This is a genomic window from Luteibacter sp. Sphag1AF (genome assembly GCF_014192715.1).
Classification (GTDB): Bacteria; Pseudomonadota; Gammaproteobacteria; order Xanthomonadales; family Rhodanobacteraceae; genus Luteibacter.
Window position 1 is genome coordinate 113,878 of the sequence record NZ_JACHYH010000002.1, and the last position, 57,671, is coordinate 171,548.

General features: G+C 62.6%; 45 protein-coding genes and 2 pseudogenes (2 of these 47 only partly in view). 10 read left to right on the plus strand and 37 right to left on the minus strand.

Features of this window, described 5'->3' with window-relative positions:
• Together ftsH and rlmE are read right to left on the minus strand one after the other, a co-directional pair.
• Window positions 1-386 carry the beginning of an ATP-dependent zinc metalloprotease FtsH gene (gene ftsH / locus FHW69_RS07405; RefSeq protein ID WP_183422416.1) on the minus strand. Its footprint begins 1,552 nt before the window's first position, so 386 of the gene's 1,938 nt are visible here — the first part of the coding sequence; it begins with the start codon at window positions 384-386; the stop codon falls past the left edge of the window.
• A complete protein-coding gene (gene rlmE / locus FHW69_RS07410; RefSeq protein ID WP_183422417.1) occupies window positions 383-1,033 on the minus strand; it encodes a 23S rRNA (uridine(2552)-2'-O)-methyltransferase RlmE in 651 nt (216 codons plus the stop codon). Before rlmE ends, ftsH begins: the two co-directional genes overlap by 4 nt.
• An 80-nt stretch (window positions 1,034-1,113) precedes the next feature.
• On the opposite strand from rlmE, the gene yhbY reads away from it, so the two are divergent.
• From yhbY to panE, 3 genes are read left to right on the plus strand one after another with little or no spacing between them, the layout of a single operon-like run.
• Window positions 1,114-1,410 carry a ribosome assembly RNA-binding protein YhbY gene (gene yhbY, locus FHW69_RS07415; RefSeq protein ID WP_183422418.1) on the plus strand — a complete coding sequence of 99 codons (297 nt, stop codon included), beginning with the start codon at window positions 1,114-1,116 and terminating at the stop codon, window positions 1,408-1,410.
• Window positions 1,411-1,416: 6 nt separating this feature from the next.
• Window positions 1,417-1,791, plus strand: a complete 375-nt coding sequence (locus FHW69_RS07420) for an Mth938-like domain-containing protein (protein WP_183422419.1) — start codon at window positions 1,417-1,419, stop codon at window positions 1,789-1,791.
• Between the two features lie 5 nt (window positions 1,792-1,796).
• Window positions 1,797-2,720, plus strand: a complete 924-nt coding sequence (gene panE / locus FHW69_RS07425; protein WP_183422420.1) for a 2-dehydropantoate 2-reductase — start codon at window positions 1,797-1,799, stop codon at window positions 2,718-2,720.
• Between the two features lie 7 nt (window positions 2,721-2,727).
• Here the strand turns inward: panE and FHW69_RS07430 are convergent, their stop codons facing one another.
• Genes FHW69_RS07430 through surE form a run of 4 tightly spaced genes read right to left on the minus strand, consistent with a single transcriptional unit; the run spans window position 2,728 to window position 5,874 of the window.
• Entirely contained in the window at window positions 2,728-3,747 is a 1,020-nt protein-coding gene (locus FHW69_RS07430; RefSeq protein ID WP_255494704.1) for a peptidoglycan DD-metalloendopeptidase family protein, read from the minus strand.
• A gap of 23 nt (window positions 3,748-3,770) precedes the next feature.
• Entirely contained in the window at window positions 3,771-4,379 is a 609-nt protein-coding gene (locus tag FHW69_RS07435; protein ID WP_183422421.1) for a VTT domain-containing protein, read from the minus strand.
• A gap of 29 nt (window positions 4,380-4,408) precedes the next feature.
• Window positions 4,409-5,092 (minus strand): protein-L-isoaspartate(D-aspartate) O-methyltransferase, encoded by a 684-nt coding sequence (locus tag FHW69_RS07440; RefSeq protein WP_183422422.1) that lies wholly within the window; start codon window positions 5,090-5,092, stop codon window positions 4,409-4,411.
• A complete protein-coding gene (surE, locus tag FHW69_RS07445; protein ID WP_183422423.1) occupies window positions 5,092-5,874 on the minus strand; it encodes a 5'/3'-nucleotidase SurE in 783 nt (260 codons plus the stop codon). Before surE ends, FHW69_RS07440 begins: the two co-directional genes overlap by 1 nt.
• A gap of 133 nt (window positions 5,875-6,007) precedes the next feature.
• Between surE and FHW69_RS07450 the strand changes: the two genes are divergently transcribed.
• Window positions 6,008-6,550: a Smr/MutS family protein gene (locus FHW69_RS07450; protein WP_183422424.1), complete on the plus strand. Its 543-nt coding sequence runs from the start codon at window positions 6,008-6,010 to the stop codon at window positions 6,548-6,550.
• A 61-nt stretch (window positions 6,551-6,611) separates the two neighbouring features.
• On the opposite strand, the gene truD is transcribed toward FHW69_RS07450, so the two are convergent.
• From truD to FHW69_RS07500, 10 genes are all read right to left on the minus strand, one after another.
• A complete protein-coding gene (truD, locus tag FHW69_RS07455; protein ID WP_183422425.1) occupies window positions 6,612-7,625 on the minus strand; it encodes a tRNA pseudouridine(13) synthase TruD in 1,014 nt (337 codons plus the stop codon).
• Between the two features lie 18 nt (window positions 7,626-7,643).
• Window positions 7,644-9,071 carry a magnesium transporter gene (gene mgtE, locus FHW69_RS07460; protein ID WP_183422426.1) on the minus strand — a complete coding sequence of 476 codons (1,428 nt, stop codon included), beginning with the start codon at window positions 9,069-9,071 and terminating at the stop codon, window positions 7,644-7,646.
• Window positions 9,068-9,541, minus strand: coding sequence for a 2-C-methyl-D-erythritol 2,4-cyclodiphosphate synthase (gene ispF, locus FHW69_RS07465; protein ID WP_183422427.1), 474 nt, complete (start codon window positions 9,539-9,541; stop codon window positions 9,068-9,070). The genes mgtE and ispF overlap by 4 nt, the downstream gene beginning before the upstream one ends.
• Entirely contained in the window at window positions 9,541-10,230 is a 690-nt protein-coding gene (ispD, locus tag FHW69_RS07470; protein WP_183422428.1) for a 2-C-methyl-D-erythritol 4-phosphate cytidylyltransferase, read from the minus strand. The genes ispF and ispD overlap by 1 nt, the downstream gene beginning before the upstream one ends.
• A 1-nt stretch (window position 10,231) precedes the next feature.
• Window positions 10,232-10,570 carry a cell division protein FtsB gene (ftsB, locus tag FHW69_RS07475; protein ID WP_183422429.1) on the minus strand — a complete coding sequence of 113 codons (339 nt, stop codon included), beginning with the start codon at window positions 10,568-10,570 and terminating at the stop codon, window positions 10,232-10,234.
• Window positions 10,571-10,580: 10 nt separating this feature from the next.
• Window positions 10,581-11,876 (minus strand): phosphopyruvate hydratase, encoded by a 1,296-nt coding sequence (gene eno, locus FHW69_RS07480; protein ID WP_183422430.1) that lies wholly within the window; start codon window positions 11,874-11,876, stop codon window positions 10,581-10,583.
• A gap of 23 nt (window positions 11,877-11,899) precedes the next feature.
• Window positions 11,900-12,271, minus strand: a complete 372-nt coding sequence (locus tag FHW69_RS07485; protein ID WP_183422431.1) for a hypothetical protein — start codon at window positions 12,269-12,271, stop codon at window positions 11,900-11,902.
• 120 nt (window positions 12,272-12,391) lie between these two features.
• Window positions 12,392-12,886 carry a hypothetical protein gene (locus FHW69_RS07490; protein ID WP_183422432.1) on the minus strand — a complete coding sequence of 165 codons (495 nt, stop codon included), beginning with the start codon at window positions 12,884-12,886 and terminating at the stop codon, window positions 12,392-12,394.
• The gene (gene kdsA / locus FHW69_RS07495) at window positions 12,883-13,713 is read right to left on the minus strand and encodes a 3-deoxy-8-phosphooctulonate synthase (protein WP_183422433.1); all 831 of its coding nucleotides are present in this window, start codon (window positions 13,711-13,713) and stop codon (window positions 12,883-12,885) included. The genes FHW69_RS07490 and kdsA overlap by 4 nt, the downstream gene beginning before the upstream one ends.
• The gene (locus tag FHW69_RS07500) at window positions 13,710-15,392 is read right to left on the minus strand and encodes a CTP synthase (RefSeq protein ID WP_183422434.1); all 1,683 of its coding nucleotides are present in this window, start codon (window positions 15,390-15,392) and stop codon (window positions 13,710-13,712) included. Before FHW69_RS07500 ends, kdsA begins: the two co-directional genes overlap by 4 nt.
• Window positions 15,393-15,519: 127 nt before the next feature.
• On the opposite strand from FHW69_RS07500, the gene FHW69_RS07505 reads away from it, so the two are divergent.
• Window positions 15,520-17,319 (plus strand): aminopeptidase P family protein, encoded by a 1,800-nt coding sequence (locus tag FHW69_RS07505; protein ID WP_183422435.1) that lies wholly within the window; start codon window positions 15,520-15,522, stop codon window positions 17,317-17,319.
• Window positions 17,320-17,423: 104 nt separating this feature from the next.
• Window positions 17,424-19,313 (plus strand): DNA topoisomerase IV subunit B, encoded by a 1,890-nt coding sequence (parE, locus tag FHW69_RS07510; protein ID WP_183422436.1) that lies wholly within the window; start codon window positions 17,424-17,426, stop codon window positions 19,311-19,313.
• Window positions 19,314-19,908: 595 nt separating this feature from the next.
• On the opposite strand, the gene FHW69_RS07515 is transcribed toward parE, so the two are convergent.
• Window positions 19,909-24,873 carry an RHS repeat protein gene (locus tag FHW69_RS07515; protein ID WP_183422437.1) on the minus strand — a complete coding sequence of 1,655 codons (4,965 nt, stop codon included), beginning with the start codon at window positions 24,871-24,873 and terminating at the stop codon, window positions 19,909-19,911.
• Between the two features lie 1,670 nt (window positions 24,874-26,543).
• Here FHW69_RS07515 and FHW69_RS19200 point away from each other — a divergent pair.
• Window positions 26,544-26,886: pseudogene (locus tag FHW69_RS19200) on the plus strand (DUF1153 domain-containing protein).
• Window positions 26,887-27,312: 426 nt separating this feature from the next.
• Here the strand turns inward: FHW69_RS19200 and FHW69_RS07525 are convergent.
• Both FHW69_RS07525 and FHW69_RS07530 read right to left on the minus strand, forming a co-directional pair.
• A complete protein-coding gene (locus FHW69_RS07525; protein WP_183422438.1) occupies window positions 27,313-27,744 on the minus strand; it encodes a DUF4279 domain-containing protein in 432 nt (143 codons plus the stop codon).
• Between the two features lie 48 nt (window positions 27,745-27,792).
• The gene (locus tag FHW69_RS07530) at window positions 27,793-28,209 is read right to left on the minus strand and encodes a DUF4279 domain-containing protein (protein WP_183422439.1); all 417 of its coding nucleotides are present in this window, start codon (window positions 28,207-28,209) and stop codon (window positions 27,793-27,795) included.
• A 233-nt stretch (window positions 28,210-28,442) separates the two neighbouring features.
• On the opposite strand from FHW69_RS07530, the pseudogene FHW69_RS07535 reads away from it, so the two are divergent.
• Window positions 28,443-28,704 (plus strand): annotated as a pseudogene (locus tag FHW69_RS07535) (integrase core domain-containing protein); the annotation flags it as partial.
• 193 nt (window positions 28,705-28,897) lie between these two features.
• Here the strand turns inward: FHW69_RS07535 and galU are convergent.
• From galU to cmk, 8 genes are all read right to left on the minus strand, one after another.
• The gene (gene galU, locus FHW69_RS07540; protein WP_183422440.1) at window positions 28,898-29,776 is read right to left on the minus strand and encodes a UTP--glucose-1-phosphate uridylyltransferase GalU; all 879 of its coding nucleotides are present in this window, start codon (window positions 29,774-29,776) and stop codon (window positions 28,898-28,900) included.
• The gene (locus FHW69_RS07545) at window positions 29,773-31,671 is read right to left on the minus strand and encodes a nucleoside-diphosphate sugar epimerase/dehydratase (RefSeq protein ID WP_183422441.1); all 1,899 of its coding nucleotides are present in this window, start codon (window positions 31,669-31,671) and stop codon (window positions 29,773-29,775) included. The genes galU and FHW69_RS07545 overlap by 4 nt, the downstream gene beginning before the upstream one ends.
• Window positions 31,658-32,701 carry a glycosyl transferase family 4 gene (locus FHW69_RS07550; protein ID WP_255494706.1) on the minus strand — a complete coding sequence of 348 codons (1,044 nt, stop codon included), beginning with the start codon at window positions 32,699-32,701 and terminating at the stop codon, window positions 31,658-31,660. The genes FHW69_RS07545 and FHW69_RS07550 overlap by 14 nt, the downstream gene beginning before the upstream one ends.
• Window positions 32,698-33,876, minus strand: coding sequence for a lipopolysaccharide assembly protein LapB (lapB, locus tag FHW69_RS07555; protein WP_183422442.1), 1,179 nt, complete (start codon window positions 33,874-33,876; stop codon window positions 32,698-32,700). The genes FHW69_RS07550 and lapB overlap by 4 nt, the downstream gene beginning before the upstream one ends.
• The gene (locus FHW69_RS07560; RefSeq protein WP_183422443.1) at window positions 33,873-34,133 is read right to left on the minus strand and encodes a lipopolysaccharide assembly protein LapA domain-containing protein; all 261 of its coding nucleotides are present in this window, start codon (window positions 34,131-34,133) and stop codon (window positions 33,873-33,875) included. Before FHW69_RS07560 ends, lapB begins: the two co-directional genes overlap by 4 nt.
• A 109-nt stretch (window positions 34,134-34,242) precedes the next feature.
• On the minus strand, window positions 34,243-34,542 hold the full coding sequence (locus FHW69_RS07565; protein ID WP_132141403.1) for an integration host factor subunit beta: 300 nt from the start codon (window positions 34,540-34,542) through the stop codon (window positions 34,243-34,245).
• Between the two features lie 66 nt (window positions 34,543-34,608).
• Complete coding sequence (gene rpsA / locus FHW69_RS07570) at window positions 34,609-36,282, minus strand: 30S ribosomal protein S1 (protein WP_183422444.1); 1,674 nt, start codon at window positions 36,280-36,282, stop codon at window positions 34,609-34,611.
• Window positions 36,283-36,449: 167 nt separating this feature from the next.
• Window positions 36,450-37,130 (minus strand): (d)CMP kinase, encoded by a 681-nt coding sequence (gene cmk, locus FHW69_RS07575; protein ID WP_183422445.1) that lies wholly within the window; start codon window positions 37,128-37,130, stop codon window positions 36,450-36,452.
• Window positions 37,131-37,258: 128 nt separating this feature from the next.
• Between cmk and FHW69_RS07580 the strand changes: the two genes are divergently transcribed.
• Window positions 37,259-37,516 carry an acyl-CoA-binding protein gene (locus FHW69_RS07580; protein ID WP_183422446.1) on the plus strand — a complete coding sequence of 86 codons (258 nt, stop codon included), beginning with the start codon at window positions 37,259-37,261 and terminating at the stop codon, window positions 37,514-37,516.
• On the opposite strand, the gene treY is transcribed toward FHW69_RS07580, so the two are convergent.
• From treY to FHW69_RS07620, 8 genes are all read right to left on the minus strand, one after another.
• Window positions 37,483-40,161: a malto-oligosyltrehalose synthase gene (gene treY / locus FHW69_RS07585; protein WP_221195456.1), complete on the minus strand. Its 2,679-nt coding sequence runs from the start codon at window positions 40,159-40,161 to the stop codon at window positions 37,483-37,485. The genes FHW69_RS07580 and treY overlap by 34 nt on opposite strands.
• Window positions 40,158-42,236 (minus strand): 4-alpha-glucanotransferase, encoded by a 2,079-nt coding sequence (malQ, locus tag FHW69_RS07590; RefSeq protein WP_221195457.1) that lies wholly within the window; start codon window positions 42,234-42,236, stop codon window positions 40,158-40,160. Before malQ ends, treY begins: the two co-directional genes overlap by 4 nt.
• Window positions 42,233-44,005: a malto-oligosyltrehalose trehalohydrolase gene (gene treZ, locus FHW69_RS07595; protein ID WP_183422448.1), complete on the minus strand. Its 1,773-nt coding sequence runs from the start codon at window positions 44,003-44,005 to the stop codon at window positions 42,233-42,235. Before treZ ends, malQ begins: the two co-directional genes overlap by 4 nt.
• Window positions 44,002-46,110, minus strand: a complete 2,109-nt coding sequence (gene glgX, locus FHW69_RS07600; RefSeq protein ID WP_183422449.1) for a glycogen debranching protein GlgX — start codon at window positions 46,108-46,110, stop codon at window positions 44,002-44,004. The genes treZ and glgX overlap by 4 nt, the downstream gene beginning before the upstream one ends.
• A gap of 11 nt (window positions 46,111-46,121) precedes the next feature.
• Window positions 46,122-48,308 carry a 1,4-alpha-glucan branching protein GlgB gene (glgB, locus tag FHW69_RS07605; protein ID WP_183422450.1) on the minus strand — a complete coding sequence of 729 codons (2,187 nt, stop codon included), beginning with the start codon at window positions 48,306-48,308 and terminating at the stop codon, window positions 46,122-46,124.
• Entirely contained in the window at window positions 48,305-51,625 is a 3,321-nt protein-coding gene (gene treS / locus FHW69_RS07610; protein WP_183422451.1) for a maltose alpha-D-glucosyltransferase, read from the minus strand. The genes glgB and treS overlap by 4 nt, the downstream gene beginning before the upstream one ends.
• A gap of 3 nt (window positions 51,626-51,628) precedes the next feature.
• Complete coding sequence (locus FHW69_RS07615) at window positions 51,629-54,919, minus strand: maltotransferase domain-containing protein (RefSeq protein WP_183422452.1); 3,291 nt, start codon at window positions 54,917-54,919, stop codon at window positions 51,629-51,631.
• Window positions 54,920-55,135: 216 nt separating this feature from the next.
• Window positions 55,136-55,765 (minus strand): FMN-binding negative transcriptional regulator, encoded by a 630-nt coding sequence (locus FHW69_RS07620; protein WP_183422453.1) that lies wholly within the window; start codon window positions 55,763-55,765, stop codon window positions 55,136-55,138.
• 368 nt (window positions 55,766-56,133) lie between these two features.
• Between FHW69_RS07620 and FHW69_RS07625 the strand changes: the two genes are divergently transcribed.
• Window positions 56,134-56,484 (plus strand): hypothetical protein, encoded by a 351-nt coding sequence (locus FHW69_RS07625; protein ID WP_183422454.1) that lies wholly within the window; start codon window positions 56,134-56,136, stop codon window positions 56,482-56,484.
• 98 nt (window positions 56,485-56,582) lie between these two features.
• Here the strand turns inward: FHW69_RS07625 and zipA are convergent, their stop codons facing one another.
• On the minus strand, window positions 56,583-57,599 hold the full coding sequence (gene zipA, locus FHW69_RS07630) for a cell division protein ZipA (protein ID WP_343203995.1): 1,017 nt from the start codon (window positions 57,597-57,599) through the stop codon (window positions 56,583-56,585).
• 22 nt (window positions 57,600-57,621) lie between these two features.
• Window positions 57,622-57,671, minus strand: partial view of a chromosome segregation protein SMC gene (gene smc / locus FHW69_RS07635; RefSeq protein ID WP_183422456.1) — the end only. The gene runs 3,451 nt beyond the window's last position; 50 of the gene's 3,501 nt are visible here — the last part of the coding sequence; its start codon lies beyond the right edge, outside the window — the gene reads right to left on this strand; the stop codon is at window positions 57,622-57,624.

The following is a 57,671-nucleotide window of genomic DNA, read 5'->3' on the forward strand; positions in this document are numbered from 1 at the left end:
ATGAACCAGATGAGCACGGCAACGAAGATGATGATCGGCAGCCAGTTGAACAGGAGCCCCAGCAAGGAGAAGCCGTTGTCGGCCGGCTCCTGGCGGACATCGCTGCCCTTGTCGCGCAACTGCTTCACCAGGTCGCTGCTGGACAGGCCGACCATCGGCACCACCGTGCGATAGGCCGAGCCATCCTTCAGCTTGCCCGTGATCGTGGGCGGCGCCGTGGAAGTAATGGTGCTGGTTGCAACGTTGCCATTATCAACCTGCTGGGTGAAGTTGGTGTAGGACATGTCCTGCGCCGAACCACCATGCGGATTGAATGTCTGAAACACAGTCAGGAGCACGACCGCGATAATCAGCCAGAGCAACAGATTTTTTGCCATCTCGTTCATGCGCGGTTCTCGCCTTGTTGCCGGCCCGGCTTCAATCCGGTTGCCAGCGCATAGACCTCAGGTGAACGGGCACGTGAGGCCTTCGGTTTACGCATCGTCACGCGCTGGAAGTCTGCGCGCAAGGTTTTCAGATAGTCGTCGAACCCGACGCCCTGGAACAGCTTCACGAGGAACGAGCCCCCGGGCTTCAGCCATTGGCGGCTGAAATCGAGGGCCAGGTCGCAAAGATCCATGGCGCGGATCTGATCGGCCAGAGCCACACCGCTCATATTGGGGGCCATATCGGACAGAACAAGATCAACCTTCTGACCACCCAGCATGGCCTCAAGCTCACGCAACACCGATTCCTCACGGAAATCGCCCTGCATGAAGTCCACCCCCGACAGGCCCACCATCGGCAGGATGTCCAGGGCAATAACCTTGCCAGAAGCATCGCCCATGCGCTGGCGGGCCAGCTGGGACCAGCCGCCAGGGGCGGCGCCGAGGTCGACTACGGTCATGCCGGGCTTGATGAGCTTGTCCCGCTCGATCAGCTCTTCCAGCTTGAAAATGGCGCGGGAACGCAGCCCCTCGGCCTGGGCACGTTTGACGTAAGGGTCGTCGAAGTGTTCCTTGAGCCAGCGGGAACTACTTTTACTGCGCGCCATTCAATAAGCCACGGATAGGGAGACAGAGTCTCGCATGATACCCTTTGCGGTATCGAAGCCGCGAATCGAACCTGAACGCAATGTCGCTCTCCCCTACCCAGCGCCGTTACCTGCGCAGTCTTGCCCACGATCTCAGCCCTGTCATCCTGCTCGGGAACAAGGGCGCCACGGAGGCCGTCGCAAAAGAACTGGCACTGGCGCTCGACCGTCACGAACTGGTCAAAGTGAAACTCTCCGGTGGTGATCGCGAAGAACGCGATGCCCAGATCGACTTCCTCGCGAAGGACACCGGTGCCGAAACCGTGCAGCAGATCGGCCACGTCGTGGTCCTGTTCCGCCGCAACGAGCAAGAGCCGAAGCTGGCCCTGCCCCGCTGAATTGCCATGGAACTCTCGTTCGAGCATCCCGGTGAATACCTGTTCGTCCGCCGCGTCAGCGCCGGCACAGTCACCATCGTCGACCGCGATTTTCACGCCAGCCTCCTGCTCACCCCCGAGCAGGTGGTCGAAAACTGGGGCGTCACCGACGCCTCGGCCATGACCGTCGAGCAGATCGAGCCCATCGCCCGCCTCAAGCCGGAAGTTGTGTTACTGGGCACCGGCGAGCGTCAGGTTTTTCCGCCTGCGGCCGTCATGGCTGGCTTTTTGCGTCAGAACATCGGCATCGAAGTGATGACCAATGGCTCGGCCGCCCGCACCTATAGCCTGCTTGCCAGCGAAGGTCGCCGCGTGCTGGCCGCGTTCATCCTGCCGGAGTGACATCCATGCGAATGCTGGTCCTTGGCGCCGGCGGTACCGGCGGATACTTCGGTGGCCGCCTGGCCCAGGCCGGGGCCGATGTCACCTTTCTGGTGCGTCCGGCGCGGGCAAGGGAGCTGGCTTCAGACGGACTGGTCATTCGCAGCCCACTGGGAGACGCCAGTTTTCCGGTACGCCACGTGGTCGCCGACGACGTGGCCGCTCAAGCGCCCTTCGATGTCGTATTGCTTGCCTGCAAGGCATATGACCTGGACTCGGCCATGGATGCCATCGCCCCGGCGATGGGACCGGACACCGTTATTTTGCCCATCCTGAACGGCCTGGCGCACTATCCGGTGCTGGATCAGCGTTTTGGCGCAGATCGGGTGCTGGGCGGGCTGTGCATCATCAGCGCCACCAAAGGACCGGCTGGCGAAGTGCTGCATCTGGGCCCACCGGCCTCGATCACCTTTGGTGAACGCCAGCCCGGCAAGCAGAAGGATCACTGCGAAGCCATCGCCACATTCTGCCGCGAGGCCTCGCTGGAACACACGCATGCCGCAGACATCGACGGCGCCATCTGGACCAAATTCACCTTCCTGACCGCCCTGGCGTCAGGCACGTGCCTGTTCCGAGCGAGTGTCGGCGGCATCGTCGCCACGGACGAAGGGCGCGATTTCATGGATGGGCTTTATGGCGAATGTCTTGCCGTCGCCAAGGCGGCGGGTCATCCCGTGCCGGAAAGCGCGCAGAAAATGGCACTGCACGCGATCACCCAGCCGGGCTCTCCGCTGACCTCCTCGATGCTGCGCGACCTGCTGGCCGGCCAGCACACGGAAGGTGCGCACATCGTGGGCGACATGCTTCACCGCGCCCGCGCGGCCGGGGTGGCCGCGCCGCACCTGTCAGCCGCGTGGATTCATCTGCAGGCGTACGAAGCCACCCGCTGAAACAGCGCTAGCGCTGCGGCAGATACTGCAGCGGGTCCACCGGGTTGCCATCGCGACGGATCTGGAACTGCAATTCGTCGCGCGTTGCGCCGCTGGAGCCCATTTCAGCCACCGTCTGCCCCGCCTTCACCTTCTCGCCCTCCTTCACCAGGCGCTTGCGGTTGTGGCCGTACGCGGAGAGGAAGCTGTCGCTGTGCTTGATGATGACCAGTTCGCCGTAGCCCACCAGGCCATTGCCGCTGTACACCACCACGCCATCGGCGGCGGCACGCACGGGGTCACCGCCCTTGCCGGCGATTTCGATACCGGGAATGGCATCGCCTGAGGAGAATTTCTTGATGAGCGAGCCATCAGCCGGCCAGCGCCACGCAATGCCGCCCGCCGAACGCGTGGCGCCACTGGCAATGATCGGGGTCTCGGCGGGCGGGTTGACCACCGGAGCCGGAGCGGCTGTCGGCGGCGCGCCCGGCGCTGCGGGCGGCGGCACGATGGATTCGGCAGGCTTGCCCGCCACGACAACCGGCGTGTTCGTCGTGGTCGCTGGCGCGGGCACGGCGACCGGCTGTGGCGCTGCTTCAACCACCGGATGCTCGACCGGCGGCGGCTCGCCGTGAATGACAGGAGCGGGTGTGGAAGGTTGCGATGCGCCATGGGTGGCCGACGCAATGGCGATGGCATTGCCCGGCGCAGGACGGTCGCGCTCGGCAGATGGCGGCGACAGGCGCAACGACTGTCCGGGCCAGATCGTGTACGAGGAGTCGATGTTGTTCCAGCGCGCCAGCTCGCGGAAATCCACCTTGTTGCGGAATGCGATGCTGTAAAGCGTGTCGCCCTTCTGCACTTCGTAGCTGCCGCCGGGCGGCGGCGCCACCACATGGGATGCGTGCGACGGCTGATAATTGCCGGTACGGGTGACCACCACCGAGCTTCGCGTGGCCGCGTCACAACCGGCCAGCACCAGCATCGCAGCCATCAACGCAACGGGGCCAAGCGTGCGCGGCACGCCGGCAAAAGCATGGGTGAGCATCGCTGACTTCCTTTCCCAGGCACTCATCGGAAGAAGATCCACCAAACCACCAGCGCGGCAATAACCGCAATGACGGCCCATCCTATACGTTCGATGTGTTTATGCAGTATGCGTTCGGCACGTTCGCCATAGATGCGGATCAGGAGAGCCAGCAACCACACCCGCTTGCCACGCCCGATGATCATGCACACCAGGAACGGAATGACAGGCACACCCACGATACCGCTGGCCCAGGTCACGAACTTCATCGGCACCACAGGCACCAGCGCGGCGAGCGCCAGAGCAACGTACAGCCCGAACTGATGACTGGCCATCCGCTCCTGCAAGGACAGCACGCCCTCGTGGATCGAGTCGGCCGCGTGCATGGATTCCAGAAGCGGCATCAGCGCCTGGTAGGCGTAATGCCCCAGCGCATAACCCACCAGCGAACCCATCATCGAAAAAAGAAGGCTGATGTTGGCAAAGCGGAATGCCTTGCGCGGCTCGGCCAGCATCATGGGCGCCAGCATCACCTCGGGCATGACCGGGAAGATGAACGCTTCCACGAAACTCAGGCCCGCCAGATAGCGCACCGCATGACGGTGGCGCGCCCAGACAATGGCGCGCTCGTAAAGAGAACCGAACAGCTTCACTTAAACATTTCCCCTGAAATAACCCGCCATCACCCGATACCACCGAGCAACGGAACAAAACTGACCGGCCCGAGCTCTTCACGCTCGATATCGCCGTTTTCACCCTTGGTCAGACGCACCAGCACCTGCTGACTGGGTGAGCCGACCGGCGCCACCAGCACGCCGCCGGGACGCAGCTGATCGAGCAGCTTCGTGGGAACGCGGTCGCCGGCCGCCGTAAGAATGATGGCGTCGAACGGGCCTTCAGCTTCCCAACCCAGCTTGCCGTCGTCGTGACGGGAGCGCAGGTTTTCGATACCCAGCTGACGGAATCGGCGACGCGCCTGACGCAGCAATTCCTCGATGCGCTCCACCGTGTACACCTGCGGCACGATGCCTGCCAGCACGGCGGCCTGATACCCGGAACCGGTGCCGATTTCGAGCACACGTTGCGGCATGCCGCGCTCGATCAGCACCTCGGTCATGCGCGCCACGATCCACGGCTGCGAGATGGTCTGGCCGTGGCCGATGGGCAGCGCGGTATTTTCGTAAGCGCGCGAGTGCAGCGCCTGATCAATGAAGTGGTGACGTGCAAGATGACGGATTACTTCAAGCACGCGGTCGTCGCGAATGCCTTCTTCCTGAAGCTTCGTCACCAGCCGGTCGCGGGCGCGCTGCGAGGTCATGCCTTCCCCGCGCAGTGCCGATGGCGGCAGCGAGTGCAGGTTCACCATCAGGCAGCCTCCTCGTCATCCATCGCGGCAGTCAGCGACTGCATCCAGCTGCTGACCTTCTCCAACGCCTGGAAGCGCGTGAGGTCCACGTGGATCGGCGTGACCGACACGTACCCGCGGCTCACTGCATTGAAATCCGTGCCCGGGCCTGCATCGTCCACTTCACCAGGCGGGCCAATCCACCAGATGTCACGACCGCGCGGATCGGTGTCGCGAATGCACGGCGCAGCGCGATGGCGCTTGCCCAGCCGCGTGACTTCAAAACCCTTGATGGCTTCCCACGGCAGATCCGGCACATTCACGTTGAGAATGGTGTCGGCAGGCAGCGGGTCGATCAGCAGGCGCTGCATCAGCAGTACTACTGCGTTGGCTGCCGAATCGAAATGCTCGCCCACGTGATCGCGGGTAACCAGCGATACGGCAATGGCGGGAAGGCCAAGGAAACGTCCTTCCATCGCGGCGGAGACCGTGCCGGAATAAATCACGTCGTCACCGAGGTTGGCGGCGTTGTTGATGCCCGACACCACGATATCCGCCTCGACATCCAGCATGCCCGCCAGCGCCAGGTGCACGCAGTCGGTCGGCGTCCCGGACACCCGGTAGAAACCGTTGTCCATGCGCACGGCACGGATCGGTTGATCCAGCGTGAGCGAATTACTCGCGCCGGAGCGGTCGCGGTCGGGGGCAACCACCGTCACCGTCCCCACCTCGGCCAGACGCCCGGCGAGAACCCGGATGCCCTGGGCGTCCACACCGTCGTCGTTGCTTACCAGAACTTGCATGGTGATCCAGATCGAATGAGCACGGCGTCGGGAGCCCGAAGACCGCGAATGATTCCTGTCCCTGAGTCTACCGGACTTGACCTCCGGGATTCATGGACACATGGGATGCTGGCGACCATTGTAGGATGGACCCATGACACGCCGCGCCCCTTCCGTTGACGACCAGGACAGCCGCCTTTTCCGGGAGGCCATCGGCGACGTGCGGCCCATGCAGCCGGTGGAAGCGGCGCCCGGCAAGCCTCGACCTGCCCCGCATCCCCACATGCGCGATGCCGATGAGGCGGCCGTTCCGGCCGAATTATTGCTGATGGACTTCGACCCGGCCGATCTTGAGGTGGGCGAAGAGTTGTCGTACCTGCGCGATGGCTATCCGCCCAAGGTGCTGCGTCAGCTCAAACGCGGCCAGTTCAGCATCCAGGCGGACGTGGACCTGCACCAGATGAATGCCGCCGCTGCGCAAATGACCATCGCGGAATTTCTGGCGGAATGTCATCACGAGGGCATTCGCTGTGTGCGCATCATCCACGGCAAAGGTCTGCGCTCCAAAGCACAGGGGCCTGTCCTGAAAGGATTGACCGACCGTCTCCTGCGTCGCCGCGACGACGTGGTGGCCTTCGCCTCCGCCCGTGCGATGCAGGGCGGAACCGGTGCCGTGGTGGTGCTGCTGAAAGCCTGAGCGCGCGAAGGGTACTGACCAGAAGACGCCAGAACCGGGGACGAAACTCCCCCCACCGGCATCAGGTACGCGAAACCTCGCGAATCACCGTCGTGGCATAGGCACCCGACGGCAGGCCAAATGACATTTCCAGCGCGCCGTCGTCCAGCCAGCGCCAGGACAGGTCCTGCGGAAACAGACGCAGCGGCCGCCGCTCCTGATCCATGCGCGCCCCCGCCAAACCATCGGCCAGGGCCTGATCGCGAGCTGCCACGGAGCGCTCCAGTTCGCCGGCATCGGCACCGGCAGGCGTGTCGCCGCTACCCCACAGCGGGCCCGACGGATGAATGTCGCCGCTGGATAGACGTCCCGCCAGGGTCTCGTCGAACGCTTCCGGACCAAACCACGAACGGGAGCCATTGAGTGACCAGATCTCGCCGTCCATCGGCTTGTCCCAGACATCCTGGTTCACGCGCTCGGCCAACACGCCATTGAAAATATGCGAACGGGCAGCAGACAGCAGAATGGAACGCTTGTCGCGATCCACCCGGCGGCCACCAAACATCTGCCGAGCCTGATCCACATTGTTGCCGCCCAGACCAAACCGTTGCTCGCCAAAGTAGTTCGGAACGCCACGCGCGGCGATGGCCGCCAGACGCTGCTCCGCTGCCTCGCGATCACCCTGCACATCACGCAGCACGATCACGAAGCGGTTGCCGCGCAATGCGCCGCGCTTGATCTTGCGCTTGTGCCGCGCGCTGGACAGCACACGAACATCTTCATGCGGAAAGGTGGACCAGTCCGGATCGGCCTTGCCCGGTAGCTGCACGGTGAAGGCTTGGCGGGTAACCGCATGGCGATCCTTCATGCCCGCGTAGCTCACATTCATCGGCGAGGTGCCAGCGAATTTCGCCAGCTCGCGCGCAACCCAATCGGTATTTGCGCCGCGCTTCTCAACGATCAGCAGAGCATGCTCGCCCTCGCCGTCGGCTTCATAGCCCAGGATTTCCTCGACGAAGAAGTCTTCCGCCGATACGCGAAGGCGCGCCTCAAGCGGGGGATTGCCAAAGGCAAAAGGAAGTTCGTTATCAGCCATGTTCTGTCGCCTTGCCGGTCACAGCAGGAAAATCGTTGCCAGACCCAGAAAAATGAAAAAGCCACCGCTGTCCGTCATGGCGGTGATCAGCACGCTGGAACCCAGCGCAGGATCGCGTCCCGCCCTGGCCATCAGCATGGGGATGCCCACGCCCATGAAGGCGGCGAGCAGCAGATTGAGTGTCATGGCGCAGGTCATCACCAGACCCAGCGCCGCGTTGCCATACAGAAGCCACGCCACCACACCGATCACGCCACCCCAGACCAGGCCATTGATGAGCGCAACGCCCAGCTCCTTGCGCCACAGCCGGCGCAGGCCATTGACGCCCACCTGCTCAAGCGCCATGGCGCGCACGATCATCGTGATGGTCTGGTTGCCCGAATTGCCACCAATGCCTGCCACGATGGGCATCAGGGCAGCCAGCGCCACTAGCTTCTCGATGGAATGCTCGAACAGGCCGATGACGCGCGAGGCGACAAACGCCGTGATGAGGTTGATGGCCAGCCATGCCCAGCGGTTGCGCACTGACTTCCAGATGGACGCGAAGATGTCTTCTTCCTCGCGCAGGCCGCCGCGCGACAGCGCTTCGGCCTCACCTTCCTCGCGAATGAGATCGACCATCGCATCCACGGCGATGCGGCCAATCAGGCGGCCGGCGTCATCCACCACGGGCGCGGTCACCAGGTCGTAGCGCTCGAAGGCCTGAGCCACCTCGTACGCGTCGTCCTCAGGACGAAACGTGTTGACGTCCGGCGCCATCACATCCGTGACCATACGATCGGGCGAATTCACCAGCAGCCAGTGCAGCGGCAGCACGCCGGTCAGGAGATTCTCGCTGTTGACCACGAACAGCTTGTCGGTCTGTTCGGGCAATTCATCGAAGCGGCGCAGATAGCGCAGTACGGTTTCCAGACTGATGTCTTCGCGGATGGTAACCATCTCGAAGTCCATCAATGCACCGACCTGATCTTCCGCGTAAGAAAGGGCCGACTGCACGCGCTCGCGCTGCTGCGCGTCCAGGCTTGCCATGAGTTCGGGCAAGACTTCTGTCGGCAGGTCGTCGACCAGATCAGCCAGTTCATCCGCGTCCAGCGGCTCGACGGCGGCAAGAATCTCGCTGTCGTCCATGTCCGCGATCAGCGATTCGCGCACCGAATCGGACACTTCGAGAAGGATTTCACCATCCCGCTCGGTCTTCACCAACTGCCAGACCGCGATGCGGTCTTCCAGCGGCAACGACTCCAGCACGTCGGCCATGTCGGCCGGATGCAGTTCATCCAGCATGGCCTGAAGCGTGGCGTTGGCGCTTTCCAGCGCTTCCGCGTTGCCGTCCGGCGTAGCCGCCGCGTGCTCCAGAAGATCATCACGCCGGCGCAGCAGCCCCTCGATCACCTCAAGGCGATCATGCAGCCTGTGCGTCGAAACGCGTGATTCGGTCTCGCTCATGCGCGAACCAGCAGCACGACGGCCATCGCTGCGATACCTTCGCGCCGGCCGGTGAAACCGAGTGTTTCGGTCGTGGTGGCCTTGATGCTGATGCGATCCACGCCCACGCGCAGATCCTGCGCAATTGCCTCGCGCATGGCGTGCGCGTGCGGCCCGACCTTGGGCGCTTCGCAGATCACCGTGATGTCCGCGTTACCCAGTTCGTAACCGTGCTCAACCAGCATGTCTGCAATGGCGCGCACAAACGTGCGGCTGTCCGCACCGCGCCAGCGTTCGTCACTGGGCGGAAAGTGCTTGCCGATGTCACCCAGCGCCAGTGCGCCAAGCAGTGCATCGCAAAGCGCGTGCAACACCACGTCACCGTCGGAATGGGCCAGCAAACCCTGGGTGTGCGAAACGCGCACGCCACCGAGCATCACATGGTCACCCAGACCAAACGCGTGAACGTCAAATCCCTGCCCAATGCGCATTACCGGGTCCTCTCAAGCAGGAACTCCGCCAGCGCGAAGTCGGCCGGCGTGGTCACCTTGATATTGTCTTCCGAGCCTTCGACAAGCAGAGGCGCGATGCCGCGCCGCTCCATCGCCATGGCCTCGTCGCTTACCGCCGTGCCTTCCTCTCGCGCCACCATCAGTGCGTCGATCAGTGCACCACGACGGAACATCTGCGGCGTGAAAGCACGCCAGCGCCGTTCACGCGGTTCCGTGCCAAGGCTACGCCCGGACGCATCGCTATGTTTGAGGGTATCGCGCAGAGGCGCCCCCAGCAGGCCGCCGTCGGTACGACTGGCCAGATCAATCAGGCGCTGGATATCCGCCTCGCGAACGCAAGGTCTTGCGGCGTCATGCACCAGCACGAAGTCGTCGTGAGCCACCTCCGAAGGCAACGCCAGCACGCCGGCCAGCACCGAATCACTGCGCTCGCCACCGCCCACGGCTGTGAGAACCGGTTTGTGCGTCGCCACGGAAATGGACGGCCAGAAGGTGTCGCCGCCGCCCAGCACGACCATCAGGCCGGCAATGGACGGATGCGCGGCAAGCCGCTCAAGCGTGTGCCCGATCAGCGGCCGCCCACCCAGCAACTGGTACTGCTTTGGCCGATCACCGCCGGCACGCACACCCCGACCCGCTGCCGGAACGACACACCACAAACCACGCATGTCAGTGCCCGCCGTCGATGGGCGGCGGCGTCGGAGGTGCCTTGACGCTGGATGGTTCCACGATCTGATAAAACGTTTCGCCCGGCTTGATCAGACCCAGCTCCGAACGGGCGCGGGCCTCGGTGGCCTGCTCGCCGTGCTTGAGGTCTTCAACGTCCGCCGCAAGCGCCTGATTGCGCTTTTGCAGTTCGAGATTCTCATCGGCCTGCGTCTTCAGACTGTCGCGCAGCGTCTCCACCTCATGCATGCTGCCACTACCGACCCACAGCTTAAGCTGCAGGCCGATCAGCAGAATGATCAGGGCGAGACCGATCCAGCGAAGTACGGCGGCGTTGCTCAAGGGACGGGACTCAGCCGGGCAGCTTGGCGAGGTTCGGGAACGCGTTGCGACCCGCGTAGCGCGCTGCCGAGCCCAGGGCCTCTTCAATGCGAAGCAGCTGGTTGTACTTGGCGACGCGGTCGGTGCGGCACAGCGAACCGGTCTTGATCTGCGTGGCGGTGGTCGCCACGGCGATGTCCGAAATCGTGGTGTCTTCGGTCTCGCCCGAACGGTGCGAGATGATCGCCGCGTACTTCGCCTTGTCGGCCATTGCGATGGCTTCCAGCGTCTCGGACAGCGTACCGATCTGGTTGACCTTGATCAGGATGGCGTTGGCGATGTGCTTGTCGATGCCTTCCTTGAAGATGGCCGGGTTGGTCACGAACAGGTCGTCGCCGACCAGCTGCACGCTCTGACCCACCTTCTCGGTGAGCAGCTTCCAGCCGTCCCAGTCGCCTTCGGACATGCCGTCTTCGATGGTGACGATCGGGTACTGCTTGGCCCACGAGGCCAGCAGGTCAACGAACTCGCCCGGCGAGTACTTCTTGCCCTCGCCTTCCAGATCGTACTTGCCGTCCTTGAAGAACTCCGTGCTGGCCACATCCAGGCCCAGCAGGATGTCGCTGCCCACCTTGTAACCGGCGAGGTTCACCGCTTCCAGGATGGTGTCCAGCGCTTCCACGTTGGAGCGGAGGTTGGGCGCGAAGCCGCCTTCGTCGCCCACGGCGGTGTTCAGGCCACGGCCCTTCAGCACCGACTTCAGCGCGTGGAAGATTTCTGCGCCATGACGCAGCGCTTCGGCAAACGTGGGCGCGCCAACCGGAAGCACCATGAATTCCTGCACGTCCACATTGTTGTCGGCATGCGCGCCGCCGTTGATGATGTTCATCATCGGCACGGGCAGCGTGTTGTTTCCCAGCGACAGGTACTGCCACAGCGCCTGCTTGCGCGACGCGGCCACGGCGTGCGCCGCCGCCATGGAAACGCCCAGCAGCGCGTTGGCACCCAGGCGGCCCTTGTTCGGGGTACCATCCAGTGCGATGAGCTTGCTGTCCAGACCCTTCTGATCAGCCGCATCGAAGCCCTTCAGCGCCGAAGCGATTTCGCTGTTGACGTTGCCGACGGCCTTGGTGACGCCCTTGCCGCCGTAGCGGGACTTGTCGCCGTCGCGAAGCTCAACGGCTTCGCGCGAACCGGTAGACGCACCGCTCGGCACAGCCGCACGACCGAACGAACCATCAGCCAGCGTGATCTCGGCCTCAAGCGTGGGATTGCCGCGGGAATCGAGGATTTCGCGAGCGTGAATGCGAGTGATATCAGTGGTCATGCGTATTCCGTAGGTGTTGGAAACTATTTAACCAGCGCCCCGAGCGCCATGAGCGCTGCGGAGCCGAGAAGGATGAAACCATTGAAAACCAGACCGACCGCGGCAAGCGTGCGGCGTCGGCCAGGGCGGCGAAGGCCGACAAGACCAAGCGCGACACCCACCAGGGCGCCGATCAGAAAAAGAAACATGCCCATGCCGAGCAGGGAGAAAGCGTCGGTGGTTTCGTCCGACTGGCCATCGGCCACCAGCATGCTGGTGATGCCAAGACACAGGACGATGCCGCAGCCGCTGATCAGTGCCACCACGAACGAAGCAATACCCGGCCCCGAATGGGGAACACGCGCGACTGCGGCTGTTTCGGCCGCCGACGGCGTGATGCCGGTGTCTTCGCTCATCGTGCGCGCCCTCCCAAGGCCCAAAATTACGGTGGATAGCGGCGGAAGAGTCGCGCCGTAGGGCGCCATCATACTAAGGATGCCCGGCATAAGGTCATGCCAGCTGCATCGCGCGCAACGTCAATGCGCGCCTTTTTCGAGCAGTTCAATGAAACCCGGAGGCGTCGTGCAGGTTCCCTGCGTGGCCATTGCCGTGAAATAACGGGCATAGCCGGCACGAACGGCCGTTTCGGTGCGCGTGCGACCGTCCTGGTTGGCGTCCATCATCAGGGCCATCAGCGCCTGCGTGGTCTGGTTGGCCGCATCGCCGCCGGACTGGGTGAGCGACTTGCGCCAGGGCGACTCGGCGTCCAGCAACGCAAGCGCCTTTTCGCGCACCTCGGCGGCCTTGCCCGAATCGGCAAGACGGCGACCCACTTCGCCGCCGTTGATGTTCTGCTTGCTCATGTAGCCGTCTTCACAGGCGGCCACCTGGCGATAATCAGCCATCAGCAGCTTCCACTCTTCCGACGTGAGCGGCGCATACGGGCTGCGCGCCGGCGGCGGGTCCGCCAGCACGGGCGCACTGAACGCCACGATGCAGGCCAGTGCCAGCAGGCGCGCGGCGCGCGTCATGCGTGATCCCTGAATCCGCGACGCTTGACCACCTGGTCCAGCTCCAGAAGCGTTTCCAGCAGCTCTTCCATCTGACCCAGAGGCCACGCGTTGGGGCCGTCGCTCAATGCCTTGGACGGGTCCGGATGCGTTTCGGCAAACAGGCCCGACACGCCCGCTGCCACGGCGGCACGCGCCAGCACCGGCACGAATTCACGCTGACCACCGGAACTGGTGCCCTGCCCGCCCGGCAGCTGCACCGAATGGGTGGCGTCGAAAACGACCGGGCACTGGGTTTCACGCATCACGGCAAGCGAACGCATGTCGGACACAAGGTTGTTGTAGCCGAAGCTCGCGCCGCGCTCGCAGACCATGATGTCGTGGTTGCCCACATCAAAGGCCTTCTGCACCACGTTCTTCATGTCCCACGGGGCAAGGAACTGGCCCTTCTTGATGTTGACCGGCTTGCCCGCACGGGCCACGTTCTGGATGAAATCCGTCTGGCGGCACAGAAAGGCGGGCGTCTGCAACACGTCGACCACCGCGGTGACTTCGTTGAGCGGGGTGTATTCGTGCACGTCGGTGATGACCGGCACGCCGATCTGCTTCTTCACCGCATCCAGCACTTTCAGGCCTTCTTCCAGACCGGGGCCACGGAAGCTGTTGCCCGACGAGCGGTTGGCCTTGTCGAAGCTGGACTTGAAAATGAAGTTGATGCCGAGGCGACCCGTGATTTCCTTCAACTGACCGGCAACGTCCAGCTGCAACTGCATCGACTCGATGACGCAGGGGCCGGCAATCACAAACAGCGGCTGATCCAGGCCTACTTCAAAACCACAGAGCTTCATGCAAGCGACTCCCGGGAAACGTTGGCAAGCCGGTCACCTTCGCGAACCGCCTTGAATTCACGCGCAGCGCGCACGAAACCGATGAACAGCGGATGGCCGTCGCGCGGCGTGGAGGTGAATTCCGGATGCGCCTGGCAGCCGAGGAACCACGGGTGCACCTGCTGCGGCAGCTCGACGATTTCGACCAGGAGGTCGTCCATCGACTTGCCCGAGATGACCAGGCCCAGATCCTCGAACGACTGGCGGTAACGGTTGTTGAATTCGTAACGGTGACGGTGACGTTCGCGCACCACGTCTTCGCCGTACAGCTCGCGCGCCAGCGTGCCCGCCTTGAGGCGGCATTCCTGCGCACCCAGGCGCATGGTGCCGCCCAGGTCGGAGCGCTCGGTGCGCTGCTCGACTTCGCCGGCCGCCGTGGTCCATTCAGTGATGAGGCCGATGACCGGATCAGGCGTGTTGCGGTCGTTTTCGCTGGAGTCGGCCGCCTTGAGGCCAGCCTTGTTACGGGCGAAATCGACAACCGCAGCATGCATGCCGTAGCAGATGCCGAAGTACGGCACGCCACTCTCGCGGGCGTACTGGGAGGCCAGCACCTTGCCTTCGAAACCGCGCTTGCCGAAGCCGCCGGGAACCAGAATGGCGTCGACGTCGCCCAGCACGGCAGCGGCGCCGCGTGCCTCGACGTCTTCCGAATCCACCCAGCGCAGGTTCACACGTGCCGACTGCTTGATGCCGCCATGACGCAGCGCTTCGCCCAGCGACTTGTAGGCATCCTTGTGTTCCACATACTTGCCGACGATGGCGACGGTGACTTCGTCGCTGGGATGTTCCACGGCTTCCACCGTGCGAATCCAGCCCGACAGGTCCGGCGTGGGCGCCGCATCCAGACCAAGGCGCTTGACGACCAGTTCGTCCAGACCCTGCTCATGCAGCCACATCGGCAGCTTGTAGATCACATCCACGTCGACCGTGCTGATCACCGCCTGCTTTGGCACGTTGGTAAAGAGCGCAATCTTGTGGCGCTCGCCTTCGGGCAGCGGCTGCTCGCAACGGCACAGCAGCACATCGGGCTGGATACCGATGGAGCGCAGTTCTTTCACCGAATGCTGGGTGGGCTTGGTTTTGATCTCGCCCGCAGCCTTGATGTACGGCACCAGGGTGAGATGGATGAACATGCACTTTTCCGGGCCGTGCTCGATACGCAGCTGACGGATGGCTTCAAGGAACGGCAGCGACTCGATGTCGCCGACGGTGCCGCCGATTTCTACCAGCGCCACGTCGTAACCGCGCGTGGCCTCGTGGATCGAGTGCTTGATCTCATCGGTGATGTGCGGAATGACCTGCACCGTCGCGCCGAGATAATCGCCGCGACGCTCCTTGCGGATCACCGATTCGTAGATCTTGCCGGCCGTGATCGAATTCTTGCCGGTGAGACGCGTGCGCACGAAGCGCTCGTAGTGGCCGAGGTCCAGATCGGTCTCGGCGCCGTCGTCGGTGACGTAGACCTCACCGTGCTGGAAGGGACTCATGGTGCCCGGATCCACATTGATATAGGGATCGAGCTTCATCATGGTCACGGAAAGACCCCGCGCCTCAAGAATGGACGCGAGCGACGCCGCTGCGATGCCCTTCCCGAGGGAAGACACCACACCGCCGGTGACGAAAATGAGGGGAGTCATGCGAGCAGCCAGTGCTGGAAATCGGCATTTTAGCGGAGAGGACGCCGCGGGGCGAGTGTCTTGCTGAATGAAGTGCACATCACACGTCCGACTCCCCTCAATGGCCCCCGACGTCTTACCATGAAGCATGCCTAATCAAACGATCCCCAGCCGCCTGAACGCCCTGCGCCAGGCCATGTCCCGCCACGGCGTCCATGCCGTGATCGTCCCGACCGCCGACCCGCATCTTTCCGAATACCTGCCACCGCGCTGGCAGGCGCGCGAATGGCTTTCGGGTTTCACCGGCTCGGCCGGCACACTGGTGGTCACTGCAGATTCGGCAGGACTGTGGACTGACTCCCGCTATTTCGATCAGGCCGCCCGCGAGCTGGAAGGCTCCGGTGTGCCACTGATGAAGATGCTGGTGCCGCACACGCCGGAGCATGTGACGTGGGTGATCGGGCAGGTGCCTGCACAATCCACTGTTGCGGTTTCTGGCGACAGCATGTCCCCGGGCGAAGCGGCTGACCTGAGGCGCCGTCTCAGCGATGCGGGATCGTCGCTGCGCACCGACCTGGACCTGCCGGGCGAGGTCTGGGCTGACCGTCCCGCCATGCCATCGGCAGAAGTTTACGAACATGTGGCGCCGTATGCCGCCGTATCCCGCGCGCACAAGCTGCGCCAGGTGCGCAAGGCCATGACGAAGGCAGGGGCCACCCATCACGTCATTTCCAGCCTGGACGACATCGCATGGCTGACCAACCTGCGCGGCGCCGACGTCGACTTCAACCCGGTATTTCTCGCCCACCTGCTACTGGAGGCCGAGCACGGCACGCTGTTCACCGACCGCCAGCGTCTCGCACCCGGCGTTGAAAAAGCCCTGGCAGACGACGGCATTTCCGTGGCGGATTACGCCGCGGCGGCGGCCGCACTGACTGCCCTTCCCGACGATGCGGTGCTGCTGCTGGACCCACAGCGCGTGGTCATCGCGATCACGGAGGGCATTCCGGCCGGCGTCAGGGTCGTCAAGGCCGCCACCCCCTCCACGGCGCTCAAGGCCCGCAAGACGGCCGACGAACTGGAGCACATCCGCGACGTCATGCGCCGCGACGGTGCCGCGCTGGTGCGGGCCTTCCGCCGTATCGAAACCGGCCTGCAAGCCGGGGAGCCCCTTACCGAGCTGGACGTGGACACCATCGTGCGCGAGGCCCGCGCCGCGCAAGCTGGCTTCACGGGCGAAAGCTTCTCCACCATCGCAGGCTACGAAGCCAACGGCGCCCTGCCGCACTATCGCGCCACGCCGGAGCACTTCACGGCGCTCGCCGCGAAAGGCCTGCTGCTGATCGACTCCGGCGGCCAGTATCTGGGCGGCACCACCGACATTACTCGCGTGCTGGCGCTGGGGCCGACCACGGACGAACAGCGCCGCGACTCCACGCTGGTGCTCAAGGGCATGATCCACCTGAGCCGCGCCCGCTTCCCCAAGGGCGCCAGCGGCCAGCAACTGGACGCGCTCGCCCGCGCCCCGCTGTGGGCTGCCTGCATGGACTTCGGCCATGGCACCGGTCACGGCGTGGGCTATTTCCTCAATGTGCATGAAGGCCCGCACAGCATCCGCCCGCCCCGCAGCGGCGCGACACTGGTCCCGCTGGAACCGGGCATGATCACATCCATCGAGCCAGGCCTCTACAAGCCGGGCCGCTACGGCATCCGCCACGAGAACCTGGCGGTGGTAACCGAGGCCGACAGCACCGAATTCGGCGATTTTCTGGCCTTTGAGACGCTGACCCTGTGCCCCTTCGACCGTCGCGGGCTGGAACCACGCCTACTGGAACCCTCTGAACGCGCCTGGCTGGACGATTACCACGCCACGGTGCGGGCCGCGCTGGCGCCACTGCTGGACGGGGCTGACCGGGAATGGCTTGAGTGGCACTGCGCCCCGCTCTGACGCGCCCCCCCCTTCCAGTCTCACGGCATGACACCGCCGTCCGTTAGCTTGACCTGCCCCGCCGTGCCGACCATCCTGCACGGCTACGAACGACCGCGAGCCTCATGAATACTCGTTACAACGCTTCCGACATCGAAGTCCTTTCGGGCCTTGACCCCGTCAAGCGCCGGCCGGGCATGTACACCGACACCACGCGGCCGAACCACCTTGCCCAGGAAGTCATCGACAACTCCGTCGATGAGGCCCTCGCCGGCCACGCCAAAACCATCGAAGTCACGGTATTTGCCGATGGCTCGGTGGAGGTGTCCGACGACGGCCGCGGCATGCCGGTGGACATTCACCCGGAAGAAGGCGTTCCCGGTGTCGAACTGATCCTCACGCGACTGCATGCCGGCGGCAAGTTCTCCAACAAGAACTACGCCTTCTCCGGCGGTTTGCACGGCGTGGGCGTGTCGGTGGTCAATGCGCTGTCCACGCGCGTTGACGTGACCATCCGCCGCGACGGCCAGGAATTCCGCATGTCGTTCGCCAATGGCGACCGCATCAGCGACCTGGACGTGATCGGCACTGTTCCGAAACGTCGCACCGGTACCACGCTGCGCTTCTGGCCCGACCCGAAATACTTCGACACACCGAAGATTCTCGTCACCAAGCTCAAGCACCTGCTGCGCGCCAAGGCGGTGCTGTGCGCAGGCCTCACGGTGAAGCTGCACGACGAGGCGTCCGGCGAGTCTGTCGAGTGGTACTACGAAGACGGACTTTCCGACTATCTGCGCGGTGCGCTGGAAGGCGCCGAGGCATTGCCGCCCGACCTGTTCGTGAAGCACTTCGCACGCGAAACCGATGCGGTCAGCGTCGCCCTCACCTGGCTGCCTGATGGCGAACTGGTGCAGGAAAGCTACGTCAACCTCATCCCCACCGCGCAGGGTGGCACGCACGTCAACGGTCTGCGTTCCGGCCTTACCAACGCCATCCGCGAATTCTGCGACCTGCGCAATCTGCTGCCGCGCGGTGTAAAGCTGGCGCCGGAAGATGTGTGGGAACGCCTGGCCTTCGTCCTTAGCGTCAAGCTGCAGGATGCCCAGTTCGCTGGCCAGACAAAAGAACGCCTGTCCTCGCGCAACGCCGCCGGCGTGGTCGAGAACATCGTGCACGATGCTTTCAGCCTGTGGCTGAACCAGCACGTGGACATGGGCGAGCGCATCGCCCAGCTGGCCATCGAGCGCGCATCCGCGCGACTGAAGGCCGCCAAACAAGTCGTGCGCAAGAAGATCACCCAGGGCCCCGCCCTGCCCGGCAAGCTGGCCGACTGCGCGTCCACCGACCTGGCCCGCACCGAACTCTTCCTGGTGGAAGGTGACTCGGCAGGCGGTTCGGCCAAGCAGGCGCGTGACAAGGACTTCCAGGCGATCCTTCCGCTGCGCGGCAAGATCCTCAACACCTGGGAAGTGGAATCCGGCGGCGTGCTCGCGTCGCAGGAAGTGCACGATCTGGCGGTGGCCATCGGCTGCGATCCGGGCAAGGACGACCTCTCCGGCCTGCGCTACGGCAAGGTAGTCATCCTCGCCGACGCGGACTCCGACGGCCTGCACATCGCCACACTGCTGTCTGCGCTGTTCCTGCGCCACTTCCCCGCACTGGTCCGCGAAGGCCATGCGTTCGTCGCCATGCCGCCGCTCTTCCGCGTCGACGTGGGCAAGCAGGTGTTCTACTGCCTCGACGAAGAAGAGAAGCGCCTGATGCTTGAGAAGGTCGAGCGCGAAAAGATGAAGGGCGCCGTCAGTGTTACCCGATTCAAGGGTCTGGGCGAGATGAACCCCGCGCAGCTGCGCGAGTCCACCATCCACCCCGACACCCGCCGCCTCGTGCAGCTGACCGTCGAAGCCGACGACGGCACCCACAAACTGATGGACATGCTGCTCGCCAAGAAGCGCGCCAGCGACCGCAAGCAGTGGCTTGAAGAAAAAGGCGACATGGCAACCCTCGAAGTCTGAGGCTGTGTTTGCGTGGCGCAGGGATGCGCCACATTCGCCCGAATTGTCTGCGCCCCGACCTCGCCGCTGCCTGCCGTTCTGTCGGGCTAGAACCTGTCAGACGTTTTCATCGAGAAAATGACTCTGCTCACCTATGTGCCTTCCGAGGGCTGCATATAGCAGCGAGAGCGCGAATGTCGTTTCAACGAAGCAACCAACGGCTTCCAGCCCCTAGCCACAGGGCCCACATTGGAACTTCGTTCGGCCAAGCCAAGCCAAGCCCAGCCAAGCAGTTTCGCTCGTTGGCTATGCACCTTTCAGGCATCCAGCGGCACGATATGTCGTTGGTGGCGTACCAGTGAATCAGCACCTCCACCAACGCTCTCCTTTCAGACCCGTTGCGGCCCAGAACCAAGGTGTGTTCGCCCAAGCATTCCCACGCGCGCGACCGATCGCTCGTTTCTACTCGTATCGGTCTGGGCAGCCACGCGCCAAGCGCCTCGTAGCCAGCGAGGCAAACCCGCGTTTCCTCTGCGTTGCGAATACGTCATACCGGAGGCATGTGCATGCCTCCTCCCGCCGCGCCACATAAACGGGCTGGCTACGCTATCGCGTCCTAAAAGGTGAGCCAGGCCGAACAACCACCATCGTTACATGCGCGAAGACGGTAGTTGTAGACCATCGTGTAAGGGCTGGCGCCCCCCTCCAGGAAGAACGAAAGATCGGGTCCGCTGTAAACCAGAGTGCTTGTTTCCACACGCTGTACTTCATAACGCGTGGCGCCGGCGACAGCGTCCCACTCTGCCGTGTATTGGTCGACCTTACCCTTGAACGTATATTGAATGCTGCCACTCGGAGTAGCGGGCACGAGTGACACCGTCACCGTGGCCAACGCACTTTTCGGCCCGCATCCGGCCACGTTGCAACCCTGCACCTGGTAGTAGTACATGCCGTTGCCGCGGCCGGTGGTATTCCACTGGCCCGACGCATTCTGCTGCACCAGCGTGCCCGGCGCGCTGTTGACGCTTTCCCACAGCGCATAGGTTGTCGCACCCGGCACCGTGCTCCAGCCGATGGTGAACGCTCCCGTGTTGCTGGTGCCGCTGCCCGTAATGGTCGGCGCGGCGGACGGCGGCGTGGTCAGCGTCACAGTCGTCGTTGTCGTCAATTCCGCAGCCGAGCACCCGGCGCTTCCGCAGAACTGCACACGGTAAACGTAAGTACCGTTCGCCCGGCCGCTTGTGGACCAGGAGGTCGCCGCACTGCTCTGCACGTTGGTCCATGCGCCACCGCTGATCTGCTCTTGAAGCACGTACTTCGTCGCGCCCGGAACTGCCGTCCACTGCACGGTGAAATTGCCGTCGCTGGACGACGTCGGCGACGTCAGTACGCCGTAGGGGCCAACCGAGATCGGAAGAATGCCGAAATCACGGAACCACGCAACACCTTCCTGCACGATTTCATACTGCACGAGGCGATTGGCCCCGAATGCGCCCGCGGTGGGCACAGGTACGGTGAGAACCACGTGTGTACCGGGTGCGATATCCGGCAGGCTCACCCGGGTCAGATCATTGAGGGTGATGGTCTGGTTGCCGCTGGCGAAATGCGTACCCAGCCGCTGCGGCTTGCTGCCTCGCGTACTGAGGACCGCCGTGCCGTTGTTGGCAACGTCCACACTGGCAACGAAGGTCTGGCCGTCGCTGGACAGCGTCGGGCTGCCGATCACGGTAAGCGCGACCCTCGCTTCATTCGGCTTGAAGTTGAACTCGGTGTTGCACAGGTATGTGGAAGCAAATGCACACGGCGAGTACGGCCCCAGCTGGATCGCCTTCGTACCCCAGGAATCGAACCAGTTGATCCCTTCCTGCACGAGATTCACGTTCAACACATACTCTTTGCCCACAAAACTGGTCGCTGGAATCTTCAACGTGACCGCGGCATGGCCGCCCGGGAGAATGTCCGGGATGGTCGAGCGCGGGGCGGCGATGCCGGTATCCACACCAGCAGCATTGAACATGCGTGCAGACAGATGCACGGGAAGGCGGCCGGATGACGTGAGCCTGGCGGTACCATTGTTGGCGATATCCACATTGACCGTTACCGTGGTGCCATCGGAGGACATCGTCGGCGCTCCCAACAGGGTCAGCGTCACGTTGACCTGCGAGGGCCGGAGAGCCGCCATATCCACGCGGGCCGAGGCCACCAGCTTCTTGCCCAGGTACATATAGTCGGTGCCGATATCGGCCGCCGGCTCGTATTCCCACATCAGCTGACCGGCGCTGTTATAGGCGTAATAGGTGGTCTTATTGTCAATCGTGGACTGCTTTTTCACCCGGCGACCCGCCGCGTCGTAAAGGTACGCGCCGTGACCCGCGATGGCGGTCAGGCGGTTGGCCTGGTCGAACGTCAGCGCCACATTGTTCTTGTTGATCGTGTTGCCACGCGGGTCGTACTGGAAGCTGTGCACGGTTGCACCACCGTTGGTGACGGTGGTCAGCAGGTTGTTCAGATCGTAGTTGTACGTGTTGGTACCAGCGCTGTTGGTCAGGCTGCGGATGTTGTTGAGCGTGTCGTAGGTGTAGCTTTCGGTACCCCACAGGTTGCTCGCCGTGGCGCTCGTCAGGCGGTTGAGGCCGTCGTAGCTCATGACCTTGGTGCGCTGTCCGTTGTTGGTCAGATCCGAGATCTTGCTGACGTTGGCGTTCGCGTCATAGCTGAAATCTTCACTGACCAGCACACTGCTGGCCGTGCCGTAACTGAAATTGCTGATCAGGTTACGCAGGTTCTTCTGGGCCAGATAGCTTGCGCCATTGCCCATGTTGAACGAAGCCAGGTCGCCATCCGGCGAATAGGCCACCCCGCTGGCATACGCACCCACCTGAGTCGGCCGACCCAGCGCATCAGGTGCGAAACTGACGATCTTTTCGTCCGGGTAGCGAATGGTGCTGAGTACGCCGTTGGTGTCGTAGCCATAGCCCAGCGCCCACTGGTAGCCATCCACACTGAGCACTTCAGCGGTCAGCAGGCCCAGTTCGTTTCGTCCAAACGTCCAGGATGCCAGGCCCGAGGTAGCCGTTGCCGGATTGCCCAACGCATCGTAGGTAAAGCTGCTGCTGTCCGTGCCGCCCGGATACACCATCGAGGTGATGCGATTCATCGCATCGTAGCCACGCACCGTGCGCGCGGCCGTTGCCACCGAAGCACGACCGCAGCCATCGCTGCCACCGTCGGCAATGGTCAAGCCGGTCGCACTCCAGGTCACGTTGTTGGAGGCATCGTAATCCATGACTTCGCTGCCGCTCTCTGGCTCGGAAGTACGGCATAGCCGGTGATAAGCGTCGTAGTACATACGCTTGGTGATACCACCCTGCGCGATGGACAGTGGATTGCCATAGATGTCCCGCTCGATCACCTGCACCACGCCCTCGGGCGCGTCTACGCGGATCACGTTGTCATACGACGGCTGGTCGAACACCTGGAAGCTGGTCGTGGTGATGTTGCCCTTCGGATCGGTCACCTGCTTGCGTGCACCGCTCAAATAACGGGTGGTGCTGACCAGATTGCCCTGCTCGGAATGCTGTATCGACTGCGCCGGGCGGCCCAGTACATCGTAGGAAGTGAGTACGCCTGCTCCGATGGCAATCATGTCCGGGGCGCCATTGACCGGATAGGACACGAAGGTCTTGCGGCCCTGCCAGTCATAGTCGGTACGGGACGACACATGCATGGCACCGTCGTTGTCTCGATACGTTCCCGACAGAATGGGGCGGAGCATCGCGTCAAAGTAGGTCAGCTGTGACTTGTTGCCCTGACTGACCACCCGGCGCCAGTGCGCGCCCCCTATGCCTCGCTCGGCCGTGGTCACATAGTCGTAGCGGAAATGCTTCGGCGCCCATGCCACATTGCCCGTCGGATAGGCGATGTCGGTAATACGACCCATGCCGTCGTACCAGTACGAGGTCCGAGCGCCGTTTTGATTGGTGATCGAAGAAATCTGGCCGAAGTCATCCACGACCAGCGACTGCGAGGTGCCGTCCGCGTAGCCCACCAGCTGCGGAATGCCACGCTTGTAGTTTTGCAGTGTGGTGGTGTGGTTGTTGCCGTCGGTAAAGCTGGCCAGCTGCCCCTGCGCGTTGAACGCGTAGCTCATCACGTGCTGCCCAAACTGATAGCGGTCAGTCAGGGTGGCGTTGGTCGTGTTGTACGTATTACTGCTGACGACCTCACCCGTCGTCAGGTTCTTCGACTGCAACGGCAGTCCCAGAACCCAAATCGCGTAGTTGTCGTAGTAGGACCGCTCATCAGTGACTGTCGCACCCATGCTGTTGAAACGACGGGTTTGCAATGGTCTTGCAAAGGCATCGAATGAGAGGACTTCCGAGCTGTATGTGTCGCCATCCTGGACGATCGTTTGCCTGGCCATCGGCGCAACACTCATCGCCTTGGCATCATTAAGGAAATTTCCCCAGTTATATCCATAATTCGCCGGCCAAGGACCCTGCGCAGGATCAGCGTAAGTGAAACTCTCAATCTTCAAGGGCGAGCCACTGTCCACGCCAGCGTAATACTCCGTACGGACAGGCTTGCCTTCTGTTGCATCGAACTTATTGCTGAAGACGTAGCGCGTCGTGTTACCAGACGGATCAATGACATCGCTATAGGTCGTTGTGCCACAACCGGCACCACATTCCGACTGCCAGCTGGCTGTCGCCACGGGATAGCGGTACGTCCAGCGCTGCGTCCCGAGCATGGCGCCAGTGATGTCTTTCCTTGTCAACGCAAGATTGTTGTAATACCGCGTAATGAGCAGGTAACCCGAATTTACTGGAGTCGCATCGCAAACTCGCGGGACCGCGGACCTGCCATGAGTTGTAGGCGTCGCCTCGAAGTAACCATTAAGGCCGGACGGTGCCGAGATCGTTCCAGACTTCACCTTCGTGCCATCGGCGAATATCGGATCGGCACAACTTCCGTATGCAGGGGTCGTCTGGACATTGAAGGCCAATCCCTGCAATGCATAGTTCCACGCGGTGCCATCAGGGAGGCCCACGCGATTCAGTGTTGCTCCCGCAACATCTGTCGTGTAGCTATACGACCAGGTTCTGGTCGCGCCACCAGCGACGACGACGACCTGTGAAATCCGGGGCCTGTCACCCACATAGTTGAACGTCACACGCCGTCCATCGCTCGCATCGATGCGCGACAGGCGATCACCATCGTACGAATAGGTCAGAAAGTTTCCAAAACGATCCTCAACGCGGGTAACCATCATCTGGCCACGCTTGCGGAGAATCGTCATACCACGCGCTATCCGGTACGAAAGATGATCGAGCCAGTACCTGGTGCCATCAGGCCCCACGGCAATGAATGCCTCACCTGCTTCCCCATTGGCAGTGGCACCAAGACAGCCGATGTGCCAATTCTCCTTTGACAAAGCAACAAAGTTGATACCCGGCATCTGCGGCGGCGGCGGACTCGTATCGGCGCGCGCCAGGATCTCCTGATCGCCCATGCCAGGAATGCTTAACGTGAAACCCTGTGTCCACCACTTCTCGGGCTCCACCCAATCAAACTGTCTCAAGAGAACTTCCGGCGGCCCACCCAAATTCGTACAGCGATCCGTACGCGCAATCGAATTTACAACCCAGCCGTCCTGACGCGGATACGGCCGAGAAGCGGCCTGTGCACTGGTCAGCGTGTTGAAATTGGCGACGTCAAGCTCCCAATCGCCAAATGCTGCCTCGGTACGTCGTACATCCACATCTCCATCGACGGCAAATGTGCGGCTGATTTGAATGGTGGGGCCAGTTCCTGGGACGGAAATGTCGGTGACGTGGAAGGAAAAGGTACCGTCGTAAACATTGACGGATTCACCAAATGGGTTATCTCCGAGCGGGGAAATTTCCTGATCTACCTTGATTAGCTTCTTGTACTCATCCTCAGGCGAACCCATGACGACCTGAGCAACGACAGACCCCGCCGTCAGCACGCCAGCGAATAATAAGGCGACACCAATTCCCGCGACACGAATGCCGCGCTTCGAATACAACATCAAATATCCCCTCAAGCCGATTTACGGCAAGACAAATCCCAATACCGACATCCATGTCCACTCGCGAATGGGCGGATCACAAATGAATATCAAAAATTACGATAAATCCAGATAGCAGATTCAACCCACTGGCGAGGTCAACGCCACCGAAACTCAAATCATCCACTCCAATCCACCGCGCACACCCAGAAGAAGCGATATCCGCCAGCCGATATGACGCGAAAAGACCAAACAATCGCGAGCAAAGGGGTAATGATCCCCAAGGCAACGACGAATTCGATCGCTGCTAATCAGGATCAACGACAACATTTCCTACCGACATTCTAAGCGGCAGGCCTGCCCACTCACGTCATTCACCGACACTCCCATCGCCTCGCCCTTCAGCTCGTTGATACCCCGTATCAGGACTGACACCTCTGCGCATGGCGCCTGCGCGCTCTCGTCCCACCTGCGCCTCATGACGGAAACACACGAATAATATGGGTGCACTTAAAGCGCCTCATGGCTGCGCTATAAAAATAGCGCGCCGACTACGGACGACGCGAACGAAGCCCCCACTGATCTGCTCCTTTCATTCGCTCGCCAGCAAGCACAGGAATCTTCGTGCGCAACGGCTTGAACAACCGCAGGGACATGCCTTGGCCTGTAACCCGAGCAGTGCGTCTGGTGTGATTCAAGCGGCTCCGCCGCCTATCTGGCGGCGACTCGGTCGAAGGAGGACATATGAATGCGCGGGAGTCATCGCTGCTCCGACATGACGCATGCTGACGATTGCCCACCTGCCTCGCTCGTCAAGCCGAGCATTCCTCGTGTCGATCTCGCACACGAAAAAATGCCCGCGCGGCGTTGTCGCGCGCATCTAGTTTCATGCCGCATTCCCCCTCCCCATACACCGAGGCAATTTCGGTGATGCTGTCAATTAAGAAAGAAATTGCGAAACGTGTCAACAGTCGAGCGACAGGAGACGCTCGCTACAGATTACGATGTAGGAGCGCCGAAATTTTGACGCTTCAAAAAAGTACAAGCTCGATGAGTCCGGCGCAGATGTCTCGCCTAAAAGCGTTGATTCGATTCTGAGCCCAACTGCAGATCACCCGAGGCAGGAGTCGGCATCTGGTCAGGCGGGACGCCACCCATATGTCGTCATCGACAGGGCGTCCTGGCGCGCAACTGTAATGACCCACTGAAATACTGCTCAGGTGTTACTTTCCCAAGGGAGCACACCCACGAGCATCGTGGTGGAAGAAGAGATCAAGCGCTGGACGGCCCGCCGTAAATTGGCATTGGTTCTGGAAGTGATCCAGGGCAAGACGTCCATATCCGAAGCTAGCCGCCAGTTCGATCTGCCGCTCTTGGAGATCGGGGGGCGGGGTTGAGGATGCCAAGCGCTGCATGGAGAACGCCTTGCGGGCCAAGCCGGAAGATGTTCGCTAACAGTACGAGCGGCAGTTGAAAGACCTTCAGGAGGCCTACGGCGAAGCCATGCTAGAGCTGCGCGCCAGAAAAAAATTGCACTCCCTGCTGGGCAAGGAGGAGACCTGATGGTCTCCCTTCAGCAGGGATTGCTTACCGATGAGTTCGAGGTATCCATGGTCAAGCTACGCCGCTGGTTTGGGGTGGCGAGGCGGACGGTCTATTGCCGCCCGACCAAGGCGCCGCCGAAGATCCAGGAGGCGATCGCCGCTCTCTTATCGAAGCGGAGCCGTCTTTCGGCTATAGGACCGTCGCCGGCCTGCTTGGCATGAACAAGAACACGGTCCAACGTATCTTCCAGCTCAAGGGCTGGCAAGTCCGTAAGCGGCCCATCAGGCAGCGCCCACGAATCCAGGCGTTGCCGTCGGTCGCAACACCAACGCACCACGCACCCCAGGAAGAAGCGACATCCGCCAGTCAATATGACGCGAAAAGACAAGACAATCGCGAGCAAAGGGGTAATGATCGCGAGGGCAACGATTCATTCGATCGTTGCTAATCAGGATCAACGACAACATTTCCTACGGAAATTCTAAGCGGCAGGCCTGTCTCGCAAACGCGGCCAATAACGTCCGAGTCGAGCACAAACTCAACCGGATTCAGGGTCTCATATTTGCCAACCCCTTCCACGACCATCACGTCGAAACGACCGGAACCGAAGCCGCGCAGGGTAGTCAACGGCTCCTTTAGTAAATGCATCGCATCCGTAACCTTTCTTGCCGTAGTTGATACATCGGCAGACGCCTCTCGCACTAAGCGCGACCAACTATTTGTGGCATGCAACGGAGGGACGTCATACCACCACGTCACCGGCTCACCGATACGCGCAACCGTCGAGGGCTCAAGTCCAGAAGCGCATGTGACGATATCCGGATTGAGATCCTTACCCTCCAGATACATCCTCACACACACGAAAGCATCAGTCATAACACGGCACCCTTACTATCGACAGACTACTAATGAATGAACGCGTCATTAGCTCGAAAGGTCGTTGCGCGCTGCAATTTGAAGAGAAAACCCTAATCTATACATATCACGCAACACGTCATTCGCAATTTCGAAACCGACAATTTGACCATCGCGATCGACATCCACGTCTCTAGAAATAAGCACATCCAGACAGCACCATGTCACGCCATTTATTTCAGCAATAGAAAAATCCAAATGGCGGAACTCCCCCAAGAATTCACGAAGCACCAGACTCACATCAGAGCAATCGTAAGGCCGTCCTTCATACGACCATGAATTATTGCGATATATGGCCGAATCTTCTCGACCAGGCATCCTTTTCTCGCCTTTTCTACTCACGTCGTGAGGAGAAAGGCCGATAACATCAGTCAAATAATCCGGACTCATTTCCCCTAACACTCGGGCACTGATACGGACATGCATGCGTGAATCCAACCGCCAACTCACATCACTCACCGAGATTCCCCACCGTCTCACCCTCCGGATCGTTAATGTCTCTCGTATCAGGATTGATGCTCCAATCCTTTGCCCCACCTCCCCTTCCCTGTCCTCCGCAACAGCATCAATACATCCGGGCTTATAGGATGACATTACCATTAGCGAAGGCGGGATTTCTCCATAACAACAGCGTTGCCTGCCATTAACAAATGCGTTAGCGATACGGCATCCGCTGTTCGATGACCGACGGTTACGACGGCTACCAGAACGCGCTGGCCGAACGGATCGACGGCATCCTGAAAGGGGAGTTTCCGCTGCAACCGCCGGGTGATCTGCGACAGGTCCGACAGATGGTCAGGGAGTCGGTGGCTATCTACAACCACAAGCGCCGTAAAATACAAAACGCCCGATGAGGTCCATCGGGTGTTCTTTCGCCAGTGCCAGACTGCCGCTATACCGTCCATCCAGGTGTCAACCTAGATCAGGACGGATCATCGCAACGGATGTGCCTCTCTGGTTCACGGTGGATTGCCGGGGAAGGCCGCGCGTATTTTCATAAAGAAGTACGCGCCACCCCATTTGGCGATGACGTGAAACGGGTCGTTCCGCGATGAACCAAAAAAAACGCCACGCCTTGGCGATGCCAGGCGTGGCGCTTTATCCCACAGATGTATCAGGCGTGCTGGGTTGCGAACTCGCGAACCACGTCAGCGAGTTTCGGGTCCTGCATGGCCATGTGCATCGTGGCGCGGACGAGGCCGACCTTGTTGCCGCAGTCGAAGCGCTCGCCTTCGAAGCGGTAGGCCAGAACCTTGCCCTTGTCCTTGAGCAGGTTTTCGATAGCGTCGGTGAGCTGGATTTCGCCGCCGGCGCCCGCGTTGGTGTTCTTCAGGTATTCGAAGATTTCGCACGGCAGAACGTAACGACCGACCACCGCGAGGTTGGACGGGGCCGCTTCGGGCTTCGGCTTTTCCACCATGTGGGTGATGACCGAGGCGCGGTCGCTCAGCTGGACCTTTGCATCCACGATGCCGTACTTGTCGGTGTCTTTCTGCGGCACTTCTTCCACCGCAATCACACCGGCATCGTTGGCGTCGGCCACTTCGGCCATCTGGCGCAAGGCGCCCTTGCCATTGTTCCAGATCAGGTCGTCCGGGAGCATCACGCCGAAGCGCTCGTTGCCCACCACGGGAGCGGCGCGCAGCACGGCGTCGCCGAGGCCCAGGGCTTCGGGCTGGGTGACGAACACGCAACGCACGTGGCGCGGGAGGATGCCGCGAAGAATGGACAGGAGCTCTTCCTTGTTCTTCTCGGCAAGCTTCGCTTCCAGTTCGTACGCCTTGTCGAAGTAGTCGGCAATGGCGTGCTTGTAGCGATTGGTCACGAACACCAGCGTATCGGCGCCAGCATCCACCGCCTCATCGACCGCGTATTGAATCAACGGGCGATCCAGCACCGGCAGCATTTCCTTCGCCACGACCTTGGTCGCCGGAAGAAAGCGCGTGCCGAGGCCAGCGACGGGGAATACCACCTTGCGCAGGGGTTGGGTCATGCAATGTCTCCACTCTCGTTGCGTTTGAGCGGCACCACGTTGTCCGACTGCGCCTCCGTCCAACGGAACGAGGGCAGCAACTGGGACACGCAGCGACGCAATGCATCTTCGTCGAATACGGCCGCGGCTTCTTCAGCGCGGGCCAGCTGAACCTGCAACAACTCCCATGACACCTGACGGTGCTGGGCCTGGAAAATCTTGGCGTGCGTGGTGCTGGTGTAATTCTCCAGCGGGTGGAACAGTTCTTCAAACAATTTTTCGCCCGCGCGCAGGCCGGTGTACACGATCTGGATGTCTGACCCCGGACGCTTGCCTGCCAGACGGATCATCTGCTCGGCCAGGTCACGGATCTTGACCGGGTCGCCCATGTCCAGCGCGAAGATTTCGCCTCCCTTGCCCAGACTGGCGGCCTGCAAAATGAGCTGGCAGGCTTCCGGAATGGTCATGAAGTAGCGGGAGATTTCCGGATGCGTGATGGTGACCGGGCCGCCCGCGCGAATCTGCTCGCGGAACAGCGGCACCACCGACCCTGCGGAATCAAGAACATTACCGAAGCGAACGGTGATGAAACGTGTAGAAGTGTGCGCAGCAAGGTTCTGGCACCAGATCTCCGCCATGCGCTTGCAGGCACCCATCACGCTGGTGGGGTTCACTGCCTTGTCGGTGGAAATCAGCACGAATGATTCCACGCCGTAATGCACGGCTGCGCCGGCCACCACGCGGGTGCCCAGCACGTTGTTGCGGAACGCTTCGCGAAGCTGGCCCTGCAACATCGGCACGTGCTTGTATGCCGAGGCGTGGAACACGATCTGCGGCTGCACGTCTTCAAAGATGCGGTGGATGGCGACCTTGTCGCGGGCGTCCGCCAGCACGCCGTTGAACACCATTTCCGGATACGCCGCCGTCAGCTCCTGACCGATGCGATACAGGTTGTACTCGGACATCTCCACCACGGTAAGCGACTGGGCGCCAAGGCGCGCTACCTGCCGGCAAAGCTCCGACCCGATGGAGCCGCCGCCACCCGTGACCAGCACGCGACGCCCACTGAGGTTTTCGCGAATGGCGGTCCAGTCCAGCTCCACGGCATCGCGGCCCAGAAGGTCTTCGATGGCCACTTCCTTGATCTCATTGAACTGTGCCCTGCCCGCCACGACGTCTTCCAGACGGGGCACGGTACGGAATGGTAGTGCGGTGCTTTCGCAGATGGCGACGATGCGGCGCATCTGCGCCGTGGTGGCACCGGGAACCGCGATGAGCAGCATCTGCACGGCAACCGCACGGGCAAGCTCGGGAAGCTGGTCAATGGTGCCAAGCACGGGCACACCGTTGATCTGCGCGCCGCGCAGTGCGGGGTTGTCATCCACAAAGCCGATGACGGTATAGCGGCTGTCGCGGCGAAGGTCACGAGACAATGCCTCGCCGGCGCGATCAGCGCCGACGACCAGCACGCGCTTGGTCGGTGCAGACATGAAAAGATCGACGCGACTGTCTTTCCAGAACCGATAACTCAAACGCGGCGCACCCAGCAACAACGCAAGCACCACCGGATACACCAGCAACACCGAGCGTGGCACGCCATCGAGGCGTGCATACATCACCATCGTCAGCCCGATGATCAGGGCGCCAATGATCGTGGCACGCAGGATGTTCCACAGATCAGGCAGGCTGGCGAAACGCCACACGCCTTTGTACAGGCCGGTCCAGTTGAACACCGCACCCTGCACCAGCAACACGATGGGGAATTCCATCGGTAGAAAGGAAACCGGTGCCACATCGGGCATCAGCGCATAGCGCAGCGATTTTGCGATCCACCAGGCGAGCGCAGCCATCGCAAGGTCGTGCGCAACGACCGCGGTGCGCGGGTGAATGATGCCAATGACTTTACGTAGAAACATGACGAATCCTTCGATGCAAGCACCATTGCTTGCCGCCACGCCAGACCATCGCCGCCAGCCCGAAAGTCGCCACGCACAAGGCAGGCGCCCACGAGGGCCAGCGAAACGCTATCCATGCGACAGGTACACAGACGAGAACATTCCACCCAAGATAAAACCCGGTCACCCGGGCGTGCGAAGCGCCCCGCCTGACAAGCCATTGATACATATGCTCCCGATGGGGAGTGTACCAGCGGCTACCGCGAAGCATGCGCACGAGAAGCGTCAAGGAGGCGTCGATAACAAACGCTGAACTGAGAATCAACGCGGGCCACACCAACGGGGTACGCCACACCCACAGGAGGCCCACCAGGACGAAAACCAGCAAGCCCAGGGTGGCGCTGCCCACGTCTCCCATGAAGATACGGGCCGGTGATCGGTTGAACCACCAGAAGCCCAGCGAGGCACCTGCCACGGCGAGAGCTGCCCCGGCGATAGCTGGATTACCCGCCGCCCATGCCAGTGCGGCGCATCCCAGGCCGTTGAAAATGGCCTGCTGGGCGGCCAGTCCGTCGATGCCGTCCATGAAGTTGTGCAAATTGATGGACCACACGCCCGCCACCAGCAGCGGCGCCGCCCAGAGCAGGCTGGAGGTCTCCCGGGCCAGAACCAGCGATACCGCCAGAGTCGCCAGAAGTTGCACGGCCAGCCGGGGCCGGATGGGCAACGACCCATGATCGTCCAGCCAGCCGATGGCGGCCACGGCCAGCGTCGAGAGGGTGAGGATGAGGGTGCTGACCCAGCCCGGGGACCCGGGCAGCGCCATGAGGGCCAACGGCATGGCCACGGCCACCCCGCCAACGATGCCGATGCCGCCCCCGCGGGGCGTGGGCATCGTGTGAGAGCGACGGCGACCGGGCGCGTCCAGCATGCCGCGGCGATGCGCATAACCGATGGTCAGACGCACGAGCACAAACGACACCGCCAATGCGATGCCCGCAGTCAGGAGGATCGCCTCTTCCGGCGACATGGCCCCAAGACTCTCCGTCATTCGTTGGCGACGCCATGAATGGGTCGGACGGTTCCCCAGTTCTTGCAGCTCGGGCACTGCCAGTGATGCGCTTTCGCACCAAAACCGCAGCGGCTGCAACGGTACATGGCCTGACCTTCCAGAAGCTTGCGCGTAAGGTCGCGCAGGATCAGGTAGTTCTCACGAGCTTCGCCAGACACCTTGTCCATCGTCGCGTCGATCAACGCCATGAGGCCACGCACCGACGGCCGCTTGCGCAACTGGCCGGTGAGGAAGTCGATGGCCGTACGCTCACCGTCGCGACCTTCGTACAGCCGCGTCAGCGCCAGCACGGGAGAAATGCCGTGATAGCGATCCATGATTTCGCGCAGGAAGCGCTCGGCGCGCTCCATCTGTTGCGAGCGGGCGTAGCAATTGAGAAGAGGCGGAAGGATTTCCGGAACGAAGGCGATATCGGCGGCAATGGCCGCTTCATACGCATCCACCGCCTGCCCTACTTCGCCTTCTTCGGCGTATAGACGGCCCATGATCATGTGCGCGCGGACGCAGTCACGCTGGCAGATAAATGCCTCGCGCAGATAGTCGCGTGCTTCAGTGCGCGCACCGTGCTGTCGCGACTGCTCGGCCAACTCGCAATAGAACTGCGCGATCATCGCGGACTCATCTTCGCCCGTCATGCCTTCCATGCGACGTGCGTGCTCGATGGCTTTGTGCCATTCGCGCTCGTGCTGATAGATGGCGATGAGGTGACGCAGCGCCGAAGGGGCCAGCGCGTCCATGGCCACCAGGTCGGAGAACAGCGTTTCGGCGCGATCCAGCAGGCCGGCGCGCATGTAGTCTTCACCGAGCTCCAGCAGCGCGACGGTTTTCATTTCGTCGGACAGGCCCGGTCGCGAAACCAGGTGCTGATGCAGACGGATGGCGCGATCCACTTCGCCGCGCTTGCGGAACAGGTTGCCGAGCGCGAGGTGCGTTTCCACCGTGTCGCGATTGTATTCGGCCAGACGCACGAACACTTCCAGCGCCTTGTCCTGCTCTTCATTCAGAAGATAGTTCAGGCCACGGAAGTAGTCGGAAGAAAGCTCGTTGACGCGGTCGCCCGAACGGCGCACGTGCGTGCGGCGCGCAGCCCACCAGCCACAGGCAAAGGCGGCGGGAGGAATGAGGACGAGCAGCCACAGCCAGATCGGGTTCATGCGGCAGGCGCGGCGGAGGCCTTGATATCCGCGCGCTCACGACGGCGGCGGCGGCGATGGGATACCGACGTACCCAGCCATGCGGTGAGCCCCCCGAGCACCCAGCCGATCACTACGGCGACGAGGGCAGCGGCCCCCTTGGGCACCGACACGTGGGCAAAGCCCAGGTCGTAGGACACGAGGTCGGCATTCAACGCCCCGAACACGACGCCGGCAGCGATGAAAAGCAGAAGAAAGATGAGGGCGAGAAGACGCATCGGCCGACTTTACCCGATTAAAACGCCGGGCAGTAGGCAGTGGTTGGCGGTTCGTACAGGTTCCGGACGCCTTTGGCCGGCCAAACGGGACGCAAAAAAAAACGCTGCGTTATTCCGCAGCGTTCGTCTCGGCCAGGTTTACGCGTTCGCGTAGTTCCTTTCCGGGTTTGAAATGAGGCACGTGCTTGCCCGGCAAGGCAACCGCTTCGCCGGTCTTGGGGTTGCGGCCCATGCGCGGCGGACGGAAATGCAGCGCGAAGCTGCCGAATCCGCGGATCTCGATGCGCTCTCCCGTGGAAAGGGCGTGGCTCATTTGCTCAAGCACGCTCTTGACCGCGAGTTCCACATCACTGAACGCAAGATGGGTCTGGCGCCGCGCCAGCGCCTCGATCAGTTCCGATTTGGTCATGGGTCCCCTGACTTACCGACGCTAAAGGAAACGAGGAGCGGGTGACCCGCCCCTCGTCCGACTGGCTTAGTCGGCCTTGTTCATCTGCTCTTTCAGGAGAGCGCCGAGCTTGGTGGTGCCACCAGCAGCCGACTGGTAGTCAGCCATGGTGTCCTGAAGCTCTTCCTCGTCCTTCGCGCGGATCGACAGCTGGAGCTGACGGCCCTTGCGATCCATGCCGGTGAACTTGGCTTCGACGGCATCGCCGACCTTCAGGTGCAGCGTGGCATCTTCCACACGCTCCTTGGCGATGTCGTTGGCGCGGATGTAGCCCTCGACACCTTCGCCGAGGTCGATCAGCGCACCCTTCGCGTCCACTTCCTTCACGGTGCCGTTCAGAACGGTGCCGCGCGGGTTGGTGGCCATGAACTGACCAAACGGGTCCTGCTCCATCTGCTTGATGCCGAGCGAGATGCGCTCGCGCTCCGGATCAACGGCAAGCACCACGGCTTCCACTTCGTCGCCCTTCTTGAAGTTGCGAACGAGGTCTTCACCCGAAGCCTGCCAGGAGATGTCGGACAGGTGAACCAGGCCGTCGATGCCGCCTTCCAGACCGATGAAGATACCGAAATCGGTGATCGACTTGATCTGGCCGGAAACCTTGTCGCCCTTCTTGTGCATGGCGGCGAAAGCTTCCCACGGATTCGAACGGGTCTGCTTGATACCCAGCGAGATGCGGCGACGCTCCTCGTCCACGTCCAGGACCATGACCTCGGTCTCGTCACCGACCTGAACCACCTTGGCCGGGTTGACGTTCTTGTTGGTCCAATCCATTTCGGAAACGTGCACCAGGCCTTCGACGCCCGGCTCGATCTCAACGAAGCAACCGTAATCGGTGACGTTGGAGACCTTGCCGAACAGGCGGCTGCCGACCGGGTAGCGGCGGGCGATGGCGACCCACGGGTCGTCGCCGAGCTGCTTGAGGCCGAGCGAAACGCGGTTGCGCTCGCGGTCGTACTTCAGCACGCGGACGTCCAGCTCGTCGCCGACGTTGACGACTTCGGACGGGTGACGCACGCGCTTCCACGCCATGTCGGTGATGTGCAGCAGGCCGTCGATACCGCCGAGGTCCACGAATGCGCCGTAATCAGTGAGGTTCTTGACCACACCCTTGACGACTGCGCCTTCGGTCAGACGCTCAAGCAGCTTCTCGCGCTCTTCCGAGAACTCGGTCTCGACAACGGCGCGGCGGCTGACGACCACGTTGTTGCGCTTGCGGTCGAGCTTGATGATCTTGAATTCGAGATCCTTACCTTCGAGGTAAACCGGATCACGAACCGGACGGACGTCGACCAGCGAGCCCGGCAGGAATGCGCGGACGTCCTTGATGTCGACGGTGAAGCCGCCCTTGACCTTGCCGGAGATCTTGCCGGTGATGGTCTCTTCCTTGTCGAACGCCTGCTCGAGGTCGTCCCACACCATCGAACGCTTGGCCTTCTCGCGGGAGAGCTTGGTCTCGCCGAAGCCGTCTTCCAGGGCGTCAAGAGCAACCTTGACCTCGTCGCCCACTTCTACTTCCAGCGCGCCCGACTCGTCCTTGAACTGCTCGATGGGGACGATGCCTTCGCTCTTCAGGCCGGCGTTGATCACCACCACGTCGTTGCGGATTTCCACAACGATACCGGTGACGATGGAGCCGGGCTTCAGCTTGGAAATAGCCTGCTGGCTCTGTTCAAACAGTTCGGCAAAACTTTCAGTCATGTTGATTCCAGGGTTATGAAAGGTCGGACCCGCCGGCGACAGACATCAATGCTGTGCGCGCGTGCGAAGCGACCCACCGGTTGTGGGTGTCTCGGAAAGGATCTTCCTCGGCACCGTTGCCTAAATGCCCACGCATTCAGTGCGGGCGGAAATGCCGGGATGCCCCCTTACGGGCGCACCACAGCGAATACTTTGGCGACCACCTCGTCGATGGGCATGCCGGTCGTATCAACCAGAACAGCGCCTTCGGCGGGCTTCAACGGGGCGACCGCTCGCGACGCATCTCTCTCGTCGCGCGCCTCGATCTCCCGGAGCAGGCCTGCAAGTGTAACGCTCAGACCCTTATCCTTCAACTGCTTATAGCGCCTTTTCGCACGCTCCGAGGCACTGGCGGTCAGGAATACCTTGTGGGCAGCGTCGGGGAAAATCACCGTTCCCATGTCCCGACCGTCGGCCACGAGGCCGGGTGCCTTGCGGAAACTCAGCTGGAGGTCCACCAGCGCCTGGCGGACGCTCGGGATGACGGCAATGGCCGAGGCGGCTGCGCCGGCGGTCTCGGTGCGCAGTTCGTCGGTGGCATCGTGGCCGTTCACGATCACATGGGTCTCGCCCCCGTCGTGGCTGGCCACGAAACGGATACGGATGGTCTGGGCGCAGCGGGTGACGGCATCAACATCAGACAAATCAATGCCTTCGGCACCAGCGGCATAGCCGATGGCCCGATACAGGGCGCCCGAATCAAGCAGGCGCCAGCCCAGCTTTTCAGCAACAAGGCGGCTGATGGTGCCTTTGCCCGAGCCGGATGGTCCGTCGATGGTGAGCACGGGGACGACTGCCGGATGGGCCATGAAGAATTCCTCAAACCTGAAACCGGCATGATATCGCGTTGCAGCAACAGGCACTCTCATAGACGTGTCCGTTTCCCCGTGCTAAAAGCCGGTCCCGTACACCTTTAGAAGCGAGCCGTCCGACCGCCATGCCCGACCTCCAGAGCCAGTTCGAGCAGGCCGTCCTCGCCGCTACCCGGTTGCCCAGTCGGCCCTGCAACGACACCCTTCTTGAGCTGTATGCCCTCTTCAAGCAAGGCTCCGAGGGGAACGTCCACGGCGATCAGCCCGGATTCTTCGACTTTGTGGGCACGGCCAAATTCGAGGCCTGGGGCAAGCTCAAGGGCATGTCGCGGGACGAGGCGATGACCCGCTACGTGGCATTGGTCGCCAGCCTGGACACCTGAGCCGCCCTTTTCCGGCCCTTGCGCGCAGGCGCGGTTCCCACCCACACCGCGACCGTCAGACCGTCCAGCAGCTCGGCCACACTGGCCACGTCGTTGTGGAACGCCCTCTCCCGGGACGTCAGCGCGCACCGGTATTCGCCTGCTGGCAGCCCCACCCGCGTCCCCGCCCAGCATTCAGGCGGGATAACCGGGGCGTCCTGGTCCAGCAGCCAGCCGGCCGTATGCCGGGCCACCAGTACCACCACGCGTTGCCCGCGGTCGTGCCGCTCAAAGGCAATGACCCGGTCGGCCTCAGGACCCTCCACGGTCAGCGGCCTGTAGCCACCGCGCGCGAAAAGCAGAGGATGGTCCGAGCGGCAGACCAGAAGGCGATGCAGGATCGTCTGCTTGAGCACGCCAGAGCGCCACGATGGCATGGCCTCAGCCACGGACGGGGATGCGGCGAGCGACGCCCGCCGCGCGTCGAAGTCCACCGGCCGCCGGTTGTCTGGGTCCACCAGCGAAAAATCCCAATAGTCGGTGCCCTGATACAGGTCGGGAACGCCCGGCGTGGTCAGGCGGAGCACCATCTGACCCAGGCCGTTGGCAGCGCCGGCTGCGGCCAGCGACTGCGCGAAAGCACCGATGTCACGCCCGAACTCCCCCGGCCCCAGCAGAAGGTCACGAAGGAACGCTTCGCACGCCTCCTCGTACTGCTCGTTCGGGGAGGTCCAGCGCGTCCAGCGTTTTGCCTCGCGCAACGCCTTGCCTTGCCAGGCGGCGATACGATCGACGAAAGCGGAAACCGCGGGCGTGTCGTCCCAGCGCAGCGTCAGCGGCCACGCGCCCACCAGCATCTGGTACAGCATCAGCTCGTCAGGTGCGGCCGGCGCCATGCGCACGTCGGCCTTGCGGCGCAGCCCCGCATGACGCTCGCGCCATGCTTCTACCTGCGCAACCCAGCTCCCGGACACTTCCGACAACACCGCCAGACGCGCACGAAGATCTTCGCCGCGCTTGTGATCGTGGGTGGCCGTGGCCAGCAGATTGTGTGGATGAGCCTGCGCTCTCTCACGAACGTGGCGATGAAAATCCTCGATGGACAAGGCCATGCGAGCGGCATCCGCCCCCACTTCGTTGCGTGACAGCAGCCGCCCGTAGCGATAGCCCGCCGTGTCTTCCACCGCCTTGGCAGCCACTGGCGAGGTCGCCTGCTGAAAGATTGCAATGGCGCGCTCCCGCGAACGACGCGCGGCACCCGGCGGCAACGAACGGGGAGCCTCGCCACCCAGCCAGACGCCGACCAGAGCGAGCAAGTCAGCATCTTCCATGCGAATGGTGCGCGCGGCCCCCTCGATGGCCCGCGCAAACACCACCTCGTCGAACGCGCCGCGACCCGCGCCACCGGCATACGTGCGGTACACGGGAAAGTGCACCAGCAGTTCGATCAGCACCCTGCGGATGGCAGCGAATGAAACATCACGAGTCACCACGTCCGCTCGCGCGGAAGCGAACAGCGCGCGCGCCGTGCGATCCAGTTCCGCCTCAAAGCTGTCAACCAGAATCTGTCGCCGTGCCCGTACCGCCTGCGTGGCGAAATCGGCACGGTCGCCTGTGGTGTCGCGCCAGAGTTCGGTCAGAGGCGTCTCGCCCGCTTCGTCGTGCAGCACCGCCGACACCTGGTCCATGAATTCGTAGCCAGTGGTGCCATCCGTGCGCCAATCGACATGCAGCGGCTCGTCTTCGGCGAGGATCTTCTCGACGATGACATAGGCTCCGCCACGCGGCGCATCCAAGGGACGACGGTCGCGCAACGTGTCGAGTCGATGGCGAAGCTGCCGGCAATAGCGGCGGGGATCGGCCAGTCCATCGACATGGTCGCAGCGCACGCCGTCAATCAAACCCTCGGCGTACAACTGGAAAATCAGCGCATGCGTGTCTTCAAATACCGCCGTACGCTCGACGCGAAGGCCCGCCAGTCCGTTGATGTCAAAGAAACGCCGGTAATTGACGATGTCGCTGGCCAGCTTCCAGAACACAAGACGATAGTGCTGCGCTTCGATCAGCCGGTGAAGGCGTGCCCTGCCCTCTTCGGTCCCCGGGTCGTACTGTGCGGCTGCCTCGTCACCCAGGCGCTCGCGTGATGACGCGCAGAGCGGCAAGTGCTGGTCGTAAACCCGCAACATGTAACAACCATGCACGCGCTCCAGCGCCATGTCCCCGGATGCCAGCACCTGTGCATACGGTGCTCCCAGCAGCGGCAACATGACGCGACCACGCACGAGCGGATCGGCGGCATGCCAGTCGATGTCGAAGTGATTGGCGAAAGGACTGTCGCGCCCGTTCTCCAGCACGTCCATCCACCACGCGTTGTCCACGCCGATGCCCATGTGGTTCGGCACGATGTCGATCACCAGACCCATGTCGCGCTCGCGCAGGCGCGCAACCAGTCGCCGCAAGCCAGGTTCGCCACCCAGCTCAGGGTTGACCTGATGGCAGTCCACCACATCGTAGCCATGCGTCGATCCGGCGCGCGCCTTCAGGATGGGCGAGGCATACAGATGGCTGATGCCAAGATCCGCGTAGTAGTCCACCACGCCAACCGCATCATCAAAGGTGAAACCCTCGTGGAATTGAAGGCGCGCAAGCGCTCTGGGCACACTCACGAACGGGCCCGCCCCTGCGCAATGGCGGAACATGCCGCATGCGCGATGGGTCCGTCGAACAGGCGAGCCGACGAATCAGGCATGCGCCGCCGCCAGTTGGGATGTTGCGCGTCGGTGGGGCCGGGAAGATTGGGCTGCTCATGGAGACCAAGCACGTCTTCCACCGGGAAAATGGCCAGGGGGGCGGGCGCGCTGGCCACGTGCTTCGCGGCCGCCACTACCACAGGCGACACATCATCAGGCGCGGGCGGCGAATTCTCGTCCCACGCGGCACCCGATGCGCAAAGCGCCCGCCACAGCAACCCACGCTCGGTCACGCGCACGGCAGCTTCGTCGACCGCCGGATCATCGAGCCCGGTAACCTTGCGCCAGGTAACGTCGCGCCCGCTCCACCAGCCAGCCACCGTCGGTACGTCATGCGTGCTGGTGGTGGCCATCGCGCGCGACGACCACTCCATCGGCGAAATGAAACCGCCATCGGCAGCACGCTCAAACCACAGAACACGAATGCCCAGCACGCCGGCATCGCCAATGGTCTGGCGGAAATCAGCCGGGATCGTACCGAGGTCTTCTCCGATAACAATAGCGCGATGCAGATGCGACTCCAGCGCAATCAGCCGCAGCATGTCCGTCAATGGATAGCGCACATAGGCCCCTTCTGTGGAACTTGCGCCGTGCGGCACCATCCACAATCGCTTCAGCCCCAGCACGTGGTCGATGCGGACGCCGCCGGAATAGCTCAGCGCCGCACGCAACATGCCGATGAAGCCGGAAAAGCCTGTCTCGCGAAGACCACGGGGAGAGAACGTGGTAAGTCCCCAGTCCTGACCCAGTCGGTTCAACGCATCCGGCGGCGCGCCCACGGACAGTCCCTTCAACATCTCGCGCTGATGACTCCAGGCATGACTGCCGCCGCTATCGGCACCCACGGCAAGATCGGCGATCAGGCCGATACCCATGCCCGCATCGCGGGCAGCGGCCTGTGCAGACTGCAAACCCTGCGTGGCCAGCCATTGCAGATACGCATGGAGCGCCACCTCGCGCGAATGATCACGCGCAAAGGCTGCCACCTCGGGCGACGCCGGATCCTGAAACGCCTTCGGCCACGCTTGCCAGCCGCCAGGACGACCATTCACGCTGAAGTGGCCATGCAATGCCTCGAAGCGTGCATGACGCTCAAGTGATTCGCCCTTCTGCCGGCGAAACTCCATGAACCGCTCGGAGTGCGCGAGATCCACCGACGCCCATTCAAACAACGAGCGCAGAATCGTCATGCGCGCACGCGCTGCACGTGGCCAGTCGATCAGCTCAAGCCATTCAAGTTCGGCAAGTTCCTGGCGCAGATTGTGTGAATCAATCACCGCGCGCATCGTCTGTTCGCCGCTGACCGTAGCCGGGTCGATATACAGGCCATTGAGAAACAGCCGACTGGACGGGGCATACGGACTGTAGCGCTCAGGTGCGGCCGCAAACATGGCATGCAATGGGCTGATCGCCAGCGCATCCGCGCCCTTCTCCGCAGCGGCGCGCACGCACTGCTCCAGGGCGGCGAAATCCCCGAAGCCGCCATCGCCGGGACGACGCAGCGAGGCCATCTGCACAGCCACACCCCATGGCCGCCTTACTCCCTGCACGTCCTCGACAGCAAACGCCCGTGATGGTGCGATGGCAACGGCAACGTCCTCGTCGCCCAGTTCCAGCCGGTAGTAACCGGGAGGCACGCGCACGTCTACAGACGTGTCACCCGTCGGCACGTCACCTTCCGCCATCGTCGTTCCTTCGCTGGTGCAGAGGCGATAGCGACGACCTCTTCCCGCCGCAGGCACATCAATGGGACGGCCCGCTTCTGCCGTAATAAGAGACGCCATTTGCCGGCCTGCACGCTCGCGTTCAACGCGATCCATGCTGGCGTCTATGTCATCGGAGGTATCGGCGGGAAGGTCCAGCGAGCGCAGCACCGCGCGCAAGGTATCGGCTCCGACGACGTGCGGCGTGTCCAGCGCATCGCGCCAGTGGACATCGACACCCGCCAGTTCGGCCAGACGGGCAAGGCGATCATCGACGTTCGCGTTCACGGGACAGAAGACTCCAGGCAGACAACAGTGCAACGGGCAGGCAGCATGCCGCGGGCGGTGGCAGCGATGGCAGAAGCGTCACCGTGGATCCACGCAGCAGACGGCGATGGTGCATGGGTAAAAGTGATGTCCGTGTCGCCGAGGTTGGCATAGATGGTCAGCACCTGGCGCGTGCCAAGTTGCCAGCTGGCACGAAACGCGCGCTCGCCCAGCGCGTGTGCGCCTGCGCTTCGGGAATCCTCCACGAACGGCGCAACATATCGCGCCCGCGATGCGAGCAGTCCACGAAACCATTCGGCGTGGCGACTTGCAGCTTCCGCACGGGCTTCCTCCTCGTCCAGCCGTGAGGCATGAAACGTCTCCTCGCTTGCGGGGTCCGGCACGTCATCACCGGAAAAACCTGCGAATGCCTCGAACTCCCAACGGCGCCCTGCACTTACCGATTCGGTGAGCTCCGGATCGGTGAAATCGGCAAAGAACTGGAACGGCCTGCGGCTTGCATATTCCTCGCCCATGAAAAGCAGCGGCACGTAGGGCGCCAGAAGCAGGAGGGCCATGGCCGCATTCAACGCGTCCGGATGAATCAGCGTGGTCAACCGGTCGCCCAGAGGGCGGTTACCGATCTGGTCATGGTTTTGCAGAAAATTGATAAACCGGCCCGGAGCCTTGCCCGCGCTGCGCTCACCGCGCGGCTTGCCATCCATGACCTCGCCCTGCCATGCAAACCCTTCGCTCAGTGTGCGAAGCAATAACGGAAGCGCATTTTCGAAGTGCGCGTAATAGCCTTCCGTTTCACCTGTCAGCAGCACATGTATGGCGTTGTGGAAGTCGTCGTTCCACTGAGCGTCGTAGCGATCCGGTGAAAGGAGATGCGCCTGATTGTCTTCGTTCTCCAGCATCAGGTGCACGTGGCGACGCGCCCCCGTTACTGCGCGAACGCGCGCTGCCAGTGAGGCCAGCCAATCGGCGTTGGCAATCGTGTGCACGGCATCCAGCCGCAGCCCATCAAGCCGGAATTCCTCGATCCAGTACAGCGCGTTGTGCACGAAGAAATCGCCGACCGGCTGCCGATCCACCGCAATGGCGGGCCCCCACGGCGTGTGCGGCACGGGCTTGAAGAATGGCGAGGCGTACTCCCCGAGGTAATTCCCGTCCGGCCCGAAGTGGTTGTAGACCACATCAAGAAACACCATCAGGCCCAGACCGTGCGCTTCATCTACCAGCGCTTTCAGTTCATCCGGCGTGCCGTAAACCGAAGCTGGTGCGAACGGCAACACACCGTCGTAGCCCCAACTGCGCACACCACTGAACTGCGCCACAGGCATCAGTTCAACGGCAGTGATGCCCAGCGCAGCCAGTCGCGGCAGTTGAGCGCGCACGCCATCAAAGCCGCCCATGGCGCCAGCATGCACTTCCATGATGACCGCCTCGCGCCATGGCCTGCCCGTCCAGTCGCCGTGCATCCAGCGATACTGGGTGGGCTCGGTCACCACACTGAACCCGTGAACGTCACCATCCTTCTGGCGACGCGATGCCGGATCGGGCACGGCCAGATCGCTTCTTACACGAAACCGGTATCCCGTGCCGACCGGCGCCTCCAGCGTGGCGTCAAACCACCCGTCGTTGAGCGCGCGCATCGGCGCGGCGCGACCATCGTCCAGTTCGACCTGCACCGAACGGCAGTCGGGCGCCCACAACCGGAATCGCGTCCGGTCGCGGGAGAGGGGTTGCGCTCCGTACGGCATGGCGTGGGCAAACCCAGAGGTCATGCCTGCTCCGTTCGTACAGCCGCGGCCAGAAGGACCACGCTGCGTCCTTCCACATCCAGCGTGGGCTCGCTCCACGCCGTTTCTGCCTGACCGGGCTCGGCGCTGTTCGACCGGATACGCCAGGCTTGCGCAGGCTCAGGCAGGTGGAACGTATGGACTTCCGGCGTTGCATTGATGAGGATCAGCGTGATGTCGACACGACGCTCGCCCCAGGCCTGTGCGCGGCGAAGTGCCAGCAAACGCCCTTCCGTATAGCCCCAGGTGTCCTGGGTCATCTCCGCGCCACTTTCATCAAACCACGCCACTTCGCGGATACCCGGCACCACGTCGGTATCGCCCCGCAGGAAATGCGCTGCGCGCAGCGTGGGATGCTGCTCGCGCAGACGGATCAGCCGGGCGGTAAAGTCGCTAAGTTCACGACCCGCTTCCGACGTAGCCCGCTTCCAGTCGTACCAGGAAATCTCGTTGTCCTGGCAGTAGGCATTGTTGTTGCCGTTCTGTGTCCGGCCAAACTCGTCGCCGCCCAAGAGCATCGGCGTGCCGTGCGAGAAGAACAGCGTGGAGAGCATCGCGCGCTTCGTGCGAGCCCGCGCCGTATTGATGACCGGATCGTCCGTCGGACCTTCTGCGCCCTGATTGTTGCTTTCGTTGTCGTTGCCGCCGTCGCGATTTTCCTCGCCGTTGGCATCGTTGTGCTTGTCGTTGTAGCTGACCAGATCCTCCAGCGTGAACCCGTCGTGCGCGGTGATGAAATTTACCGACGACCAGGGCTTGCGACGCTGATGATCAAAGAGATCGCCCGATGCCTGTAGCCGTCCGGCCAGCGTACCGCGCATGCCTGAATCGCCCTTCCAGAAGCGACGGATGTCGTCACGGAATTTGCCATTCCATTCGCCAAAGCCCGGAGGGTGATTACCCAACTGGTAACCGCCCGGGCCGATGTCCCAGGGCTCGGAAATCAGCTTTACGCCAGCCAGCACAGGGTCCTGTCGCATCGCATCGAAGAGGCCGCAGTTCGGGTCGAAGCCGCTCTCCTCACGCCCCAGGCTGACGCCCAGATCGAAGCGGAAGCCGTCGATATGAAACGTGTTGACCCAGTAGCGCAGCGAATCCATCACCAACTGGAGAACACGCGGGTGCGCGGTATTGACCGTGTTCCCCGTACCGGTGTCGTTGATGCAGTAACGCGCATTGTCGGCCTGAAGCCGGTAGTAACTCTTGTTGTCCAGACCACGGAACGACATCGTGGTGCCAAGCTCGCTGCCCTCGCAGGTGTGGTTGTACACCACGTCCATGATGACCTCGATGCCCGCCGCATGTAGTGCCTGCACGGCGGCGCGGATCTCGTTGAGAGCACCTTCGGACAGATAACTCGGCTCCGGCGCGAAGAACGCCAGCGTGTTGTAGCCCCAGTAGTTGCGCAGCTTCATCTCGGTGAGGCGCCGATCCTGCACGAAGGCATGCACCGGCAGTAGCTCAACGGCGGTAATACCCAGCTTGACCAGATAGTCGATCACGTACGGATCGGCCAGCGCGAGGAAGGTGCCGCGCTCGTGCGGGCGAATACGCTTGAGCGTGCGCGTCATGCCGCGCACGTGGGTTTCATAGATGACTGTCTGATTCCACGGCGTATGCGGGCGGTTGTTCACCGTCCAGTGCATCGGCTCGTCTACAACCACCGCCTTGGGCATCGCGACCGCACTGTCCCGCCGGTCAAACGACAGATCGGCACGCGGCGACGCCACGCGATAGCCATGCAGCGCATCGGACCACCTCACCTGCCCGTGCAACAGGCGGGCATACGGATCGAGAAGCAACTTGTTCGGATTGAAACGATGCCCCTCTTCAGGCGCATAGGGACCATGTGCGCGGAAGCCATACAACGTCCCGCCGCGCACGCGTGGCAGGTAGCCGTGCCAGATTTCATCCGTGCACTCGGGAAGATCAAAGCGGGCAATTTCGCGCCGCCCGGAAGGGTCGAACAGGCACAGCTCCATGCGTTCGGCATGCGCGGAAAAGACCGCGAAATTCGTGCCCATTCCATCGCAGGACGCGCCCAGGGGATAGGGACTGCCAGACTGCATGCGTTCGGGAAGTGCGGGCATGTGAGTTCTCGTTATTCAGCAATAAAGATGACCGTGGCCAGGGGTGGCAGGGTCAGAACCAGCGAGGCATCGAAGCCATGGCTGCCGTGATCGTCGGTATCGCGCCCACCCTCGTTTCCGAGACCGGAGCCGCCGTAACCGGCGGCATCGGTGTTGAGCGCTTCGCGCCAGCGTCCAGGTTGCGGCACGCCAACGCGGAAGTCGTGATGCGGCGTGGGGGTCATGTTGCAGACGACCAGCACAGGCTTTGCGTCTGCCGCATGGCGCAACCACGCAAAGACACTTTGCGACGCGTCATCGCCGATGACCCATCGAAAGCCGCGCGGATCGCTGTCCCAACCGTGCAAGGCCGGTTGTGCCGCATAAAGATGGTTCAGGTCGCGCACCAGTGCCTGCACACCGTGATGGAGCGGGTGGTCCAGAAGATCCCACGCGATCTGCGCGTCGTGATTCCATTCGTGGGGCTGGGCGATTTCCCCGCCATTGAAGAGAAGTTTCTTGCCCGGATGCGCCCACATGAAACCGTAATAGGCACGCAGGTTGGCAAAGCGCTGCCACTCGTCTCCCGGCATGCGACCCAGCAACGATTTCTTGCCGTGTACCACCTCGTCATGTGAAAGCGGAAGCACGAAGCGCTCCGACCACGCGTACACCATGCCGAAGGTCATTTCGTGGTGGTGCCACTGGCGATACAGGGGATCGCGCGACATGTACTCCAGCGTGTCGTGCATCCAGCCCATGTTCCACTTGAAGGTAAAGCCGAGACCACCTTCGGACACGGGCTGGGTGACGCCAGGCCATGCCGTCGATTCTTCCGCGATCGTCATCGTGTCGGGATGGCGCTCTGCAATCAGCTGGTTCACCCGGCGAAGGAATGCGATGGACTCCAGGTTCTCGCGGCCCCCATAAATGTTGGGAACCCACTCGCCGTGCTTGCGGCTGTAGTCGCGGTACAGCATGGATGCCACCGCATCCACTCGCAGCCCGTCGATATGGAAGCGCTCCAGCCATGCCAGCGCGCTGGCCACGAGGAAGGCGGAAACCTCGTTGCGACCGAGGTTGAAGATCAGCGTGTTCCAGTCCTGGTGAAAACCCTCGCGCGGATCAGCATGCTCATACAGCGGCGTGCCGTCGAAATGCGCGAGGCCATGAATGTCCGTGGGGAAATGCGCCGGGACCCAGTCAACGATGACGCCGATTCCCGCTTCGTGGCAGCGGTCCACAAAGCGTGCGAACGCCTCCGGCGTACCAAAACGGGAGGTCGGAGCAAACTGGCCAAGTGGCTGATAGCCCCAGGAGCCGCCGAAGGGATGCTCCGAAATCGGCAGCAGTTCAATGTGGGTAAAGCCCATGCCAGCGACGTATGGGATGAGTCGTTCACCCAGCGAGTCCCAATCCAGCGTGCCGCCATCGGGGGCGCGCAACCATGAGCCCGCATGCAACTCGTAGATCGACAGCGGCGAGCCCGCGTGATGAAGGCTCGCGCGCCGATGCATCCACTCGTCATCCGTCCAGCGGAACGCCTCGGGATCGGCCACGACCGATGCCGTGGCCGGGGGATGTTCCGCCGCCAGTGCTACGGGATCAGCCCGCTGGGTCAGCGAACCGTCTGCTCCCCAGATTTCGTATTTGTACCGCGCGCCCGGCAACAACCCCGGCACGAAGATTTCCCACACACCCGCAGGCATGCGCAGACGCATCGGGGAGCGACGGCCATCCCAGCTGTTGAAGTCACCCACCACGCTCACGCGTTTGGCATTCGGCGCCCAGACAGCGAAGCGCACACCGTGCACGCCGTCCACTGTGCCCGGGTGCGCACCCAGGCAGCGGAAAAGTTCGGTGTGCGTGCCTTCGGAAAGGCGGCGCAGGTCGTCGTCTTGCAGCAACATGCCGAACGCATACGGATCGTGAGTCTCCTGCACGCCGCCTGGCCACTGGATGCGCAGCCGGTACGAGCCAGGGACATCAACGCCACCAGCGAAGATGCCACCGTCATGCACTTTGGCCAGCGAGCCAATCACCACGCCGCCTGAATCAATGACATCCACGGCGATAGCGCCCGGCTGGAGCGAGCGGATGACGCGGCGTCCTTCTACGTCATGCGGCCCCAGCAGCGCGAATGCATCGCCATGGCGACCTTCCGCCAGCGCGGTCAGCGCGGCGGTATCGGTCTGCCCAAGTGCCTTGCGATCCGTCACGCGTCGTTCTCCAGTTCGCTGGCCGTGTCGCCGCGCGCGGCGTGAAGCAGACCGCGTACCGGCACATCCAGCCAGGTGGGACGGTTGGCAGCCTCGTAACTCACTTCATAAGCGGCCTTCTCGATCACGAACAATTCAACCAGGGGCGCGAGCGCTTCGGGGCTGACCCAACGCACAGGCGCGGCGTCGAGCACCGCACGGTACGCGCTGAGAAACACGGCCGCACTGCGTTCGCGGAAACGCGCCAGATAGTCGGCGAACCCCGGATCCGCGACGGGAGCCAGACCATCCTCGCCCCGCTTGGCCATGGCAGCCGCGTAATCGAGCGAGCGCAGGAAGCCCGCAACGTCACGGAGCGCGGATACCTTCGCGCGACGCTCCGCCAGCGTGCGTGCCGGCTCGCCTTCAAAGTCGATGATGTATGCATCGTCCTGCACCACCAGGATCTGGCCCAGATGAAAATCGCCATGCGCCCGGGTGAGCAAGGTGCCCTCACCCGCTTCGGCCAGTACGCCGATCCGGTGTTTCAATGCGGCGGCGAGGCCATGCAGTTCCGCCGCATCGGCAGCCAAATCGCTTGCCGGGGCACTCACGCTGTCCAGCGCAGACAACGCGCGCTCCAGCTGCGCCACGACGGACTCCCGCACACTTGCCACATCGTCGGCAGTCGCCGTTCGCGGCGAAAAGTCCTCGGCGTCCGTCGGCGCGGCGAGCACAGCGTGCAGTTCACCCAGCCGTGTGCCGACTGCACGTGCGAAATTGTCGTAGCCGGCGTCGATCTCCTCGCGGCGCTCCGTGTCTACCGAGTGACTGTACTCGTCATAGCTGCGGCTGAGGTAATCCAGCGTCCAGCGCCACGCGTCGCCCTGATTGCGCAGGAAGCCCTGCAACACGGCCAGCGTCGTGCGCTCGCCCTTCTCGTCGATCCGCACCACCTCGCCCAGCAACGGCGACGTGTTGGCGTAGCCGTGCTCGGTGAGGAAGCGAGACATCTCCACTTCGGGATTGATGCCTTCGGACGTCAATCGGAACAGCTTCAGGACGGCGGTGTCATGCAGGATCATCGAGCTGTTGGATTGCTCGGTGAGCATCCACCGGTTCTCGACCTCGGCGGGGAAATCAAGACCCTTGAAGGCCTCGGTCGTTTCAAAAGCAATGACACCGCCCGCATGCACCGGCAGTTCCACGTGGTTGCGCAAGCCGATCAGCAGGCCCGAAGCAAAGGCTTCCAGCGAGAAGCCATCGGTCAGAAGTCCGATGCGACGTCCGCGCCGAACACGTGCCAGCGCGAGCTGCTGCGCGCGCGACGACGGGTTCTCGTCTTCCCACACAATGCCAGCGGGCAAGCTGTAGCGCTGCTTGCGACCGTCCGCCAGCGTGGCTTCAATCTCGCAGATGATGAGGTCATCGCCACGATCCGGCCACGGTGCGGCGTACACCAGACGCACGCTCTCGATGCCCTTGTCTTTTGCAGTGAACCAGCGGCGCACAGCAAGGTACTTCGGCAGAATTTCGCGCTCGATCACGCCACGGTGATGCGCCATGACCGGACCTTCGACAAGCGGCCCGCGTACGACCAGCGTCTCGTAGTCGGGCATCGGCTCGGCGGCCTGCACGTGCCAGTCCGGCATCTGTGCATTCGCGCAAATCTGGAATGCGTAGAAGCCATACGGCGGCAAAGTCAGCAGGTACGGAAGACGACCGAGCGGCGGAAACGACGAGCCGCCCATGATTTCGATGGGTACCTGTCCGTCGAACGCGGCCAGATCCAGTTCCACGGCCTGCAACGAACGGGACATGTTGGCCACGCAAAGCACCTGCTCGCCGTCGAATTCGCGCAGGTAGGCAAGCACTTTGCGATTGCCCGGATACAGGAATTTCAGCGTGCCGCGGCCAAAGGCCTTGTAGCGTTTGCGCACGGCCAGCATGCGGCGCGTCCAGTTCAGCATCGAATGCGGATCGCGCGCCTGCGACTCCACGTTGATCGACTGGTAGCCATACAGGGGGTCCATGATCGGCGGCAGCACGAGGCTGGCCGGATCGGCACGCGAGAAGCCGCCATTGCGATCGAGAGACCACTGCATCGGCGTACGCACGCCATCGCGGTCGCCCAGATGGATGTTGTCACCCATGCCGATTTCATCGCCGTAATACAGCACGGGCGTACCGGGCATGGTCAGCAGCAACGCATTCATCAGCTCAATGCGGCGGCGGTCGCGCTCCAGCAGCGGCGCCAGTCTGCGACGTATGCCCAGGTTGATGCGCGCCCGCTTGTCGGCTGCGTACGTCTCCCACAGATAGTCGCGCTCCGAATCGGTGACCATTTCCAGCGTCAACTCATCGTGGTTGCGAAGGAAAATGGCCCACTGGCATGCCTCGGGGATGGCCGGCGTCTGGCGCATGATGTCGGTGATCGGAAAGCGATCTTCGCGTGCGATAGCCATGTACATGCGCGGCATCAGCGGAAAGTGGAATGCCATGTGGCATTCGTCACCCTGCCCGAAATAGTCCTGCGTATCTTCCGGCCACTGGTTGGCTTCGGCCAGAAGCATGCGGTCGGGATAGTGCTCGTCGATTTCCCTGCGCATGATTTTCAGAATGTCGTGCGTCTCGGGAAGGTTTTCGTTGTTCGTGCCTTCGCGCTCGATCAGATACGGCACCGCGTCCAGGCGAAGCCCATCCACGCCCATGTCCAGCCAGAAACGCATCACGTCCAGCACGGCCTTGAGCACCGCCGGGTTGTCGAAGTTGAGGTCCGGCTGGTGCGAGAAAAAGCGATGCCAGAAGTACTGACCGGCCACCGGATCCCACGTCCAGTTCGACTTCTCGGTATCCAGGAAGATGATGCGCGTGCCGTCATACGCCTGATCGGTGTCGGACCAGACATAGAAGTTGCGGGCCGCCGAACCCTTCTTGGCGTGCCGCGCGCGCTGGAACCACGAATGCTGGTCGGAGGTATGGTTGATGACCAGCTCGGTGATGACACGGATGCCACGCTCATGCGCTTCATTGATGAAGCGACGCACATCGGCGAGCTTGCCGTAGTCCGGATGCACCGCCTTGTATTCAGCGATGTCGTAGCCGTCATCGCGGCGCGGGCTCGGGTAGAAGGGCAGCAGCCAGACGGTGTTGACGCCCAGCTCGGCAATGTAGTCAAGCTTCTGGATCAGGCCCGCAAAGTCGCCGACGCCATCATCGTTGGCATCGAAGAACGACTTCAGATGCACCTGATAAATGATGGCGTCCTTGTACCACAGCGGATCGCTGGAGAAGCCGGGAGCGGCGTTGGCAGCTTCAGATTTGACGCGTCGGGACATGAATCAGACTCCGGGTAGCCGGACATGCCACAGCGCGTAAGGCTGGCCGAGGCCGAGCCATACATGCTGGGATGCGCCGCGCCAGGCAAGGGGTTGGTCGTGAAGAAGATCGTGTGCGGCAATGTCTGCATCAGCAGACAGGCCCCACTCGTCGAGGGGAAGCTGGAGGTCGGCGGCCTGTGCGTTGTGCGGATCGAGGCTGATGGCAACCAGCACGATGTCCTCGCTATCGGCAGCGCGCTTTTCAAAAAAGAGCACCTGATCGTTGTTTGCGTAAAGAAAGCGCAGGCCCATGTGACTCTGCAACGCAGGGTGTTCGCGGCGAATGCGATTCAACGCAGAAATCTCGGCCACGATGTTGCCCGGCATGTTCCAGTCGCGCACCCGAATCTCGTATTTCTCCGAATCCAGGTATTCCTCCTTGCCGGGCACGGGGGTGCCTTCGCACAGTTCAAACCCGGAATACATGCCCCACAGTCCCGATAGCGTGGTGGCGAGCGCGGCCCGGATCAGGAACCCGGGGCGACCTGAGGTCTGCAGGAAATACGGATCAATATCCGGCGTGTTGACGAAGAAATTCGGCCGGAAGAAATCGCTCGGCGGGCCTTGCGTCAGCTCCGTCAGGTAGTCGGTGAATTCCTGCTTGGTGTTGCGCCAGGTGAAGTACGTGTACGACTGGCTGAAACCCACCTTCGCCAACCGGTACATCGGCTTGGGACGAGTGAAGGCTTCGGACAGGAACAACGTATCGGGATACTTCGCGCGCACCTTCGCGATCATCCATTCCCAGAAAGGGAACGGCTTGGTATGGGGATTGTCGACGCGGAACGTTCTCACGCCTTCGCCTGCCCAGTACAGAACGACATCGCAGAGCGCCTTCCACAGCGACGGCACGGCGCCGTCAGCATAGAAGTCCACATTGACGATGTCCTGATACTTCTTCGGCGGATTTTCGGCGTAGCGGATCGTGCCGTCCGGACGCCAGTCGAACCACTCAGGATGTTCCTTCAGCCACGGATGATCGGGCGAGCACTGAATGGCAAAATCCAGGGCCAGTTCGAGGCCGTGATCGGCCGCGGCATCACGCAGGCGACGGAAATCATCCAGTGTGCCGAGCTCGGGATGGATCGCCGTGTGGCCGCCGTCCGGCGATCCGATGGCATAGGGACTGCCCGGATCATCAGGTCCCGGCGTGAGCGTATTGTTCTTGCCCTTGCGGAAAGCGGTGCCGATGGGATGGATCGGCGGGAAATACAGCACGTCAAAGCCCATGTCACGAATCGCGGGAAGCCGTTCGATCACATCGGCGAACGTGCCGTGGCGCGAGGGATCGGTGGTCTGCGAGCGAGGAAACAGTTCGTACCAGCTCGCAAATCCCGCCTCCCGACGATCCACATCAACGATCAGCACGGGTTCGGAGGCTGCCGCAAACGGACGCGGATCCGTTGCTGCCAGGTTGGCCAGCGTGTCCTCTGCCTGCAGCAACTCCAGGCGCTCCGCATCATCGGCCTTGCCCAGGGCAGCAAGCAGATTGCGTATCGCCTTGGCCCGGGCACCCGTGGCCGTCGCGGCACGCGCCTCCACCAGCAGGCGCCCTTCTTCCAGTTCCAGCGTGAGCGGTACGCCCGCGCGCTGCTTGGTGTCCAGTTCGTAGCGATACGAAGCAAACGCATCGCGCCACGCCACCACGCGATACTCGAAACGACCTGTGCGCGCGGGCGTGAAGCTCGCTGCATACACATCGTTGCCCTGCGGCGTCATGATCTCTTCGCGCCACCCCTTGTCGTCTTGCGCGCGCCATTGCAGCCGCACAGCCAGTACGTCGTGCCCATCCATGAACACGTCGGCCGTCACGTCGATTCGCTGGCCGACGATGCGCTTGGCGGGGAAGCGGCCGTCGTCCACGCTCGGTCGCACCGCTTCAATGCACACGCGAGGCGCAGAAGTCGCCGCTTTCACCAGGTCACGCGCCTGAGTGACGCTGAACTTCCGCACGACCTGCGCCGCCCGTCTGGCGACAAGTGGCAACACCGCGCCGGGAGCCAGCACCACATCTTCGCCGGCATCAAACACCTTGCGGCCATCTGCGCTGGCGTAAGGCCCGAAATGCGACGCGGCGCCCATCAACGCGTGGGCCGCATGTACCGTGGCCTCGCGGTCAAGCGATGCGTTGACCAGCACCAGCGAGGCCTCCGTGGCGCGCCGGGCGTCCAGTTCACTGGTAGACAGCAGTACCGCCACGCCGCGTTCGGCGACGATGCTGCGATAAGGCATACGCGCGCTTTCATCCGCCAGGCGCGCATTGGCGCGGCGCACAGTCTCTGAAAGGTCCAGGGCACCGGAGGCCGCCATGGCGTCGGGCGTCACCGGATTGCCACGGCGCGGGTCAAGCGCCTCGTGCACGGCAAACTCGAAACCCATGGGCATCAGCCAACCCGCCGGGGAAGTGGCGGAAAAGTCGATGGCACGCCGATACGCGCGTTCGCGCTGATTTTCCTCGTGCAGCGTGTCGCCAAGACGCGGACCAAACGGCACCTCGGCAGCCGCCAGGGGTGGCGCGACGGCCGCCAGGCGAGTTGCCTCCTGGGCAAACCACGGGGCGCGGAAGTCCCACCAACTGGCAGATGACACGGTCACGTCAAATCCCGCTCCCGCCAGCGCGCGAAGCTCCTCGGGCGTGCTGCCCGGCGTCCAGGCGATGAAACAGGCATCAGGCGACGCCGTTCTCACCGCCGCGAACAGGCCCGCCCAGCGCTCGGCGGAAAGTCGCTGCGGATGCAGCACGCGGAAGCCGCAGACGCCCGCGCGCACCCACGCTTGCAGACGATCCGTCCACCAGGTGATCGCCGCATCCGCAACGGCCGGATCATTCAGACGCCAGCGAACGCTGTCGCTTTCGCTGGGTGTCCAGCGCGGATCAGGGGTGCCGTGCTCCGCAGCCACCGCGCGAAACCACTCCGGGTGCTCTGCACGAAGCGGCGCATCGGACGCCAGTTCATCCACACTCAGATCAAGCCACAGTTCCATGTCACGGGCACGACAGGCCTTGGCCAGTTCGCCAATGCGCTGCACCGCCTCGCCTTCCACACCCAGGCCCGGATGCAGTCGGTCGAAGTCCCTTGTCACAAACACGTCACCCGTGGACGAGGCGTCAAACGGAGGCGCGACCAGCAATTGCCGAAAACCCAGCGCTGCAGCGTGATCCAGCCAGCCCATCCAGTTGGCCAGGCCACCTACCAGCAGCGGGTGCAGGTAATAAATGCGCAACGGAGCGCGAGCGGAGCTGACCGACATGAGGACTCCCGGAATGTAAGACCCCAGCATGCCGAGCCAAATGTGTGCGCTGCGCCAAAGCCGACGCCGGACGGCCACACTGGTGATGCATCCACAGTGACGCAGCAAGATGTTGCCGCAATGTGAACGGCCCTCATTGCCGCGTGGGAACGGGCTTTCTTGCGACGGGGTGTTGCGGGAACCACAAGCATCCCGCCCCGCAGGAATCGCGAATAGTTACGGAATGGCGCGCATCTCGGCGGCGATGGCCTGCTCGTCGTCCCCAGGACGCTCCGCCAGCAACGCGGCGGCGCCCAGACGATCCTCCGCCGTGCGGTTCTGACTGACCTTCCACTTGCCTTCCACGCGATCCAGCGGAATGCGCAGCCCCACGATGGCGCGCACCATGCGCTGGATATAGTCGCCCGGTGCATCGTCCACCGACCAGGGACGTGGCTGGGTCTGGCCTTCGTGCTTCGCGGTCAGCCTGCGCAACAGAATCAGCAAAGTGTCCGCATCGTCAAATGCGTGCGGACGTCCATACGCGTGCACGGCGACGTAGTTCCACGTGGGCACTTCCTTGCCATGTGCTGCCTTGCCCGGATAGCCATTCGGCGAGATGTACGCATGCGGGCCAGAAAACATGACCAGCGCGTCGCCCTCCGGTGGCTTTGCGTGTGTATTGGCGCGTGCCACATGACCGTACAGCGTACCCAGCGGCCCCTCGTCGCGAACAAGGATCATCGGCAGGTGTGTGGCTTCCAGTCCCGATGCGCCATGCGTCACCAACGCGGCAAAGCCGATACGCTCGATGGCATCGTGAAGAACGGGAAGACGGGTTTCGGCAAAGGCGCTGGGCGTGTACATCGTCACATTCTAGGCGCGATGGTGCGCCAGTCGGTAGCCGCCACGTCACCCATGTGACGCGCCTGGGTGTTCGCCCACTCTCAAACAATTCCGATGATTTTTTCGGAATAATCGGATAGTTCTGCCTTTCGTGAATCGGGATGCTTCCTGCGTCGCCGAATCCTCGGCGGCCGGGTGTCGAAACCCGCACAGTTCAGAGGTACGCAGGCGGCTCGCCTCCTGCGTTACTTTCACTCGCCCTTACGGCGGGCGTGTCGGGCAGGCTTCGTGCCTGGCCGGGTGATGCCTTTGAACTGCCGGTTTTCGACCCCGACACGTCCGCCACCTTGCTGCGGCAAGGTGCGGACCTTCGAGGTAAAGGAACCGCCATGCGCCCGACCGATCAAACCGTGCCCTGCCCTACCTGCAACACGGGAATGTCCATCACCAGCCACCGGCTGCATGAGGATCTGTTCCTGCGACTGGGTGATGCCACAGCCCTCAATGACCTGATGTCATACACGACCGAAGCCGATGTGAGTCCGGCGACGTTGCAGCGCATGCACAACCTCAGCAAGCGACTGTTGAGCGATTCGCTGCCGGCAATCACGGCGATCTGGCTCACTCAGGCGGATCTTATTCCGCCTGAGGCGCTGGAGATTCTGAAGGCCGGGCCGTTCGGCCCGACTGATTCGCGAGCAAGCTCACTTCCACAACACAAGCCCGAAAGCGCCACCTGAAGCAGCCCTGGGCGAGCGGGCCTGCTCGCGAAGGGGGCTAATGATGGCCCGCTCCTGAGGGATCGCTCAGAAGCTCACTTCCACATGGAGAGTCTGGCTTACTGGCCGAACTTGATTTCTTCGCCTTCGTGGCCACGGTCCCAGCCGCGCAGTTCGTCGCGGATATGGGCGATGCGCTGGCGACCGAGCGCATTGCGTTCTTCGTCAAGCACGAGGCCGTCGAGCAACTCGGCGAGGCGTTGTGCCGTGGGCAGCATCGCGTCCCACGCATCCAGCGCAGGCGCAGGGCCCGGCAGGGCCATGAAGAAACTGAGACCCGGGGTCTGCATGGTGGCCACGCGGGACATATCGAAGTTGCCGGGTTTGACGAGGTTGGCCACGCTGAAGATGGGCCCCAGTTCCGGACGGCCATCCACCAGGCGGTGATAGATTCCCATGTCGCCGAACTCAAGGCCGGCCTTCTCGGCAGCGACCACGAGGTCGGAGCCATTGAAGCGCGCACCTTCACGGGCAACGACGTACAGGCTGACGATGCGCTCCACCGGAGCGGTGGACGGACGACGGCCAAGGTCGGAGCGCGGAGGCACTTTCGGCGGCGGCGCGGGTGCAGGCGCCGGAGCAGGCGTGGGAGCCGGTGCCGGAATCGGTGCAGGCGCCGGCACGTGAGCCGCCGGGGCATGAATGGTCAGGTCGTCGATATCGCCTTCGTCCGTGGCGCTGATCGAATAATCGGGCGAGAAGCCCGGCTCGATGCGCTCGGCACGCGCGGGTGCCGGTGCATGAGCGGGCTCGCAGCCACGTGCGCCACGCTCGTCGGCCAGGGCCGCGCCCAGACGCTCCAGTTCAGCGCGCAGATCGACGTCAAGCTCGCCCTGCTTCGGCGATGTGTTGAACAGCGGGTCGCGCGGGTCGTCCAGATAGGGCTCATCGCCTTCATCGCCCATCTTAGGCTCGCGGCGCTCTGCGGGACCGGTGGGCGGCATAACTTTGCGGCGGCCCTGTTGTTCCTTGCGCGGCTGGCCAAACAGCCAGATCAGCACCAGCACGATAATGCCGACAACCAGCATGGGGATGCCGACAGCGGGGTTCCAGGCAAACGCCATTACGGGAGTCATAGTCATTCCTTGTATATAGAGCTTACGCCGCGCCCACGAGCTTGGACGCCTCGGCCAGATCCACCTGGACAA

What these genes read in the sequence shown, in the direction of transcription:
- zipA (WP_343203995.1), bottom strand. Translation starts at nt 57,599, where the DNA reads ATGACTCCCGTAATGGCGTTTGCCTGGAACCCCGCTGTCGGCATCCCC.
- FHW69_RS07485 (WP_183422431.1), bottom strand. Translation starts at nt 12,271, where the DNA reads ATGAGCGAAGACACCGGCATCACGCCGTCGGCGGCCGAAACAGCCGCA.
- glgX (WP_183422449.1), bottom strand. Translation starts at nt 46,110, where the DNA reads ATGCCCGCACTTCCCGAACGCATGCAGTCTGGCAGTCCCTATCCCCTG.
- FHW69_RS07565 (WP_132141403.1), bottom strand. Translation starts at nt 34,542, where the DNA reads ATGACCAAATCGGAACTGATCGAGGCGCTGGCGCGGCGCCAGACCCAT.
- truD (WP_183422425.1), bottom strand. Translation starts at nt 7,625, where the DNA reads ATGGCTGATAACGAACTTCCTTTTGCCTTTGGCAATCCCCCGCTTGAG.
- FHW69_RS07530 (WP_183422439.1), bottom strand. Translation starts at nt 28,209, where the DNA reads ATGCATGTCCGTATCAGTGCCCGAGTGTTAGGGGAAATGAGTCCGGAT.
- rpsA (WP_183422444.1), bottom strand. Translation starts at nt 36,282, where the DNA reads ATGACTGAAAGTTTTGCCGAACTGTTTGAACAGAGCCAGCAGGCTATT.
- FHW69_RS07440 (WP_183422422.1), bottom strand. Translation starts at nt 5,092, where the DNA reads ATGGTGAACCTGCACTCGCTGCCGCCATCGGCACTGCGCGGGGAAGGC.
- FHW69_RS07505 (WP_183422435.1), top strand. Translation starts at nt 15,520, where the DNA reads ATGCCTAATCAAACGATCCCCAGCCGCCTGAACGCCCTGCGCCAGGCC.
- FHW69_RS07550 (WP_255494706.1), bottom strand. Translation starts at nt 32,701, where the DNA reads ATGACGGAGAGTCTTGGGGCCATGTCGCCGGAAGAGGCGATCCTCCTG.
- ispD (WP_183422428.1), bottom strand. Translation starts at nt 10,230, where the DNA reads ATGCGTGGTTTGTGGTGTGTCGTTCCGGCAGCGGGTCGGGGTGTGCGT.
- FHW69_RS07525 (WP_183422438.1), bottom strand. Translation starts at nt 27,744, where the DNA reads ATGACTGATGCTTTCGTGTGTGTGAGGATGTATCTGGAGGGTAAGGAT.
- FHW69_RS07620 (WP_183422453.1), bottom strand. Translation starts at nt 55,765, where the DNA reads ATGTACACGCCCAGCGCCTTTGCCGAAACCCGTCTTCCCGTTCTTCAC.
- FHW69_RS07490 (WP_183422432.1), bottom strand. Translation starts at nt 12,886, where the DNA reads ATGACGCGCGCCGCGCGCCTGCTGGCACTGGCCTGCATCGTGGCGTTC.
- FHW69_RS07580 (WP_183422446.1), top strand. Translation starts at nt 37,259, where the DNA reads ATGCCCGACCTCCAGAGCCAGTTCGAGCAGGCCGTCCTCGCCGCTACC.
- parE (WP_183422436.1), top strand. Translation starts at nt 17,424, where the DNA reads ATGAATACTCGTTACAACGCTTCCGACATCGAAGTCCTTTCGGGCCTT.
- kdsA (WP_183422433.1), bottom strand. Translation starts at nt 13,713, where the DNA reads ATGAAGCTCTGTGGTTTTGAAGTAGGCCTGGATCAGCCGCTGTTTGTG.
- FHW69_RS07430 (WP_255494704.1), bottom strand. Translation starts at nt 3,747, where the DNA reads ATGCTCACCCATGCTTTTGCCGGCGTGCCGCGCACGCTTGGCCCCGTT.
- mgtE (WP_183422426.1), bottom strand. Translation starts at nt 9,071, where the DNA reads ATGAGCGAGACCGAATCACGCGTTTCGACGCACAGGCTGCATGATCGC.
- FHW69_RS07560 (WP_183422443.1), bottom strand. Translation starts at nt 34,133, where the DNA reads ATGCGTCTTCTCGCCCTCATCTTTCTTCTGCTTTTCATCGCTGCCGGC.
- FHW69_RS07450 (WP_183422424.1), top strand. Translation starts at nt 6,008, where the DNA reads ATGACACGCCGCGCCCCTTCCGTTGACGACCAGGACAGCCGCCTTTTC.
- treZ (WP_183422448.1), bottom strand. Translation starts at nt 44,005, where the DNA reads ATGACCTCTGGGTTTGCCCACGCCATGCCGTACGGAGCGCAACCCCTC.
- ispF (WP_183422427.1), bottom strand. Translation starts at nt 9,541, where the DNA reads ATGCGCATTGGGCAGGGATTTGACGTTCACGCGTTTGGTCTGGGTGAC.
- yhbY (WP_183422418.1), top strand. Translation starts at nt 1,114, where the DNA reads ATGTCGCTCTCCCCTACCCAGCGCCGTTACCTGCGCAGTCTTGCCCAC.
- treS (WP_183422451.1), bottom strand. Translation starts at nt 51,625, where the DNA reads ATGTCCCGACGCGTCAAATCTGAAGCTGCCAACGCCGCTCCCGGCTTC.
- FHW69_RS07500 (WP_183422434.1), bottom strand. Translation starts at nt 15,392, where the DNA reads ATGACTCCCCTCATTTTCGTCACCGGCGGTGTGGTGTCTTCCCTCGGG.
- rlmE (WP_183422417.1), bottom strand. Translation starts at nt 1,033, where the DNA reads ATGGCGCGCAGTAAAAGTAGTTCCCGCTGGCTCAAGGAACACTTCGAC.
- FHW69_RS07615 (WP_183422452.1), bottom strand. Translation starts at nt 54,919, where the DNA reads ATGTCGGTCAGCTCCGCTCGCGCTCCGTTGCGCATTTATTACCTGCAC.
- FHW69_RS07545 (WP_183422441.1), bottom strand. Translation starts at nt 31,671, where the DNA reads ATGTTTCTACGTAAAGTCATTGGCATCATTCACCCGCGCACCGCGGTC.
- lapB (WP_183422442.1), bottom strand. Translation starts at nt 33,876, where the DNA reads ATGAACCCGATCTGGCTGTGGCTGCTCGTCCTCATTCCTCCCGCCGCC.
- panE (WP_183422420.1), top strand. Translation starts at nt 1,797, where the DNA reads ATGCGAATGCTGGTCCTTGGCGCCGGCGGTACCGGCGGATACTTCGGT.
- galU (WP_183422440.1), bottom strand. Translation starts at nt 29,776, where the DNA reads ATGACCCAACCCCTGCGCAAGGTGGTATTCCCCGTCGCTGGCCTCGGC.
- FHW69_RS07625 (WP_183422454.1), top strand. Translation starts at nt 56,134, where the DNA reads ATGCGCCCGACCGATCAAACCGTGCCCTGCCCTACCTGCAACACGGGA.
- FHW69_RS07420 (WP_183422419.1), top strand. Translation starts at nt 1,417, where the DNA reads ATGGAACTCTCGTTCGAGCATCCCGGTGAATACCTGTTCGTCCGCCGC.
- eno (WP_183422430.1), bottom strand. Translation starts at nt 11,876, where the DNA reads ATGACCACTGATATCACTCGCATTCACGCTCGCGAAATCCTCGATTCC.
- surE (WP_183422423.1), bottom strand. Translation starts at nt 5,874, where the DNA reads ATGCAAGTTCTGGTAAGCAACGACGACGGTGTGGACGCCCAGGGCATC.
- cmk (WP_183422445.1), bottom strand. Translation starts at nt 37,130, where the DNA reads ATGGCCCATCCGGCAGTCGTCCCCGTGCTCACCATCGACGGACCATCC.